This is a genomic window from Legionella qingyii, assembly GCF_003184185.1.
Genome location: NZ_QHJG01000033.1, coordinates 7,407 through 54,324 on the forward strand (window position 1 = coordinate 7,407; position 46,918 = coordinate 54,324).

The following is a 46,918-nucleotide window of genomic DNA, read 5'->3' on the forward strand; positions in this document are numbered from 1 at the left end:
GTAATATTCATTAGTCTTAAATAACACGAAAAATAGTGTAGAGTTCGGTTGCTTTGGTGATCTATTTAGGGAGGTAATTAAGTTGATAAAATCATAATTAAACTTGGTAACTAATTACCTATTTCGGGCATCCGACTCGAAAAGTCGGGCCGGATGCGAACGATTTTAAATATATTCAGGATATCCCTCAAACTTATAGTCTATCTTTTTCTAAGTTTCCTTTTTTCAGTATTTATTTTCGTTTTAATTAGCAAAACTCATTTTCAATTGTATTATCTTGCTTTACGATAGATTTGTGGATATTATTATAATGCTTCAATTATAAATTAACTCCGATATTGTCACATAACCTTTTTACTCTTTTTTACCCTTCTGTAATCTAAACTGTAGATAGGGTTTTACAGAGGGCATCTTCGATTTGCAAACTAAAGAGTTTTAAAACTAGAGTACCTGTGAGTCCTTGCCTCTTCTTATCTATGAGTTCTCCGAGCAAATACCAATGATGCGGACTCAAGCCTTAGCCTAGTCCCCCAAAATCAATAACTTTGGTACGCAACCGTCTCTAGATTTTTCGTCACCCTTTTGCTTTGATAGCGATACGCCGATTGGTTTCTACCGACCGTCGGTATACGTTGAGGGATATTATTTCTACTACATGAAGGTTATTGATTTCTATTAGAATTACGAGTGCAAGGTCTCAATGTTTGTCTCAATTTTTTTGTTATGAATAGGGGTGTTTTATACTAAATAGGTCTTAATGTAAGCCTCAATAATTTATTCCTATTTTATCGGGATGGACTACCGGTAGGAGTGTTTAAATAACTCGGTACAGAACTTTACTTATTTCCATATGATTCTTCCCCAGCTTTGCTGACTTAGAGTCCTTCTATATAGGCAACGTGTCAGACCGAATGTTTTTTAGCACTTTCCTTGCAATCGGAGTCATGCTCGCCTCTGAGGGTAACAATGTGTTCCAGGTTTTGTCCCAGAAGGTCTAAAACCAAAATTTTCAGGTGTTGTCCTAAAATTTCTATCCGAGGTCCGGTAATTTTGGCTGGGATTCCGAGTCCGGTTATCTGGGGTTGAATGATGCCGACTTCTTACATTCTTTAATAAATTGTTACTCATATTTGATTCTTTTCTTTTTCTATCAAAATTTTCAATATCTTTAATATTAGAAGAACTTTTATGTCTAAATTGACTGTAGAATTGCGTACGAGTTCTTTTCGGATTATCTTGAGCTTCATAAACACAAGTCAATCCTACCAATTTTCTTCTACCTTTCAATCTGGTTCTACGTGGCTTAGGGCAATTTCCCCGAAAACTTGTTTACTTAGACTTTCATGTTGGTTTTCGTATTTTCTCTATATCGTTGGTCCGAGAAGTCGGGTATGAGTGAGTATTTTTAATTTACGAAGTAAATCGAATCGGAACTACTTCGTTGCGCGTTAGTACTAGGTTCTTTAGCTTACACATTTTATTTAAGATAATTAAGTATTTTTGATCTTTTATTTAATTACCACGGCGAACTTTTTAAATTACTTTTTATTGATATAGTTAGTTATTCAATACCACCTCCGCCGCCCTTAGCTTGGGCGCAGGCGTTTAGGAGACGGAAGTCGAGATGTACGCATCGGCACAGAAAACTAAATTGACACGTAAGAGGCTGCCCGTCCTATGATGTGTCGCTAAGGGATTTAAAGCGTAGAATTATGCCCTACCTAATTCTGTGATCGAATAGAGAATACTGGCAACTAAGCTATGGCTATTCGCCCGAGCCAGCTTGCCCTATGACCCAAATAACCGGTCATGTGTCACTACCAAATTGATTTCACGAATAATCCGTCGCTATCGAAGAGGTGGTCGTTTCAAAAGTAGCAAACGTAAATATAAATCAACTCAGACTAAATGCTCTCAAGAGTAAGAGCCGTACGTGGAGACCAAAACGTTGGGTGCAGCTTCGGTCCAGCGGGGGAAACATGTGAAATTCATATTGTATTTTACACGTGTCTAATCGTCAAAAGAAAACTTTTAAGCCCTTGATTAAAGGGCCCGATCCCGAAACGGGAGTGGGTCCCAAATGAAATTGGAACTTAGGGTAATACCGCATTATTCCGTAGTTGTCAACGGCCCGCCGGCGCCTTAAGAAATATCCGGAGTCGCCGAAAGAAACTCGACGGACGAAGATTTTACACTACGTCCTTTAGTACAGGACAAACTCCTAAATTTTGCGGAAGAAGAAGTTTTGCTCTTTTTCGCAGCGACCTATTTTGGAGACGGGTTGACATTGACATCATGGGACGTCGTATAGGTGGTCGTTTATATACTGATTTTGAGACACCTTTTGCTAACATGCCCTGGTGTCCTTGTTGTGAACAAAATCTTGCATGCAGTCGGTCCTATAAGAGTTGGTTTCGCAGGACAAAGCCGCATATGAGAACTACTTATGCTTTTAGCTTATAACTTTTAAGGTAAACGGCATTGTAGCGGTAACGACTAACCTTTAAGAAACGCCGCTAGTTCGCAAGTTTTTCACTGAGACCTTAGCCAAGCGGCGACAGGTGTACGCGCCAGTTTTGTAGGTTTGGTGAAAAGAGGGTTGTGGTTAAAAGTTTTTTAACTGACCCATTGAGGTGTCGTAGGGTGAGATGCGGCAATTACGGACTACGGGGGTCTATTAGCTGGACTCAATTTTACACTACGTCCGTTACTGGTTTAAGTACCTTATTTCAGTGATGAAGGAGTACGCTATTGTAGCGTCCAAATAACCGCCTACGAAACCGTTTTAATGTTCAGTTCCAACGTTATCCGTTGACGTGGGATGGTAGAAGGTTAGAAGACGCCGAAACGTTACTTAGGTAGGTGCGGGGTGACACAAACAAACCAGAACGTTTATTCAGTCACATGTGTATTGGTGCTTGGCACAACACAAGCAGCTGGTGTGTTATTGTAACCTGTAGGAATACGGTTTATAGTTGCGGGAAATGAAGAAGTTACCTGTAAGGTATTTCAAAAAATTGATTTAGCTTATTTGGGACGTAGTGGAACCCAACACCCTTTATTCCCGCCTCTAGAAGAACACTGTTTCACTTATCTCGAACAGCAGCGAAAAGTCTGTTTATGGGCTGTAGGGTACCAAACTGCCCTAATTAAAATTTAACAAGGCGTCGTTTAACGAGGTCAACGAATTTGAGGCAACAACGAACCCACACCTACGCTAATTGGTTCAGTAAGTATTTTAGAGATTGGACCAATCACCTAAGACGGTAAAACCAGCGCTAGCTGTTAAGACGTATCAACAATTTTGGATTTTCGAGCCGAAAAAGTACCGCATTGCGATTTTAAAGGAAGTAATTTCCGCATAACAGCATCCAAGGACGTAAACCCGGAACTAGACTCCGAGCCCATTATATCCGAACTATGTAAAGAAGCGCATTGCGTGCTAGAAGTCGTATCCAGTAATGGCGAACTATTGTTCCCATAAGTTCCCATTCGTGTACAGGCAGTTCGGGGAAAAGCCGACGCTGAAGAAAGCGCCATGAATTTCGTACACGCCCATTTGGACGGTTCGCGCAACTTAGAAATTACACGTTTCATTTACGAACCCATCGCAGGTCTTACAATACAAGTTTAACTAACCAATTGAGTAGGTCCGCGCAGACTTAACAAAGTTTAGCAAAAAATGCAAGAAACAGGTCCCGTTGAGGACTATTAAGTTTTAGTGCGTTTGACAGCCGCTAGTTGAAAACGACATAGCATAAGTTGCTTACAAATAGTTAACTAAACTACCGGAGTATGTCGAGTACTAATACCGGGTAACGTCTAAGTATACGACTTTCTTCGCCGTTCGTGCGTAGTATCGTAAACGCATTGAGTCCTCTTAGGTAATGTGGTACGTTTACTCTGTAACCGCTGGTTTTTGCGAGGTTGAGTAGACGGTATAGGAGATTCCCTATGTAATTTAATAGGGTCCATATTACTCCCAAAAGAAACTCGTTTGCAAGCTGAAGTAGGTTTACGAAAAAATTATACCGTAGTTCTACCCAAACTTTTACTAATTGTAGTTATGCTGATTTAACCCCATTGGGATGATTACGACTGTACGAAATGGAAACTTTTATCTATGTTCTGTATTTCGTATTGTAAGTTAATTATTTCGGAGATATGAAGTTACTTTAGTAAGTATATCGGACTCACTCCATATCACTTTTGACCCCGAAACGAGGCTACAAGGCCCAATGCCGAATGCGGAAGTGGTCCGAAACAAATCTGTGTTGTGTCACCTAATAGTTTACGGTTCAGCAGGAGAAGTAGTACGAGATTTAGGTTTAGTTGGTCACGACCAAGAAAAAACGATTTTTTAGGGTTAAAAAGGTTCCGCCGACCTGCGAGCTAACATAGCAATCCAGCTGCGTTCAATTCGACAAGACGATTTCGTTTTAATTGGTTTGTTTAGCATTGGTTTGTGTAACGCCGTTAGTTGCCTTATTAACCTAAGCGACGTTTGTACCCTTCTCGTCTTGTGTAACGGTTTTTTTATTCGCAGCATCACCAATGTACCCTCGGTTCGGCTTTAGCGAGTTTTCGTTAAACCAATAGTTACCGAAATTATACGAGAAAATAAAGGGAAACGAGAAAGTGTAATGCACACAATGACTCGTAACGCCATATCACGCAAGCGTTAAGTAAATTTGCTGAGTTAAGCTATATTCGGGATCAGCAGCGGTACTACTGTAGTTTACGCTTTTGACGTTCGCTATGTATTTAACGGTTACCTCGGTCACGTGGTCAATTCTTTTTTGTTAATTGCTGGGGACAAGGTTGGGTCCGTTACAGTAATGGATTAAGTTTGGTTGCGGCGAAATAAACCCGTGATTCTGCGTGTCTGGTGGGATTTCTCATAAGAAGTAGAAAGTAGGTGGTGGGTCCGTTGCATACGAAATAATTGTGCTTTTCTAAGTGATCGTTTGCCCCATTGGTTTTTTTGGTACGATGTACACAGTTTTATCCTAGGTATTCAAACAGGTAATAAGACTGTTTTACAGCTATACTAAGGCTCGACCATAATTCCTCTCGGTTGTCTAGGTCACGAGCAAACCTCGCTCAATTATTGTTTGCTATATTTAAATAGAGCTCGCAGCATAATGCATAAACAACTCATTTGCTTCCTGTCAGAAGCTGAAAAAAGACGGCGACACTTCCACGAGGATAATTAAAATTGTTAAGTGCTATATTTAAAACAACGACTGCATTTGCGCAGTGAAGAGAACCTTACTAGTTCATCACGAGTATATAGAGAAGGTTGTCGAGTCGGTAATAGTTACGTCGCTTTTCGACGAGAACCTCACGAAGTGCTAGCTAAAGGACGGACCTGTCCTTAAATCGAGATTCAACAACGGGATTTTCTGACATAAGTTCTAAGTAGTGGTTTACTTCTCCCTAATAGAAGGCTATTTTTAGTCCTGGATCGAAGAATTATCTAAGAAACTTACAGGTCAGGTTTCCTTAAACGGGCCGGACTCCCTATCTATTAAGTCCCTTCCAAAGAACATTTACAGCTTAATTACCCCAGTACTACAGGATTTTACTTAAACCTTAAAGCCCTATAGTTTATTTGTTAAGATATAACTAGTAAACAAATAACAGATATTTATTGAAACCTTCATTTTTTTATCCAGACTAATATATATTTTTAATGTGCTTTTCTTTTAAATACTTGATAAAATTGATAAATAACAATGATACGTACGTATAAATAGTTATTTTTATATGTACGAGAAAGTAGCGGTTACTTCAGGAAATAAATCTGATTAAGCTAGATATGATATCTATCCTATTAAGCAGCGTAGTCGAACGAGTGTTTTGTTCAATTATCCTGTTTTAATCCAGAAAAACGTTTTTTTACTAGTTTTTACGTGAATAAAAGAACGACTAAGTACAGAAGACTCGCTGTTATAGTGTGGATCAATTCTCATGTTCTCTTGGGTACTTAGAAAGGTTTCTTAATCGATTACGGTAAGCGTAAAATTCACATCTGCGTCATCTTGATCGGTTTAGTCCTGTAGGTCCTTACGGAAACCCATACCGTCTATAACGGTGACACAATACCTTGTTTAAAAATTTTGTGTTAGGTGTTTTAGGAGTAACCAAATTAGCGCTAGCCAAACATAATAGATTACCTGTACCAAGGTACAACTAAATAAGTAATGATGTAGACCGACCTATATTGGAGAGGCATCTGCTAAACTTTGTAAAAGCGGTTAATTTAAGGTTTTGTGGGCCTGTGGGTCTCGAACCAGTATGGGGACCTCATCTCTGGTGATGTCCAGGAAATCCCGTTCCAAACCGTTTACGTCACCCATACCGAAATCGACTCGCGCAAGACCGTTGCGTGAAGTTGGCACTACCAAAATTAGAACATCTAGTGATATGTATATGGAAATGACCACTACCTACAGAGTACCTTCCGTAAAGCGTACTTCGGACAAGTGAGCGACCATGAAATCCAGATCCTTTTGACTAACAAAAGATACTACTGTTACCCTAAAGATAACTACCATTCCAACTCAGAACCAAATCACTACTATGGCGTGTTGCAAAATCTCGTATGGCAACCGTTCAGTAGCTTCGGCATCTACCGGTACTATACCTACGCCAACTCGTTCGGTAAGAATTTCGTGTTCGGTTATGGTGGGTTGGGTGTGACTAATAGACGTTTTGTTATTATCCTGAACCGAGAAGGCATCGTCCATCACTTTTTCGGGTACCGAGACGGAATCCGCGTTTTCTGCAACGGTTACACGCGCTTAAAAAGTTGACCTTTGTACTCGGAAAACAATAGGGACTATGTTAAATATTCGTTACCTCAGTATTTCTTGTTCCCCTTTTTCTTCTTGTCGTTACCGATTGAGAGAATTTAGTTATGGTTGTTGTTATAGGAGTTCTTGTAATACTTAAAAATGCGGCGTAATTACCGCTAGAGGGACTATTAACCGTTCTAGTTACGTTACGCAAAAAACTCGTTACAGAATCGTTACTGTTTCGTTAACGCTGAGCATTTAGCAGTGTTGTTACATAACTTGTAAAACGGGCATAGGAAGGCCTTTACGAACCACCCAGTCGGCTAAATTGACCGAGGTTATTATGGCTAACCAGTCCGTCGTTTCGGTAGTGGCCGCTCCTGATAAGCCCATTAATAGACATGATACCCCACGCCCTTAAACCATACCGGCGTTAGTACTTACCGCACCGTCAGGTACCTCCTAAATAAGGAATGCCACCGTGGAAGGACCAAAAACGTCTAATACGTGCGTTACGTTATGCAAATTCACGCAATTACTTTGTTGCGCAGTAAATACAGAAATGGGTACTAAGCTAACCAAATCCACTTCTGCCAGGTTGTGTAGTCGGTCATCTTGTACGTAGGTACAACGCATACTGGGGACCCTACTCACACACCGCAGGACGTCTAAATTACCTTTGTCGGCAACGTACCTTCGAGCGAAACCTCGTAGTATTACCCGGTTGTAGGAATGACGAAAGTTCTGTTTTAAATGGACGTAACGGGGTATCGCGTTCGCGCCGTCTCAACTAATTTTTTCCTCCAATATAGTAACACCTAACACTACCGTGCGGACTACGATAGAACTAACGTTGTCCGAGCCTTCACGTCAACCGTTAGCGCCGTCGTCTCGTTCACTTTAGTGTTCCTGAATTCCACTCTCACCAAAGGTACGGAACACGTCTAGCTAAGGACCTCGTTCTGGTTTTGATATTTTTAGTCCATAACGGGGTTTTGTAGTTGTTAGCATATCGTTAACTTCGTCGATCAAGGCGAATAACCATAGTTAAGCAACCGAATGTTCCACGGCATTAACCGGATCTATCAAAACCACATAGCCGAGGTCGTCTAGTCCGTATGGTTATGAAACTATAATGACATCTCGCTTATTAATTTTGCAACCTATGCAATCATTTGTTTATTATTTACATCGCACCTACTTCATTTTGAGGTGACGGTAATTCTTTTTGGACAGCAAGGGCGCTTCAGCCCTTGGTTAAAGATCGCTCCGTGTTACGGAAAAATTCTTAACGAAGGGTCGAAGCGCCCTTACTGTTTTTAGGAATTGAATTACCGACACTTCGATGCTAATCTGCGAATTGAACTCTATTCTTTGAGTAATGATTTTAACCTCTTCATATTATACTGTTATGCACAGCGATAATTACCGATACCGGCGTAACCGGCAACATAGAATTCCCGTTAAAAACTTAGGTTTTTCGTTTTACTTGAACTTTAGCAACGTTAGTTACTAAATAGACGTTAACTTTGATGTCGGGTAGACTGGGCAATACTGTGTTGTGTACCGGCAAAACGTAGGCTACACTCGCAACTTCCGCTGTACAATCATTAACTACCGGTACGTTAGTTTTAGTAGCGACTCGCATTAGGGGATTTGGACGGTACCTTTCTTAATTTGTAACTAAACCAAAATCTTACATGGCCGAAGAAATGACTTGCTCTTTTTCGTTACGTCGTATAATGACGACCACGTTTTTTTCATAACTAAAGGCGAGGTCCTTTTTTACACCTACGTTGGTAGCAAATACCTCACTTGGTGGTGTGCGACTTTCGAAGGCTAGAATAGCAAAGGTTACGAAGAACGTGGTGGTTAACGGACCGTGGGCAACACTTTGGAAATTTACTACGAAATCCATAACTTGTGCCAAATAACTTATGTCACGTACGGATATGATTACTGGTTTACGAAAATCTACCTTCAGTACTTCTAAATGCGGCGCGAGCACGTCGTCGAGTGAGGTAATAAGGTTGTTTTTGTCCGCGACGTCGTCGACATCCTAATCATAATGGACTCAATCGTCCTTTTGAGCTACCGAAACGCTACGCTCAAGGTCAAGAATTGCAAAGTCACTAACTAAACTGGAAATGGCGTTTCGCACTTTGATGCCATTTTCTTCAGTTACTGTAGCATGCGGTCCGATTTTCAGCGTAGAACGTTTAGTTACTACTAGGCAATCATAGTACACTAAAGTTGGTATTAGGACGTAGCAGGTAAAAACTATGATGAGTTTGGTTCCATAAACCGTTAGATCACTTTTAGCAGCGGACCATACTATTGCTCACCCCGAAAAGATTAGCATACGAACTATGTCGTGTTGTTTACTACTCAACGATTTTGGGGACGTACCTCTATAACTACTCAGACTATGTTTACTCGCTATATCTGGACAGACCCTTTGCCCATGATTAAGCACTTCTAGACTTACAAGGTTAGTTTCTTCCTTAATAATGGTCACTAGTTGCGAACGTTCGTCGTAATGGGTGAAATTTTCGACGGAACCTACGACCACGCCGCCACTACCAAAATAGAGTAAATCCGGCAGGACTTCTTCCTTTCAAACTCGCTGCGAAAAGATACCTTGGGTAACGTCTTATGAACGTTTTGTTAGACCTGATAGGACATGTAAAGCATTCGCTAATGGAGTTACCACACCTACAATTCGGTCCTCTCGATCAGCAAACACTTTTGCATGCGAAATTACAACCGCTTTTCTTATTACTTCTTGTTGACCGGTTTTTTGAACGGTCGGAAACACTACAGAAACACTACCTACGAAAACCATGTCGCGTAGCTCGGGTCCGAAGATGTATGCCACAACGAGTTAAACGTGGCTAACGGCAACGTCCAGGCAATAATCAAGCGCTCGAATTACGAAATCTTTTCCGGGAGCGGCGTGGTCTCTTTGGCTAACAGCGATAACAACCACCGCGGTTTCAAAGTTGATTCGAGTCAAACGATGCGGTCAATCAGTGGGAACAGCTAATAAATTAGGGACCGCCGCCATAACGTTTATGTAAGGAGTTTCGGGTCCCTAAACTTTAACCGCAAAGAGAAATACTTCTCCTAAACGACCTACTTCGTGCTCTTTAAGAATTTTATCGTCTTCTTTTTCCAACGGCGTAAGGTAACGGTTGACTACAACATCATCCATTTAGCAAATCGCTTGTGACAGGACGGATATTATTCAGTAATGTTTTACAACGGTGACTACTGTACTAGGAACTATAACCGGGGTATTGCCAATCACTCATACATCTATAATAATTACTCCGATTTTGGTAGTAAACCTTACCGGGCCAACCACAAAAGCTTAAACGTGTTAAACGGATACCTTGTGCCCGCAATCGCTAACGATAACGACTTTCGCTACGGAAAAGTTAACGCCCACCACCACTATGGGAACGGCGCTAACTAGAGATACTAGACTTAGTCGTTTAAAGCATACAAAGGTGTCCACCACCCCGTAAAGAACTCACAAATCTTCCTTTTTGGAACGGTCGACAACGGTAAAACGTCCTCGCTCGTTTTCTACAATTCTGTTTGATTTTAGCAACGGTGTAATCCTGGCTGGTCATCATTAGGCCGTTGAGAAGTACGGTACAATTGGCGTCCACAACTGCACCATGCGTAATTAAAAAGAGTACGACTACGTAGGCGTAATGTCGAGTAACGGAACCAAGCTCTTTAACGACTTCTTAATTTAGCAGGTAACCGTCATTACCGACTAAATGTTCCCGGATTTTAAGCATAACCGGCAAAATTTCTATTTAGTTAGTGAAACCAACTTCCGGTTCGGAAGTGAAACCTAACATTACGGAGTCTTTACAATCCGCTATTAGTACTTCAAAGACAGCGTATGGGGTTAGAAAGGGCACTTGACCGAGGTCTTCTAGTAAACGACGAATTACTACCCAACCAACTTAACCTCCAATGCTCATAAAGACCAAGGTTTTAAGTGACATGGCACTAACTTCCGCCACAGAACTCACTAGAATTTCCTAATTTGTCTTTTCCTCCGCCCAATCGGCGGTCTTGGTACTGCCTATTTCTGTTCGCACTAAATGCGTGTCGCTAACTTCGACTTCATCTAATGTAGTCGAACAGAAAGCATTTTCTACGTCTACTATAAGCAGTACGGGCACTCGAGTACTGACTTAAACCATTTTTTTATGGACATTAACGGTTTTAACTTGCTTGTCTTCGTAACGTGATAAATTGTCTTTAATAAGTTCTTCGACTACGTTAATACCAACGGGCTCCGCTAAATCCACAACTTTATCCGCGCCGCCTTCATGGACGTTAGGTTTTTGTGTAGTAACCGCTTCGGGCAGCTAATCTGTTTCACCACTAATGGCGTTGCGTTTACTACCTTAGCTACTAATTGTTAGGAGTTGGATGGGCGCGTCTTCAGAGACTACAACGGTTACGCTATAATCTACCCTGTCTACGCCACTACAACAGACGTCTTTGTCGGTCACCGGTTAAAGGTCATTTTCACAATTGGTACCAGTTGTTCTAGACGAATTCGTGGCTTTTTGTACGGTCAAAAATAATAGTATCATTACGACTTTGGACGGTAATAGTTGCGCGCCTAGTCCGCTAGCGGTACCGTTGTTACGTACGTCGGTTGGTAAAGGGGTAGGTTCGTTAATAGTGGAACTGGCTTAGTCCCCTATGGCGTAATACCTATAGGTCCGTTGTTTCATGTCAGGGATAATAGCGACATAGACGATTATTCGCTTGGTATCCAGCGAACACGGAACGGGTTTTACAAAAAGGTCACAAGTACTTAATAGTAGTTAAACGGCGACTTTGGAACTTAGTTGTTCATGAACTTCTCAATCATTTTAGCCCGGTAGAACTTGGGGTTTTGAAACAGAATAATTGTGCACCAGCGTACTATCCATGTCGTCCACCATGTTTGTCATACCTCTAATAAGCCCAGATTTACGGCGAACATCCTATATGATAGACCATTTTCGTTTTCATCTTATGAGGAAGGAAAACGCCCACATCAAGTTACCATCTTGGAGTCGAAGGGTTCGACTACCGCACCCAAGCTAAGGGTAGTGGGCGAGTTAACACTTTCCAGTCCTTCATCCGTTTTTATATTCTAAAAATGGAACTTTTTATCCTTCAATTCTCGACTTAAGCTCGGAGTTTAATGTCAATGGGCGTAGTTACGGAGTAAAGTGTAAAAGTATGAACCCCTTCTTCCTATTAGAAATAAGTCTAAAAGAAGAAAACACCGGTCGACAACAAGGAATGTGACGTTCGTAAAAGGTGTTGTTGTTGCCTAGCAAGCTCTTTGTTGATTTCCACAACGAGGAGGCCGGGGGTATGGATTTGTGCATCAATTCTTGGTTCCGTTGCCTCATTTTGTCCTTTGATTTTACGGTGGCTAATTTGGGTTCCATGTTGTCGTAGGATGATGTCGAAAAAGTAGAACCCACTATGTACTGAAAAATTCACCTTGTAGGGTCCAAACAGAATACGATATAAAAACCCTAAATTATCTCACAAATTCAAGGAGTTAGCGAAAAAGAGGACGTGAGGCGAAAACCGCTTGTTAAAGACGGACGAACTAAGCATCTATTAGAAATTTAACCCATACATAAACACATATCCAAGGAGATATAAGAAATAATGTATAAAATTGCATTTAAACTAAACCTATTACTCTTTGGTCAAGAAACTTGCAACTTAACCAGTATCGATTTACTAAATTGCTGAAGTGCAGTTCTTTTTTGTAGTGGTCCATGCAATGCAGTAATCCTTGAACTCTTTTCGAAGGAAATAAACATCGTTAAAAAACAAGACGAGAAAAACATTTGTGTTGGGGGGGTAGTTTTGCTAATTTTTTTCCTTACAGCGAAAGTCAAGTTAACTATAATAGGTTATTATAAAGTATAAGTTTATCAATAAAGTAATAGAAAGTAAATTAATTAAACTTAGTGTTTATTACTTATAGGGACAGAGGATATATATCCCTACGAATCACAAAATAAGCCCTTTCTCGAATAACTTGAGCGCACATTGCTTCACCTTAAGCTCTTTCCACGGGCCCAAAACGTGCGCCGTGGGTCCGATATAATAAGCTACATTTTTTACTTGATAAGCTGTTAAAGGAAAAAAAGCGAAGCTCTATTAGGGTTAAAGAGAAAGTTTGCTCGGTGTCGTAGGCCTAGTATAACAGAACGGCAAAATAAAAAATGCTGATGTCGACAACAAGATCGACCAACACGACCTCATAAGTTCCACAATATGCAACTTCTTGCATGACCCATCCAACCTTTCACTCAGAGACATCTTCACCTGCTAACAGGGCAATAGACGCTAACTTTTCGACATGAAACAACTCGGCTTCTACAAACCGAATAGCAGAAAAGATGGACTCAAAAAGCTCGTAAAGAATGTGAAAAAAGTTGTGCGAAAGATTAAAACCAACGACGTACGAGGCGAAGAAGAAGTCAGTGGCGCCGCTGAAGTAATGGAACGTTCAGTTGTGCGTAAAGAGCATCGAAGTCCGTCCGGTTTATTAGTTCAGCGGCCCATTTATTTTGGTGACGAAGAGAATTAAATGAAAACCTTTAGGGACGAAGAAGTCGGAATAGACGTACGTCGTTTTACAGTAGGTATTAGGGGTGAAAATTACCTGCCTAAGCATTACTTAATAGTTTACGACGCCCTTTTACACGTCGCTCGGTGTTATTACGCAGACAAGCGCGAAAAAATCTGGATTAAAAAACTCGAAATAATTAATGCCGTCACGCACCCACGTCGAGGACAAAAGAGTAATCACATGGGAACAATCTATAACTTACAGTATAGGCCTTTTACTTTAGTAAGCGGAATTCTTACTCGCGTGTTACATGTTACAAACTACTAACAAACGTTCGTGAGACTTTGTACAAGGTATGTCACATATTTTTATTCTTTAGTTTCATCTTTTTATCCGCTACTATCAGGATATTACTTTTGTCCTTAAAAATATCTAGCATGAGAAATTAAGAAATCATCGCTACGCTATGATAGAAATACAGAGCTAATAATACGGGAAAACTATGTTGACTACCTCGTTGTATACTGGCTAAAGGATTTTTTTAATAAATACAATAAATAACGTAATAAGAAAGGTACCCAGTATAAAGAATACTTACTATTAGGACCTCCACGGAAGCAGCGGAACCGTAATGTTCGGTGGCATTAACCTACCGGTAAACGTTGGCAAACCCGAAACGCTTGTGTTATAGGAGGGTTTTTTCTTTTCGTTTTGACTCTAGTATTCCTCTTGATACAATTGAGCGCAATAACAGTTACCCCGAGTACCATTCTACCCGAGAGAGCGGACACTCTGGGATTTATTGGTGGTGCTTAAACTTAATCAGCGTGTTGAACCATTTCTCCTATTAAACCGCGTTCGGTAATTTCTATGGTTCCGCGTTTAACAACAACTAGAATGAGCGCGTCTAACACAAATAGTTTTAACAGAGTGGTAATATTTAGTACCCCGTGTAGGTCAATAACCTTGGAGGCCTGAAGAGGGGCCGGTTTATTTCCTCAATTGACGAAAAACACTTTCGGCAGAAGACCCACCTTAGTAACATGGATTAAAAAGCTAATCACGCCAAAACTACTACCAGAAACGACGATTTCGCCGACTTATAAAAGGGCTTCATCTTTAATAACTTCGTGTAGTAGTTGTTTTCGACCTACGCGGTAGTCCCTGACGGAATTTTTGACGACTTTACTAACGACGTCGAGCCTTTTTAGGATTTTTGTTTAATTTAGAGTTTCTTAATTAAGGACCGCGAGCACCGCCTCAAGTAACGCTATAATTGTAGGTAAGGAACGCAGAAGGACCGCAATAACGAGCAGTTGTTCAGTAAAAACCGTCATATCCACTTTGTGACTGGTAATGCCTACTGACGTAACTGGCTGCGAGAAAATACGGGCCCTATTAAAACAGCACAGTCTTTCAATGTCCTAATAGATGTAACTAGATACCTGAACTTGTAAATGAGATTGGATTTACGAGTTGGTATTGTAAGTTAGTTCCCTGTTAGTGTGATTCAATTCGAATAAGGGGGACTGGATACAAGGCGCTGGACAAGCTGTTTTGGTACCTTATATCGAAGCATCGCCCTAGGACGCCCTGCATCTGTCTCTCTTTTATATCCTTGTATAGAACTGAATCGGAGCGGGAAGTTCCCTTCGACAAGCCTTTTTTTAATTACCGTTAGAGTGTATTTTTTTCGTAAACCACCCAATGGGGAGTCATTAGCTCGTAAGCTAAATTAGCTAAAACGGAGGTGTGGAAAAAAAAATCGATATTACGTAGATCTACGATCATTATAAATTAAATCTTTAAACGGTTTTCTCTGAGGTGAGAGTTTAATTTATGATTCCACCTTTCCTACGCAGTTGCATTTATAAAACCTTGTCTGCCCTATGCTCCGGCTCAACCCGATAGTTTATAGTTGGGACTCAAACAAAACTTTAATCCGACCCGTCATCCTTCAAACGAATGGGTTTTTCGGTTTTCGTTTCATCAACAACCTTTTCTGTGGGCTTATAGACCGATATACGACCTCAGACGAGACGTTCGTCCTAATAGGCGTAGCCCCCAACTATATCGGAATAATCCAGGCTACGGATGGGGACCTTAACGAATAAAATGGGTCTGAGATTCTCGTCTGTATCCGTAACATTAATCACGAAGGGTATTAGTAAAACTTCTATTACCTTAATTTAAAAAAAGTAGTCTTCCTTCATTCAAAGGACTCTCATACCTCAAACGTTATCTTCGACTTAATCTCTTTTTTAACGTTTGACATGGAAGTCGAGTCAATCCATTTCGCTGAGCCTAAGTACTACGCCGCCCAGCGATGTAGCTTAAAACATTCAGGTGTTAAGGCAAGTCCAGAGCTAATTGGTTAAAGTTTTATCAGCAGCTAACACGGTTACCGCGTTGAATAGTATAACGTGGGTTACATAAAAGACTTAATCCGCGATTTCATTAAAGGTATCCTCATTTTGGACTACCAAAATTATAGTTAGTTTTAACACCGAGGTGTCGTGGACTCAATAATTCTTTATTTCAAGAACTACAACCACGACTACACCCATAACCAGACCTACCACTACCTCTATCCCAATAAAATCATCTGAGCGATCCGTTAGAACAATTACCACTAGTCTAATAAATGTAATAACGACTTCTGTCTATAGTTGCCCCACATGAGTTACCGCCTCACTATCCATGAAACTACTCATTAATATCAGAACTTGTTCGTGAATTTAGTAATCCATAGGGAAAAAATGCGAGAGTTCATCCTCTAGCTATGCAAGTCCTTTACGACTGTTTCTTTTTAACCTGTGAGCCGCCGCTTTGGAGACCAGTATAATAAACAAGGCTATTTCGGTCCTGTCCTCTGCCTTAATATTGGCGTAATGTTCAAGAAAACTAATACCAATACGTCTTATTTAGTGACGTACTCGACTGTGTTTCGGAAGTAAATAATGGCGTTTGAAATTAGTTAAATTTATGGTTATTGCGGTGCAATAACCATAGAGTAGGGCTTCAGTAAGTTCGTCAATTTTTAGACCTTTTCTGAAACTTTTCATTACCGGCTTATCACGAATCTGGAAGTCCGTGTCTTGTTTATAATGCTTAATACCAGCTTCCTTCGTTACTCAGATACTATTTATTAATACGCGTTTATAATACGCTAGATTATAGATTCTATCTATTTTCCCCCGATATCCCCCGTCAGTAGTCTTATGTACGCAGTCATGAGAGTTAGTCAATCACACAAGTCGGATTTATCGGGGGGCGGTTTTCAGCGTTTTTATTTCGGGACAAGTAGTTAATCTTTTAGTAAGTGAGCGACATTTCCATCGAGATCTAAATGACCGAGTTTGACTGATGGAACCCGACGTACTATGTATTTTCCAAGTAGACCTAGTCTGGTCGGTCGTTGTTTTTGTAGAACTAAGAATTAATATTGGAAAGCACGAGGTAGTTTTAAGTTCTGAACAACGGTACAATGAGGAAGCAGTCTTGAACTGGTTTCTGGTAATTAAAAGGTACAAGGACGGCAACGGTACAGTTGATTTATGTCAACGAACCCTAATGAGGTTAGTTGGCGTTTTAGGTCACCCATAAAGGTTATATTTAATGGATTTTGTCCCGGTCCGGGAACATGGAAGCCTCCAGAAGGGTTAACATAGGTTCATAAGCATAAAAATAACTCAAATATTTAAGGCCATATAAAATACTTTCCTAATAGACGTACAACGGTGTTAGCTAATGGACGTACTTAGCGTATTTGTAGTGGACAATGCCCCCTCTAAAATTATGAACCCTTTTAGTTTCTGGGAAAAACAAGACTACTCAGTTGTCTTCAACGATTTCCAAGTTTGGGTAGTAAATCGGAGACGGTTAACGACGGTGTTAGTTTTGACCGTTATTATGGAAATGGGTAACACGGACGTATGTACACCGTTCCACTGAAAAACTTTAGTTAGCGATTACAATTTATCCCTAAAACTATAAGCGATAGTAGTCCACTGTTAACAACGGTTAATTGGGGGCGTAGTAGTCTCTGTTTTTAAGGTGGTCCTCGTAGTAATAATTATAGGGGTATGGTTAGTAAGCCTTTTAGTACGGACCTACTTCGCCGTCGTTTCTCAACTAACCCTAAACGTCCTAATTTACGATATAGTATACATCACAAGTACAGTCCCTATAACGTGTATGCGGTACATTGGGGTACTAGATTTGAATTTTGTGTAGGTTATAGGCGATTAGGACGTTGTTAGTATAACGACAAACTCCCTAAAACAAAATATTTTTTTCGTGAATGTCCCAATTCGCGACAACTTCAGGTTTTTAACGAGAATGAGTGTAATAAGCAACGACCTGAATTAAAACATATACCTTTAAAGGTAACAAGAGGACGTAAGCACCTGTTAAATTTTTTCTTCAAACGTGATGGCCGATATTCTAAACCTAGTAATCCGCGATGGACTTTTAGTAATATAGGCGATAGGGTTTTCGGGTGTATCTCTGGATGGCCTAATCCTAACTAAAACGGGAGTGCTATTCGATAACTTAGCAGACATATCGCGACACAGGTTACTCTCGGTGATAGAAGGCAGTAGGTTTATCGTCGCGGAAGCGGTTATAAACTTAAGGGCCATTTTATTTATTATCTCCTTAATAAACCTGAGTACGCCTGTTTACAAGGTTGTCCAACACAAACGACTCTCTTGTGGAGAAGAAATCGACCAAATTACTTGTAAAAGAAAGAACGTAACAGACAAAAAAGTTGTGGTTGTTCTCAATTTGGAAACGACAGAAATGGGTAGCGGCGACGTCTATTTCTAAGTCTATTTTCCCCCCGATGAACACGACAAACGTCCAATTTAAATTTTTATGGACGTAAACAACGTACCATCTCACACAAGAATAGTTGGTAATTCCTACAATCTGACAGAACTAATCATTTTTCAGCACAGGTCCAAAAGGGTTCTAGCGCTGATTAATTATTTGGTCTGCATCAAGGTTGTGGATGGTAAAAATTCAGTAGTAACCTCTTTTTGGTTATAAATTAGGAACATGAGAGTCGTTCCGTTAAGAGTCCTTTGTACAGGCGTTCACAGAAGTACCTAACGGTACTGAATGGAGACAGATTTGACTAAACACCTAATGTAGGAGGACTACGGGTTATATTAGGTGGACTCAATAGTTTGGGGTATACTGAAACTACTAAGTTTAGTTGTAATTTCCGATAAAAAAAGGCTGATTATCCCCAGGTTCATCACGGATTTAGTTTTCTAAGTATCTGATCGGGGTATAGTGACGGTTATATATGTACCGGACCTCTTTCTCCTAGTTTCGATTAAGGTGGGACACGAGGGGGCGGAGGTTAAGGTTATGGTTAATGTCTACGTATACTAACAACCCAGTCTTACTTACGATTTTATTAAAAATTTTTAAAGTACGAGTAGGAATTCTAACACATTGGCTAACACGTGTCCCGAAGCAATGTACAAAGTAACTATAGTTTAAAGGTATAAATTATATTGACTTAATGCATAAAAAACCGCCTCTATAAGTCGTTTAAATCCTTGTATAGCCAGGTTTGCCGACCAAAGAAATATTTCGAGTAGATACTCAGCACCCATGAACTTTAGTAAGTACTGTGTTGGCTAATTCACTCACGGTTAAAAAAAGTAAAGGAGGTGACAAAGGAGATGGCGAAGAAATCAGCATTGTGGTCTTTCTTGTTATTCCTGACAACGTAATCGACGGAGCGAATTTATAGACCAACTTTAGCATACACCAACTATAAATAATTTCGTCACTGTTAGCTACTACTAATTTAGTTTAACAAGGAAATTAAATAATTTCTTTAGTAAGTTACAAAGAAAAAGTTAGTTCGACTCGAGCTTTCCCGCACCGGGTCCTTCCCCGTAATACATTTTTGGAAGAACCAGTGACATAAACTACAATAGTGTTCGAACGAGGTTTTATGACGGAACCCAACGAAACTTAAGTTCTAAGTTAACGAATGAGTTGCTCCATAACATTAAAGGTTTTAGTGTTATTTCTTGAAATGCTGGTTTCCGACATCGTCGGGCACGATGCCGTGACCGATACCACCATTAAGGAAGTCATTTATTTCCGCTCCATTTCGTTTATCAAAATGAAAGTACTCGGTTTTAAAGTTATATTTCGAATAATTAGCGGAATGACGAAAAACGATTAACGCAGTATTAAAGTCACTCGGATCACTTATCTATTGTTCTCGTTGTAAACGTTGTAAAACGTTCTTAACTCACTTAACAAAAGATATTAGAAGTAGTAACAACCCATGTATTTATTGTAGTGGGAGTGCTTATCGTCCATTGTAGGACTATAGCGGACAAAAACTTTTAAAATTATTTAGTTTCTGTGAGCGGAAGCGAAGGTCAGGTCATGGGTATAACTGTTAATTTTAAAAGCTTTGGTTGCGGCTTAACCAACCCGGTGGGCGTCGACGTTCATTTAGGTCTTAGCAGTCTAGTGATCATTTTGCTATTGCTGGTCCTAAAAATTGAAGAGGATTTTGAAATTGGTGTACGAACCATAATTAAAGTTGTCGTAGCAATGAAAACCCCCCTTCTATTTAGCGTAGGGGTCCATTGTGAAACCCATAATTAAGGCTTAGCGGACAAACTTTCATATTGCGTTCTAAGTGTACATGGTGAACGCCCATTTATGGGACGGATAGTTAATGTACATGTAGCGCATTTAGGCGAAAACCGCACCCTGGTAGGCGACGACTATTTTATAGTTCTTTTAAGTCGACTAATGATTTAAACATTGCGGGGCCAAAAGGTTGAAGTGGTTTTTATATTTATGATAAGAAAAATAGTTAGACCCAGGTGTAGCGAAATAATAGTTATCCACTAACTCCTTCGAGCCCTTGAACATACCATATCGGACGGAATTAATGACCGTGTCTTCTATTGAGTGGCGGAAAAAGTCTTTTGAATGCGTTTAGTTTTGCAAAACATTAGTTGGCAGGGAAGAATAGTACGAGTAACGATTATTATGCCTACAACCGTTACAGACGTACCAGACAGCCGGGGGGTCGCACCCGATTTTCTAGCTAATTTGAGTAAAGTAGTCTGGTAAGTTTAGCAGGCCCAACAAAGTGGCGCGGGTAGTGGAAATGTCGAGCAGGTCCCCGATCTGAATTGGTGGGAGCGAGAAGAAGACGTGAAAAGACTCCTTGTATTTAGTGTAGTGGTCGAAGATATAATCCATTACAAAAAAATCCTTCAGGAAGATGTATTCGAACGTATAGTTTTTGTTGTTAGGGTGGTAAAAAAGAATACTATGCTTAAAATCTTCCTAGACGCATAACTAGACCCGGAGGACGTAACCGATTACGTAGGTCTTTACATCTGAAAAATGGGTCAAGTATCCGGGGTCCAAAAACTTGAACGGGGTATTGTATCTGGTGGCCGACAGGGCTGAAATGGACGAGTCATTGGTGCCCTTGTTTTTATCACCGCGGTTATGATTATCCTCCGTATAAAAAACTAAAAGGCGATAGGTACATGAGAAAATTTAATTTTCAGTGACTTCGGAACAGTAGTTATTAAAATTAAACTAGTCCGCGTCGTATCACTCAACCAGGAGGTCGGTTTTCGTCTATTAGATGACCACTTATAAACCCTAATATACGTATACGTGGCCCGAACTTATGAAGAGGTTTTTAAAATTATCGAAAAAAGTACAGGTTTCCCTATCATAGGTAAAGACCGTGTTTTTGCCATATTGGTGGAAATTCAAGACCATTAGGGAGTCGAGGGTGGGGAAATCGTTCCCGAAAGAAATCTAATTTCTGATTACCGCCAAAACATAACAGTAACGGATATTAAAATTGTAACCGGCATAGGCGTAAAACTCAACCGGGGGGTTGTAATCGGTAATTTAGATTTTATCTGTAAAGTAGCCGGGTGAGCATAGAGGGTCCGGCGAGCTGACGTGGGTATTGAAATTAGCGTGCAAATCCTCGTTATACTTCGGTACTAAAAAGTAAGTTTAGACAAAACTCACCTTTTATTTATTGTAGGGGACGAACTTCATAACCTTCGAAACGCCTCGAGTTAGGTAGCCATTTACGGACGTACAGTTTTTTCGATTGGCACGGTAATCATACTTATTACGCCTAAAATGCACAAAGGCGTATTAATAGGCCGGGGGGGCGTAATCGCTATCGTAGGTATTTGCAACTACTGAATTCCTCAAGTATACGTGGACCAAAAACATGAACAGGGTAGTGTATTTGGCAAACTCGTGGACGAACGTAAACCGAACATCGGTGTCCTTGTTTTTATCATCGGGGAAATAACTAATATCCTTATACCGAACTAAATCGTCAGAGATCTATTAGGAAATTTAACTTGTGTTGTCTTCAAAGTACTAGTTCTTGGAACTGGACAAGTCCTCGTCGTATTACCCATTAAGGGGGTCGATTTTCGTTTATCAGCTGATGTAATATAAAGCCTAATATCCATATTCGGGGGCCAAACTTATGGAGAGGATTATAGAATTGCCTGACTAAATACAAATTTCCACATGACCGTTCAAGGCCATGATGTTGACACAGTGGCCGGAATTCAAACCCATTAGGAAAACGTGGTTACGGGCATCGTTAGTAGACGAAATTCAATTTAAGTTGACCCCGTTGTAATGACAGTAATGAGTGCTATGCCTATACGCGACATAGTCGTAGAAACCAACCCGGCGGTTGTAATCTTTAATTTAGGTATTAGCTGTAAAGTAGTCGGGTCAGTATAGCAGGCCCAAAGACTTGGCGTGGTTATTAAAATTAACGTGCTAACCCCCGGCATAATTCGGTACTAAAGAGTAAGTCTAGGCGAAAATACCCTTTTATTTAGTGTAGGGGGTTTACGTTTTGTCCATCAAAACGACGACACTCGGGGAGCCATTTCCGGACTTCCAGCTTTAGAAGTCAGCAAGGTAGTAATACTTACTATGCTTAAAATGCACAAAGACGTATAACTAGGCCGGGGGGACGTAACCGGTGCCGTAGGTACTTGCATCGTAAGAACGGTTCAAGTATTCAGGGACCAAAAACGTGAACAGGGTAATGTATTTAACACCAACTCGGCCCGAAACGTCAAAGTGAACAAACACCTTATTTTTAACATCGCGGTGGCGATTCTCGTCCTTACTCAAAAAATAACGGACACAAATTTATAAGTGAGTACAATTTTTGCCTACGTCAACGTAACAATTACTAAAATTAAACACAACATAGGCGATTTATCCAACATGGGGGTCGGAACTCTTCTATTAGTTCATGACTTTTAACTCTTAATATACGTATGTGTGGGCCGAATCAATGACGGGGTTTTTAAAACTACCTCAGAAAGTCCCATCGTTGTAGTTATAGAACAAACCCATGATTTATTGCTAATAGATGGAAGTGTAATGAGTGCTCAACACTCGAGCCGTGTTTTTAGAGTAGTGAGCGAGATTCGCTCGCGTCTTATCTCAATAAGGGTCTCAGTTCTATAAAAAATATTAGTTATTGTCACTGAAAAGGTAATGCTGCCTCGACTTAAACTAAGTAAACACGGGGTAGTTCGTTCAGGGGACGAAAAGCATAACGTTAAACTTATAACCGTAAACGGCCGTGTTCTATAACGGGTCCTAAAACTTGGTATGGTTCCTGGACTTGTATTTAGAGCAGTGAGAAAGACCTTTACGAATTCAGTAATCGTAAAAATATTTAGCACGCATTGAATAAGTGATGATTGTTAGCGTTTGACCTATCTCAAACAGGAACCGTTAACTTAACGGGTTGTAGCCCATTAACCTATACCGGAACACCTAGTTATGCTTGAAGAAAACTTTCGCAACGTAAAGGTATTTCACTTTTTGGTTCTTCTAATGGACCCATGTCAACAAGTAGACGAAGTCGACGTTTTTGTCATCACTACGAGTTTGTCTTTTCGTTATTTATAGCTTAGTTTGCAAACCAGTAACTTAGGAGCGGAAGTTATAAACGGTTATAACTAGCAAAAATTCGAATCCCGTGGGAAATTGAAGGACCTCACCGGTTTCTTAAGAATATAATAAAAGATCATTTAAGTATAGTGCAGCTCGCCTATGGTTGTTTGGGCGCTGTTAAAGAACCCGCTAAACGACACGGTTCTCCAAGTAAAGTTGGTACGCACGACCTATTGTTGCGGTTTGAAATGAGACCTTATTAACTAATTCAACGCGTGCATTTCCTGGTATAAAGACCTATAGACCGGCTATGCTATTTACGCCTAAAACTTTTCCTATTACATAATTCATTATCACACGGCGTATAGGAGGTCATCTTCCACCGCCTATACTTCACGTTGGATCTTCTGTATGGTATTTCTTTTCGTCCGGGTCTAATTTTATGGTAAATTAACCTATAGCCATTCAGTAACAGAAACGCAGGAATTGGTAATGAGTATAAAGGACGAGTTTTAAAGATCTCTCAGACATAGGACGCCATAATGTTTACCGAAATTTTTAGGTAGCTCTTGCAAGGGATAGTTTGATGCTCTGTAGTGGTTATTTTTATTACTATAAATTTCCTATATTATGCAAAAGATCCCTGAAAAAGGTTTATTTTAGTACTACTAGCAAAACGAATTATATATGTATAGACAAAATTTGGTATAGGTCCCGAATCAGTTTATTCAACGTATTCGTACTAGCTTACGGTGAAAAGAAAAATGCAGGAGTTAACAAGATAGTATTACTGTTGACTGAACACGTTCTGGTCAATTGGGACCCGCGTGGGGTTTATCAGCGAGAACTATTTTTCCCTATAAAAATTGCTATATTCCTTTATCGCTTCCAGCAAGACCCGCTCCTGGTTAGTTACTGTATAGAGGAAATTCTTATAATTATTGAACACCCTCGAGTAGTTCTACTCAAAATGCGTATTTTATCGGTTTTGCTTTATGAGAACCTAGTAAAAACGAACAGGTTGCTGCTACAGATTTTGCTCATAATTACAAGTAACAAGATTTGAACATGTTTATTTTGTAGAAACAAACAAAAAGTAATGATTCGGGTTGTGCGTTAACAAATATTTTTTATCCCGGTCCCCTTTTTTGAAATTATTAATAGCGTTGGTTACCCGGTTATGTTTCGTCATCGTTGTTAGGACAGTTGCGTTTTTGAAATAGGCATTTGGTAAAGGGATACATTTGTTATCCTACCTACATCATCACGGAATGACGAAATAACCTAGCAAAGGTTGCGGGGCAGGATAATTCGAATTTTTTTATTTTGGTCGGATTTTCGTAACGGTTTACAGGTATTTATTTTATTGACCATTAGAGGCACTAGAACCAAAACATCTCTTACAATCTGTTTGTTGACTTTATTTTTTCTTAGACCGGATAATTTTTTTAATTTTTATACTTACTTAGTACTCGATTTATATGTAACGACTACTTATCCTTATAATTGTTGGTTCCGTATTTATAAGCCTCATGAAATGTTGATTTCTTGTAGGTCCGTTGGGTTGGAACCGACCCACTATTTTCGGATTTTTCGTTCTTTTGAACAACTTATAAGGGTCGTCGGTCCGCTTAGGCGGCAACTTTTTATTAAAGGTAACAACTTTAAAGTAAAAGATGTCTGCGTGTCCTTCCTAGTATTTGGGGGGTTATGGAGAAAGACTCGTATTTTGAGAAGGTGCGGACTAAATAGGAAGCCTACGAGAACCATTGTTTTAAAAAATAGCAATGAAATTACTTAAATAAAAATATAGAGACAAATGAGAAAAACAATTATCTGTTTCTGTAGAATGGCTCTAGAAATCCTCATATCCAAACACGTTATTGAACGTCCCCTTAATGTTTTAGAAGTAATTAACATAATCCTCCTTAAAAAAAGGTTTCATTAAACGCTTCTCGTATAGGTCAAGGTACTATCGGTTAGCCACACGGGTTGAAGCTAAGAAATCGGAAATTTAGTAAAACTATAACGGTTATTATAAAAAGAGGAAGGTGAAGAAAAAAAGCATCGAATATTGAGCACGTTATCTGCGGATGAACTCCTAATAATTTTATTCGTAATCGAAAGAAATCATGTAATGCTCTATCTCAACGACTTTGTAGTCTTTTTTTCTATTATTTTAGTAGTAGTTAAAATCCTTATTAAACCAATTTGGTTCGTTGAAAAGGGACTAACCAACCACTACTTTTTTAAAAATAAAAATTAACCCCTATAAAAAAATATCGGCGAACCCGGACTAAACGACAAAATAGCTGTGACGGTAGTAGTTCGTTGGTTTGAAGTATCACTAGCCGTCCTATCCTATAAAAACGGTTTAAGCGATAAAAAAATCGTTATATAAAACGAAGTAACATGTATCCTTATTATTTTTATTTAACCACGTCGCCGTCCAAAAAAGGACATACTTAAACGAAAGCACAAAAACGTTATTTCCACTCATTATTGCCCATCGGTTACACTACTATCTTCTCTTCCTTTTCTGTATATCGCTTGCAAAATTGTGGGTATAAAAAGAGAGTTTTCAATAAGAAAATTACGCCCATTTTATAAGATAAAAACGTGTTAGACAGAAATACTTATAGAACCAATTTAAAGAACTTAATCTGTTTTAATGTGATTTAATGTTAATTCATATTAAATTATTTAAATTTTCACAGCTACAAAAAAAGATCTTAACTGTGAAAGAAGTTTTCGTATAAGAAGAGTAATTAAATAAGATATTAGTCTTAATCCCAGGCGTAAATAATGTGCTACATTTGTAGTACTCATAAAGTCAATTTATAAAACTATTGTTGTAGAATTAATTCTAAAGCCCACGAAAATTATGTCGCTGCTCGCACGTACGTGTTGGGTAAAAATTACTTAATTAGCTCGTATAACTATCTTTATAGTAGCAACTAAATTCGTTTCGGTGTTCTTAACTGTGTAGCCCTTAACCGCGAGAACATAAAAATAAGTTTGCTGACGCGTACCGACCAATACGTGATCTTAATTAGCCAAACGTACCCGTTGGTACCGCTTTCGATTTTAGTAACCCCGAATTAGTCTGCTACGATTAAGTGGGCTAGCATACTAAACGACTTATTAATAGTATTGCCTTGTAACTAACCCACACTGTTGTTGCGAGGTTATAGGCGTCTGTCATTACTCAATCAAATATAGCTACAACTCCTAGTTAATATAAATGTCTATCGACGACATCATTCTACTAGTAGAGTAGTTTTCTAAAATTAGAACTCTTGTGATACTTACGCTTATTTTGTGAATATCAGAAGCGTCTTCTGACCCCTGCTAAGGGTTCGTCGTGAGTCTCAGATTATTCACGGAACAATTTTGTTCTAACCGTGCAATGGACCTAATTAAGATAACCGAACGCATTTGGGTCAAACTCATAGAGAATGAAGTTTTCTTAAAATCTTTTTAATCGAGTTATGCAGGACCCTTTTTTTAGGTTCATAGCAAATAGAGAAGGACTTGTAGAATGACATTAAGTGGGAAACTAATAGGGGAAGTAACCGTTAAGTTATTAACTGTGTAATTTAACAAAGTAAGATTTTTTTGTTGAATTCGGACGGGATTTTTTTTACTTTGTTGGGTAATAAACCCATTGGAATGGGTCACGGATAGGTAAATATTTTTAAAAATTATTAACAGGTGAGCAAATAATAACAACACTACTAATAAGACGAAATCGTTTCGTAGGAGAAAGATTCGAACTAAAGAAACTCTTTGTTAATTAGCTCTTTCGTCGAGATTATAATCATTGTTCACGTCAAAATCGATTTTTTTACGGATTCTTGTTTTGTGTAATAGAGCTAGTACGGTAACTATAGCTCGAAAAATGATTTGGGATACGTGCTGGATTACTAAATGGTTGACCTTTCGGTTAACGTCCGAAGATACCTTCGGACACGTCAACCCAACTATAGTTAGATTAAATAGTCACGCGTTAAGCGAATTTTTTGACCTTAAAACAAAAGTAACCTGGATTTTTATAACTAAATTTTTTTAATCTTTGTAATTCATTAAAAAAAATAAATCCTGGATTCCGAATACGACTATAAGGACGGATAAGAGTTGTAACCCTACACCCTAACTAAGGTAAATAAATGTTAGTTGTTTAACGTCGTACGTTAGGTAATTGTAAATTTCTTATAGAAAGTCGTCCGTTCGGACAACAATGCTGCTTATAAGGACGAAACGTATAAATATTTTTTGTGTATATATAACGGTTTCTGTGGCTACTAAAGTAGTTACCTTATCATAGAAGGAATGTACTATTGTTTCTTCTTTAATCTTTTTTAGACCAGTTTCTAGTTTCAACCCTATTGTCTCGTAATCGAGATCTTCTTGTCAACGAACTAAACACGAGTAAGGTAACTTTTCCTCTAGCATAACTTTACCTTTAAGAGACATAGTACTCTCGGTGGAACTGCAACAGTTTTATGACCCTTTTAGTATTCTCGAAATCCGTACTTCTAATCTGATAATCAACTGAGCTTTGTATAACCACCATAACTTTATGTACAGTACTTAGAGACACTTCTTAATTGTTTCTCTTTTGTACTAACGTCGTAATAGAAACAAACACTAATAGGGTTATTACAAAATATATGAGAAACACTCTTTTTTTTGTAAGCGATAGTACCAACGTTTAGTATGTCTCGCGAGAAGGTAGATAATGAGTTTCTCGTTGGGCTACATTAAGTACGCGTACCGATATTTCGCTTGTATAATCGGGCGGATAAGCCTTATAAGTTATTTCGTAGATAACACTGTTGCAAAGTACGCCCACTTTTTGGCTATCCTTCCGAATAAAATATGTTAAAAGAGCTAGCAACCTCATCAAAAGAAAGTTTTTTGTAAACATAATTACGTCTCTAACGGTTTGCAGAAGGTTCATTTCGATTTTATTAAGGGTTAAAGCAACTGCAAGGTCTTGTGGGATTGGGTAATTCTTGCTGCTTTGGTAAAGTTTAAATAAAATAACCTTCTCATTCAGGACTTTTTCCAGGGTATGCGAAAACAGTCGACCGTCTTGTGTGTAGTAGACTAAAACTCACCGTATACCATCCGTGACCAGGGAATAACCTAGTCACAGCTTTATTCATAGTTTGTTTTCAAGTTAAAGTACCGTTACATCAACTATACCTCTCCTAGACCGGATTTCAACTGAATAACACATAGTGAAGCTCGATACTTCCTGATGGTAAGCAAAATGAACTTCGTTACAGCGCCCCGTATGGTCATCATAGTAAATTACACCCCCGACAATTTTTCCATAATAGTTTGTGGCCTAAATAATAACTTACGAAATTAGATTTCGTTTACGTTTTTGCGTAGTGAAGAATAAAAAATTTTTGTTAGCTTCTTGCAGTTTAGTAGCGTTGTTTTCTTTCTTCATCTTAGTATTTTTTAAAAAGGCGTAGTTAACAACATAGATTTTAACTTCGCAAAATGTTTCTTGTTTAGTCACGGTTAAACCTCATCGTTGTCCAAAATACAATATAAAAAACAGACTGCTAATTATGGTTTCAGTAAACTAACTGTTTCTATTTATAAAAAGTGAAGTTTATAGCGCGGGTTCCTCATCTCGTATTAATACTTTTTCCTTGATACCGAACAACAGAATAAACCGGATTCACGGACGTGTTTAAGTTTCTATTCAAGGCTGTCCCAAAAGAGATTACGGGTTCAAGAAATAGTTTTTTTTCTTGTTTCAAGAGTACTGTTTGTTCGCCGGAATGTTTACGGTTCAATAAAGTAACTTGAACTTATGCTTGTTCCTGTTTGTTTAGATTCAGGACGTGTTCATTTTTTTCATCTGCGCTACAACTTTTTCTAACAAATAGGACTACTTATATTTTATATGCGATCGAAACCGAGTTCACCACTTTTTTTAGTCCAGCAATTGGATCGCGGGCAAAAATTTGCACGTCTTCTATATTTTTCGTCTATATCATTTGCTCATTTTCTTTAATTCCAACGAATAAATTTTTTAGTTTTTGGACTAACACAAATATAGTCTGAAAATCGTATCCAGAGTGCCTTCTATTACTTTTTTACCTTCGTTATTGACTGTTGATAATACGCGAAATGTAGATAGAACTGCGGAAAACCGCCGCATCTATAAACTAACACTGCACATAAGAATAATGGGGTAAGGAACGAGAAAATTCGCGGTGTGAGAACGGGTTCTGAATATTTCGGTCATAAAGATAACGATAATTATTTTAACTTTGTGGCAGTGACTTTCTACATTCATCGTGGTAACTATAGTGAGTTGTTAAGCGCCCCCATTTTCGAATAGAATCGAGTGGCTCACAAAATCTTTTTTAACAACAACTTTGGTTAGAGCATGGACGTCTAAGGTCACTCTTTTGACAGGTTGTTCGTCGTCTACTCAATTTCTTTTTTGAGTTCTATTGAGATCAACCTCTTCTACACCATGTTTATCTAAACAGAGTTTTATGAGGATTAATAGACAGGTAATAAGATTTATGAAATCCATTATTTAATTAACTTGCGAATTTACGAGTCTTAAATTCGCAATGATTAAGTAGGAATTAGCAAAATCTTTTACTTGATTTTTTAGTTCTTCTTTGGTGATTATTTAGTTAACTACGTGATTTAGTAATATAGCTACGAGTACGCCTAGATTGGGGGCGGATAGCACTATATATAAAACGTGCAAATGCACTCTAATGTAGTCTTGATCCTCTCTTATTTTAGGTCATGTTATGGTGCGAGTGGCTCGTTTTTCTCGACATACCATACTAGCAATTTGACTTAGGAGTTTAACCCGTTTAACTTTTACGATAAGAACTTTTACTGTTATTTGATAAGCATTACGCTGAATGAATATGTCTGTTAAAAGGACCACAGTTTCGTGAGTAAGTTGAACCTCTTAGTGACTCTCGACTCGCGCTGTTCAACATATTTGTTATAGTTTTATATCTGCTGTTGTGGTAGGTCCGTAATACCTTATACCGATAACAGGGCGGATTATTATTTTTACCTGTCGGGTTGGGTTGAAATTGGAGTGTTAATCTTTTTAATGCGTTATACGTTGAATTTTGATTTCCCGACAGAGTTGTTTAATTACTAAATTGGTTAGTCGTTTTTCTGTATTTATTTTTTAATTCTGAGTATCTATGATGGTCGTTTTGATATTGTTTTGATTTAGTTTGTCATTTTTTATTAGTTTTGCGGATATTGCTAGAAAATTGGGCAATATTAGACAATTTTTACTGTGAGTTAAATTTATTTTGATTACCCAGATCTTCGCGAGTTTAACAGCGAATAGGTGTTTTTGGGTATTTTAGTGAACGTTCTGGTGGAAATAAAAAGAAACACTAACCATAAAAGAGACCTTAAAAAGAACCTAAACCGGAACGTTATTATAAACTCAAATACCTATTGTGCCATGCAGCATCTGCGCTATAGCTTCGTTATCCGCTACATTTTCAATAGACAGCACACCTTTGCAATCGTACTCGCTACCAGAGCATTCGAAGCTCGCGAAATCTTGTACGAGAGTAAATATCTCCCTTATGTACTTTTAGGAAGTATATTAGGTCTCTGAATTTATACCACCGAATCTCGTAGAGCAAAAAAGTTACAATACGGTACTACAATTTTTACATATGTAAGATCGCGAGCTTCTAGGTAGGCTTCTCAGTAAAGCGGTTACCGGTTTTAATTTTCTTATGGTTTTGTTAAATAAGAAACGCCTATTTTGTTTCCCCAAATCGAATTTTTGGCACTTAAAATAATTTCTGTAGACAGCGTGAAATTCGTAAAGTCACTAAGTGTGTGTAGTAGAACCAGGTAATTAGATACCAACAAATCGTTGGAGAGTCGCACGTAGCTATTTCGTATAGGTATGTCTTGTGCTATATACCGTAAATGTTGTGATGTTTCTAACCAATTAAGTTATAAAAAATAAATTGACCTTTTTTGTTTAAGTAAATCAGCGACAAAGTTTTCTATATATATGTGTTAATTTTTCAATAAAAGGATTTTACCTATATTCGTGATAAGGATTACGGCATCTATGCGCAAAAAAATATGGTCCTTTAGTTTGTTTACGAGCGTTTATGAAGTTCAACGGACTCTCGAGTTGTTAGTAACCATCACGCCCTGCGGAACTTTGTCAGTTTCCTGTATAGATAAATTAGCTTCGGTATGCAGAATACGGTAATTTAATAAAGAACCATTAACGTCCATAACCGTCAAATATAGTCTGAGAAAATTGAGTGTAAGTCTGTGAGCTGAATAGTCTATCTTATACAGATAACCCATACCAACTCGGATACTTAAATAAAATAGTCCGAACACTATAAAAAACAGAGGGAAGTGACTTGCTTCCCTACGGTGAAAGAAACAATCTTCGGGTTCGGACATCACAAGGCCAGCATACGTCATTACAACCTCCGACACGACTCCTTCAACTAGGCCTTAGCCCAAATAACTATGGAAGAGTTTTGGGATTTCGTTAGCGGCTCCGGACGTACTTTTAGTTGGTTTTTTGACTTTTCGGAGCGCTCATATAAGAATTTTTAAAGTCAAAACTATGAGATTATTTGGTAATAATAGTTGAGATACATTTTCAAATCTACATAGGAAAAACCTCATCTCGATTTTCTCAATTTAAATATTACTTATTTGTTAGACTTTTATATTTTTATTCATCGTAGCGTTTAAATAATAAAGAAAAAGAAAACCGTTATTAAAAGATAGATTGAATGTTTATATACCAAGGGCGCCTTCTACGTTAGTATAATATGCTAATGCGTTTTTTGGAAAGGTACTCTCCCTAGTAATGAATATCGTTAAGCAGGATGGGTTAACTTCCTCGATGTCTAAAAGAAACCTACCACTAAGATCGACAAAACTTTTTTCATGTATATCTACTTAAACTTAGTCGTAATTAAGACTTGATAAACCCCCATACAGATTAAAAAATAACATACTTTTTCGCGCTAAAGGGAGAATAAGATTATTAATACCCTTATAATCCATGCGGAATGAATATAAGACGAAATTATCCAAAATCATGTGAAAAAATAAGTCGATATATACAAACGCGTAATATAAAACAAAATGATTCTTTCAGACTTACAATAAAAAAATAAAAATAAGAAACAAATTAAGCAGGACTACCCCAATAAACCCCTTAACCTGAGTATAAAGAAGTATATATGAACCGTCTTTCATTGAAATTCGATTTCCTACTAAATAAATTTAAAAATTAAATAAACTAATAGGGTCCGAATAAGATAAAACCTACCGCTCAAACCATAAAACGTCTTACCGAAGGGAACGGAAAAGAACATTTTTCGAGTTCAGTTTCTCTAATACCCTAGAAAAAAAATCTGAGAAATTTTTACTATGTTATAGGAAACTAAGGCTACAATTAATGTCATAAAAAAAACTTTTCATTTTTAGTTATATAATTTTCTTATAAAAATAATAAAAAATAAGGTTATTATAAAAAATCAACATACGTAGATCTTGTTTTATTACCATTAGCAAAAAATCGGGGTTACAAAAAACCAAGTAATTACGAGTAACGTCTTTTTTTTCTTCGTTACCGTTCAACCCGTAAGTAACATTGAAGCGAAAATATACCATAATTTAATTGAAAAACCTGAAAAAACTCAAAATAACTACATTTACTAATATTACTTTTGTAGTAATTAAACAGATTTTCGAACAGTTTTAAGGTACCATCCTACGAATGATGTCTTCGACCTGCTAATTCAATAATAAGATTAACCCTATGACTCCTATCAACCCCAGATTTATGTGGATCTATACGTGTATCCGAATATTTATGTAACCTAGAAATGTTGCCCGTAATATTAAATTAACAGCGAGTAACAGGGTATAGTTACGATCTATCACCGTATTATTTTTGAATAAAATAACTTCTTTCCCGTACCCTTTTAGTTACAGCACATAATTGAAGTATATAAGAAAGACTTTCTATACTATAGATAAATCAAGGTAAATATGTACCTGTTAATGAATCGTTAGTCGAAGAGGTTAATGATTTAAATTTAGTAGTGTTTCTTTTTACGGCTGCAATACTATATATGCGATAACGTTTTCTGAAGTTCATATTACGCCTACATTTCTTTTATTATTATTTAAAACTCCCGTAAGGGATATCGAGTTTATCTTCATCGCTAGAAACGTTAAAAATCGGGATAACAAGCTAATTTAAGGGGAAAAGAACGTATACTTTTTGGTTTACTTTTTCTACTGAACTGTCGTTAGCTACAATTATTTTTTAAAAAACTAATAGATACATACGCGAGAGATCGTTCCACAGGCTGTTTAGTCCCGTCCTAGTCGGAAGCACACCACTGAACTAATTCACAGTAACTTTTGTTCAATCTTTAAACTTAAGAATCGCTCGAATTGAAAAATTCTCATGTCGGTTTCCTCCTTATTTAAAATTTATTATACGATATCGTTAATCTTTCTTGGTGTTAGGGGGGGGTGTTTATTATATACGCCACCGCGAGGGGTATTTGGTTTATGAACTAACCGTTTATCGTATTTGTTGCTATTTTTCCGAATTAGAATTTATAGCTATTCCATTTATATTAAGAAAAACCGACTTTATTTTTTTATATTCGGTAGAATTTTTCTCGTGACTTGTGTTTTACATTTCGCGGGGGGTTTGTACGGTATTGCCCTACTTTTTTATTTTAGGCTAGTGGCAATTATGTCGTTAGTATAATAATTAGTTGTATTAAAAAAAACAAAAAAGATTTTTATTAGGGTGCGAGTAATATAGAGGTCGTTAAAAGTTACCTTTTTGTTTTCGCGTGTCTCCATTTATGTTTTATCGTAGGACCATTAAAAATCTTTACTTATTTACTTATTTATTTGAAGGTGGATTTCACTGTCTTTTCCGTGTATAGTAAGGGTTTTAGTGCGGTTCGAGACAACAAAAACGTGTTATTAGTGCTGCTAATTACATAAATTTCGCAAAACCTATGGTGGTGTAGCACTTACCAACATACTCTTTTTAGCAATGGTAACGTTTGAAATATCGGTTTCGTTTAAACCGGTAAAGTCGGCGAGGATATCGTATTGGTTCGGTGGTCTATAGGTTACTGTACTAATGTTTTAGTGGATTAGGACGTTTTTAATTTCCTTGAGGCATTTTTTTATTTGCGAAAACTTATAATTCTAGCTGAACACTATTGGGAAAATTAACTCAACCTTCTTTTATATTTTTTAAATTACATAATCTTTGATGCCTTTGTTTGTATTACGGACAGTGAGGTATTGGTCGTATATTGTGATAGTCTTGCTCAGGTCGAACTTATTTACAAGATTAATTTAACTAGGTTTGTTTTCGGTTACGTAAAAGAACCTCGGATTCGGTTAGTTCAACCTAGCGATTTTATAACGAACCCTAGTACTCATTTCGATTTATTTACTAAACGGTTATTAAGCATAATGGTCCTTCGTATCTCGAATAAACTGAACGTTTATTTTAGTAACCTTACGTATTCTTCTTTGACGAACTCTTTTGGTCTTTAGGTCGTAAATTCGTTTATGACAGGTATCGAACAAAACAACTGCGATGTGGAGGTTTTGCTTTCTAACGTAGTGGGACAGGTTCTGTTTTTTACCACTCGTTTTATAATTATTTGCAAACATTTTAAAGGTTCCAAGGTATAAGTCGTCCTGAATTATAAGAACAGTATTAACCGTCGTATTTATAACGTTGTTCGAAGCGTTATTGTTCTGGATAAGGTATTATCTTCTAGACGAAGTAGATCGGAAAGGATGTCATAGTGGCTAGCAACATAACTACGAAACACGGTTACGTTATCAGTCTCGTTTTTTTTACATTTTTCCGGTTCATTTGGGAACCCAATCTTTTCATGAACTTTATGTTTTTGGTTATTCAGGCCTTATGTTAGGAGCACGGTTTTAACCTATTTATCAAAAAACGAGTTTAACGCTGTCTACGAAAAGACATTATATATGTTATAAAAATACGCGTCAAAAATAACGTCTTTACTACGTCGTTTATATATTTTAATTTGGATATTTTGGTCTAAGACGTTCGTGGGGCTTGGTTGATGATACGTGCCGCACAACAACCAACAGGGTATGTTCTCGTATTAATATTATTAACAGATCTTTGGGTAACTATGGTTGTGGTTTTTGTCCTACTACATAACGGTATAATTGCCGTCAAAGGGTCCGTATTTAAGCGGGGTACCGGCTAAGTAGTTCACAGGGACCGAGCTATGGAGGTTGTGCCTGTTTATTTGATGACTATTTGTTTATCTTATCTTCGTAGTATTTTTATCAATTTTTTTAATGATTACTAAACCCGAAATAAACTACACATCGTTTTATTGATTGCTATTGTTAATTACGGTAATTAGGCGGTGCTGAAACTCAAAGTTTTTATCGAGGTTATTGTTACTAACGGGGTTTTTTTGGTTACTTAGAATAATCTTTCCTTGATCTACTCGACTGCTGGTATGATGTTGTTTTTGATTTTCCTTTATTATCACAATTTCGATTTAGTAAACCCAGACGTTAACGTCTCATTGGGGGTTCTCAACGAGAATGATGAAGGTGTTCTACAAACGGGAGTCGTTTTATTATTACACAGTTGTTTCTCTCTCTTTATGGTGAATTATGTTAATTTTTGTGTTAATTGAATATACGAAAAAGCGAACAGTGGCAGGTACAATAGTATTTTTTTTGTTACTTTTAAAATTACATACATAGGAAGGTCATCGGTTTACTTCAAACCTCCGATATTCGGTTATGGTATGAGCACGATTGGGTATGTTTCTTCTCGTATTTTATCCAGTAAAGAGATGCGGTTATTTAAAAATGAGCGGGATTAACTCGTAACTATGAATTCGATTCATACGGATTTTAACGTTTTTAATTACCGTCTACTTCACTTATTTCAGGACCCTATTAGAGTACTTTCGCTTTATTTGTATTATATTTTTTGTCATACGGTTTGTTCATTCCTATACGCTTTCTTTTTTGGTTGTAGTACTATGGCTTACCCCGATTTTATTTCGGTATACATCATAAGTTTCTCTCCTATTTATAATTTGACCGATGCGGTTATCGCTGATTACTAACAGGATTGGCAAGTAAACAGGTAGCTAATTAGTACAAATTTAAAGTGTGATTTTATGAAGATTGCATCTCATGAGGAGACTGATCTTTTTAAGAGAATACAATATCTTCAGCACATTCAACCTTTATTTTAAGAATAAAAGTACTATCGTGTTCTATCTAGGTTATGTAGTTAAATTGCCTAACTAAAAAGAGCGATAACAAACCGTACGTTGTTTCTGACGACGATAGAATCATTATATTACTGTCCATTTATGAATTCCCTGATATATACTTTGAAAATCACTGTCCTCGTTGACCGATATATCCGTCAGTAAAAACGCATAGTCGAGAAGTTTTAGTGATACTAAATCATTACCAACTACTAAACAGTTTATCGAGGTATTTTTGTGATTTGCGCTAGCTTTGCAACTGGGTTTCTTTTACATTAAAACATGTTGAGCTAAATACACTACTTCTTAGCCACCTAGCTAAATAATCATTTTTGGTTCTGTAACTACAACAGCAAGTAGAACGTCGATTTTTTTTACATATACTAAGTTATGTATTGGGCGACTTAATAATGTCTCTATTACAGTATCGCTCAAAAAAGAATAACTTCCGTAATGTTTTTTTATTATAGTTATTTAAAGATAAAAGAAGATGTCGACGACAAATATATCTACGCCCACTATTTGACATATTTCTCTGTAAGGGGCATACATTAGGTAGGAGAGGAATATCAGTAAGTTTCAAGTACAAACTTTGCTACGATTTACTGATAACGGCACGACTTTTTTTTAAAAGTCGTTATAGCAATGCGATAAAATTGCACCGACCTCGTGTAGGGAGACGTAACGAACCGCTTAGTAATAATTTGTCAAGCCCATATAAAGGGCTCGACGAATTTCATCGTTGATTTGCTTTTTTTATAAATCTATAGATACCATTACTGATGGGGTGGGGACTACCATGTCGTTAATCTCTAATATAAGTACAATACCTAGACTAAGTCCCTGTAGACCTACGAAATTTGATAAACCTGTTAGTAAGTCCCAAACTACATAAATTAGATCCTGCACCGCTCCCGACAAGGCAAAACTTAAACCAGTTGTGAGACCTTTTACTTGAAGTACGATTCTAGGGTATAGTAAAATTTGGTGCGGCAGCTCCTCTAAACACGAGACAATAACGGCTAGGTTGGTTTCGGTTGGCTAATAATCCAACCGTACGGTTTATATGATATTTTCTATAATAAGTACTACGAACCGTTATAAGTTCGTGTGGAGTAAAAATTTACGAAGTGGATAAAACGTATAAAGGATCTTTTTTGATTTGAGTTACATATTTCGCCGTATTTTATACCCAATGTAAGTAATCTACCTCATAGTTTTTAACTTTTTCCTCAAACAGTATGAAATACTTCGTACCTTGTTTAGTACTATCTTTAGTAAGTACTAAATTTACTTAATTTTAGAAACCGGAGTTCGACCTTACTTAATCGGTTTGCTAAGTTTAGAGGGAATAATGAATTAGTCACCAAGTGACGTACACGTCGCTGAATAGTTGGACTTGTCGACGTTAAATAACAGTCATTTAGTTTATTACTTTAGCTACGTTAACGTGACGAACAAAATCACTTTTCAGTACCGTATGTTACTTTGGATACGTTTTATAAGAGGTCCTCATGAAGAACCTATACTTCGCTATGCAATAAGCAAACGTGTTCCAGACCTTCGGGAACTCAAAGAACCGGTTCTACTTGGTACCTTTTGGATAACCTGATTACTGTTAGTAGTCATAGATTGCTAATCTTAAATAGGTAAATGTAACTACCTCGTCTACTCAAATCCGTATCTGCGCGAGAAAAAAATTAATTATTTAATAAGGTCGCTCGTTTTTTTATTTCGCTAAATAAAAAGATAAATGGCGCCTCTTTTATTTCGTACTTACCAGCGTATCTTAATTGACAACCTCTGGTTCGGTTCGTCGACAACTTACTATATTTTAAATATTTTTTTACCAGTTAAAATATACTAAGGACAAACATACCGTGACATATAGTTAGAGGACTAAAGCAGACGAGAACCATACTTCATATAATAAGACTTACCGTTGGTCACGACCAATGAAACACCTTGTTTCTGTTACTGGAGTGACGAAATACCTGAGAACGAAAAAGGAATTTTTGGTTGTGGGAACGAGTACGGCCTTGTTAAGTTCGTCTTATGGTACGAACCAATCGACATGGGCTTCATAGACTAACCAAATAATTTTGCCGTACCAAAGTTAACTTTTTAGTAAAATCTAAAAGTTATGATTCTAAATGGATAGAAGGCGGTAGAGAAGAAGGATAAGAAGTCAGGTAGGGGCTCTACTGCATGTTAGAATAACACGCCTTTTTTTTATCCGGAAATTAGGTTAATTTACGGGTACTCAACGTTTTCAGAAAATACTTTTTCTTTTTATTTTCGTTTGAATTAGTAGAGTTTTTTAATCCCCTTAATTTTAAAAATTCTTAATGACTTAACCAACTCAATCTCGCTCAGGAGGGACTTAATTATTTAATAATACTAAAAGCAGTTCCGCGCGAAGTAGTTCAATGAGGGAAAGCTCTACTACTGTTTTTTGCGAGAAAGAATCATGTTAATAAACATAGACGAGGACTATTCTAAACGTAATGTCATTGAATAGAATTGTTATGAGGATAACGACGGTACTATCCTTACTAATCGTTGTTCTACTATGTGAACCTAAACAATGGGTCGAGGGGTAAAAATCGTCTTACAAGTGGACCTTTTAACGTAGATTACGATAATCCGCTCATGGAATAATCAGTCCCGATATTTGTCAAACTAGATTGGGGACCACTACTACGGACCTTTCTCGCAAAACGGTTACGCGTACTACTTCAAAGACTTCAATAGGAAATATTTAAGTCGATAAATGCAAAAGAACATTTCGAAAAACTACCAAACTTTTTTGAGAATTTTGGAATATTTTTGAGAAATTTATTCCAATCTAGGAAGTAAGTATTTCCTAGGTTAGTTACGTAACGTTTTAATTAAATATCTTATTTTTTAACCTAATTTCTTCTATTGCTTTACACATAGATGAAAAAACTCGCCAGAAGACGTGTCTTAAAATTCAGACTACTTGCTCAGTTTACGTTAAGTTAGAGACTAAATGAGGTAACACTCGGTACCGTGTTAGTTATACTAAAAAATAGTTGGCGTAATTTTGCTAAGTTGCGTTTCCTTATATAGATATGATACTGATAACTATTAATGGAACGCTAAATATAAACCTACTGCTTCTTGGCGTCAAAAAAAAGATAAAAGGTTATAAGTCAATTATAAGGACTTTTCTCGTAGAATAAAATACTGAGTAGCTATGTAGGTTTTAAATCTTCTTTTCCAGAAATATTTTATTACGAACGGGTATACTATGTACTTCGTAAATGAAAGTGCCTGTAATTTAGATAAATACAAAAACAAAATCGCTCATTAAATGGAAAGGCGGTACGATATCTTGTTCGCCCCAAAGTTATAGCTTCAAGTTAAAAATACGTCTCTTCTAAGCCAAAACATTTTTTTACCTACTTATTTGGTGATATTTTGAATTAACTCTATCTATTCCTAATTTGTCAAATGTTCTTGGCCAACAAAATTAAACGACATATATAAATTTTAGAACAGACCCCTCAACTTAGTTACTCGTTGGAGTAATTTCCCCTCTTAATATTCAACTTATTAGGACGAAAATAAAATCCAAACAAACTAGGACCTGAACGACACCATGTAGAAGAACGCCTACGGTTTCAATTACAATAGCCAAAAAGTTGAAAAAGACGTCCACTTTAGCCTCATATGTGTGCTTTTACGTTCCAGGTAGTCTAGGGAATAGGGTATCCTGCACTCCTACGTGATAATCTGAAAGAAGAATTTAAATATGTCCTATTATTAACCTGGTCGGAAATAGCGGGCCACAATAAAGGATGTTGTCTAGATAAACAAATAACCTATCGTCTTTTACTTCTATATGATTTTTTCATAAAAAATAAACTCGTTGGGAGATTTCTTTATTGGGAAGAAAAGTTTTTATTTTTACATGTCTCGGTCAATCGCGAATTACGTCCAAATTTGTATGGAACCTGTTATCTTTAGTTTGTAGAATTACTAGAAGGAGTGAATCTTTTCGAATCAAAGGGAAATAATCATTTTCCCCGGCTGAGTTGATGAACCTTTTTTTTATAAGTGCTTTTTCCCTATCTTTAAAGGTCCTTCCGTCTAGAACTTGGCAATCAAACACTCGAAAACTTTTGCGTTGTTTCACAATAAGAGGTTCTTTAGTAAGGTCCTGGTCTCAGATTAAATTATCTCCAAAGATACTATCGGTGAGTTTTTTCACTGTATCATTCGAGATAATGGCAAGCTTTTTAAGTAGTCAAAGGCGCCTTTATACCATGTCCAACAAACCAACTTCTTTCAGTAAAGGGGCTCTATCTTTTCGATCGGTATTTTAAACAAGTTTTCTTATTCAATTCACCATAAAATTTATACCTTAAATTTAATTTACTTTTTTTACCTAATCGAATAATATAACTTTGGTTAGAATCTTCGACCCTAGTTTAACCCTATTGAGCTACATAACCACCATTGAAGGGTATAGAGGACAAAGTTGAAGATTGGCTATGTTTTGAAGGTAAAAGGATATTCTTAACAAGGTTTATAAGAGGGTAATGAACCTAACTAGGCCACTCACTTCGTTGGAATTATAGAGTTCTTGGTTTGTTTAACTTACGTAAAAAATGTAAAAATGTTGCTACCTCTTTTTCATGACATTAATTGTCAACCATGACCTTACTAGGACAAGGAAAGTATTTTTTTACCTCAAATAGGGTGTTTTAAGTAAGAAACTAAGTCAAATAAACCTTTTTATCAAAGCGATTTGAGGTATTTAGAATTACAATAACCAACTTAGTTTGCAGTGTTTATAAAAAAATTTAGGTATCAAAAAAATTAAAAGATTTTCTTTTATATCCGAACCTTATTTGTAGTTAATTGTGCCGTAAACGCGGTTTAAAACTTTACCACACGTAAGGAACAAAAGGACCGCCGCCAACTTAAAGCGTTGTTTTGAGAAGAACTTTGCTACACCCCGATTCTCAAAACTAAGCTAATTGGTATTACCTAAAGGGTATAGATGGTCGCGTCAAAACACTTCCAGCTATTTAATATAGCAAATATTATTTGCCGCAAGGACGACCAGCTGAACTAGATTATAGTGTAAAATGACCTAATTCACGTACAACAACGGTACGTGGACAATCACAAAATCTCATGGTTTACTTTTCTACTCTCAATAGAGGTTAAAGAAATACCCATGTTTTATTGGTGGTTATTAGGAATGATACGTACTAACAATATAGTTGACGCCCCTTTAGTACATAGTTTTGTCGAAAAACTATGGTAAAAGGTCACCCACAAGCGAAGGTCTCACTATGAACCAAGCTACGCCTTCTAAGGCCTTACGTTATTTCGCGGGGTAAAAGTGTCTATTCTATTCCTATTCTATTTACAGGACCTCAAAGGTTCTATAATAGAAGAGGAACTTTAAGGGAAGGTAATAGGGTAAAATTTATCCTCTAAAAAGGAAGAAGAACATAAACTAGTTTAAAAAGTTTATTATAATAAGGACGGGGGAGAAGTATTCCTATATGAGGTTTTCCTAGACGGTATTTTATAAAAAAATCCAGTCTTAAGTGTATAAAATAATTTAAAAGTAGATAACTACAACAAACTTGTTTTCTAAGTTACCAAAAAAGTTGTTGTGGTTAAGCGGTTGAGTAGTAACATTAAAATCCTACACAATGGTTGGTCCTTATTTATGCCGACGAATGTACTTTTTTTATAAAATTGTACAGCTGTAATGACCCAAAGAAAAAATATCGATGAAAAAAAAGAACTCGACCTATTAGCGCTTGTTATAGAAATAATCTTACTTAATTAAGAACCGTTTGAGCAAAACCCTTTATACATCATGAATTCTCATAACATAGGTCCAATCAAGACATTCAGGGAAATGTTGATTTTACTGATGTTTTATTAAGAGGAGATACGTCCTACATCGGAGATAGGACCACAAGTCAGTTTGCAACATTACATTGTCATTACGTTAGAAAGAATAGTTTGCAAAGGGTTTTACGGCCTCCATTCAGAGGTACTATAAGTCCTAGAGGTATTACTTTAGCGGTTTGGGGCTTAAAACGCCGTAAGTTTTTTAGTGGAAAATTTTACGACAGAAGTTTTACATTATATTTCAGATTGAGAGACTAGAATTCTAGAAAATTTAGAAGTAGTAGTGTTATTTATCATAGACGGGATGCTAATTATGACACTTTAGATTAAAAAAAATAAAGTCATAAAACGTTACATGATGAGTATAGACATGCTTGGTATCGAAAATTAAATCCATTCTGATCTATGAATATCTTGTTGTAGGTCTTATTTTTAGCTCTTAAAAAATTTTCTATTGCGGTGAATGATTCGGAGAAAAAAAATATAACGCCTTGCTACTATTCACGTTCAAGTCGTATGACTCTTAGTTCGTCGACTCAATTTGTTAAGCGAACGGTGTAACCTTTTTAACAACCCGAACATGATTAATGACGTTTAAATTTTGTTGGTATAAGAAACCCATAGTAATTAAATAAAAGTCTTTAATCATTAAATATTCTATATTATCAGATCTTTTTTGTCCTAGTGGTGTCTGTTTTTATGGGTTCCGTCGTTATCGTTTCCTTAACTACTGAAAATGACATTATAATCATGATGTCAAATTACCTGATGGAAATATGGTTGCTATACGTTATCAACGAAATAACATGGAAAGCTCACGGAGTTTGGAAGTATTCCTCGACTAAGCGAGTGGCGTTTAAAGGAGGCAACGAACCGGGACTTAGCGGATAGTAGCGATTTTTTGGTCAGGTAGCGATTAGGCTGTAGGGCCGTACAGGCGCCCCATTGTATACACTAGTTCGCTGTCACGAACGGTGCCTCTTTAAGTGAATTAATACCTCTGTACAAAGTGGTTCTACTCTGAGAAACCTAAATCATTTGTTCAAGCTGGTAAGGAGATGGCAGAAAAGTTGGTAAAGGCATTTTAGTCATAGTAGTACGCCAAACTTTTTTAGCGCACGTGCAGGTATTTGCCTTAACCAACGGAGTCGTGCCGAAAGTAGACTAAGTCCGGACAGATTATATTAAACCTTATAGAAAAGTTTGGCGAGTTATAATAGAAAAGGTCTACATCCCGAATCGTAATTCAGCTTTTAAACAAAATAAGGTAGTCCTTACCAATGGCCGAGTCTTTTTATAAAATAACCATGACAGAGTCTTTTCTTAAAATGTCTGGTTGCGGGCAAATTAAGAGGATGACCCTGACCCCATTTATCTGAAAAAAGTAACTAATTATCTACATTGCTCAGCATTTCAGCTAATGTTAAACAAAATGGATTAACCGCTCGTTGGTTTGCTGTCTCGTTACATAAAAACCCCTCATGTATAAGAAAATGGAAAAATCTCGGCGGTTATTTTTATAAAAAATGAAGCAATAGGCAACGTTGGGCTAGTAGCAGAAATTCACGAGCGAGCAATAGGTTGGCAAAAAATTAAAGACATCGTTATAGGAGCCCATTCATGGTCAGACCCCAGAACTACGGAAGTCTTGGACCGCGTAAGACAGGACGTACAAGTACTACTACTGCTGAGTATATGTCTAGTCGATGATTCCTCTGTTTTGCTTACGCTAAGAAAAATAGTATCTCGAGTAGTTTATGTCCGGTTGTAGGTATCTCAAGAAATATTTCTTAGTAGCGTAGTCATACTTATTCGAGATACCGAAAAGATAGGAACGGTGATTGCGTGCTAGGTATTCTTACGGGAGGTTACGAGTTTTATTAATTGACGAGGTCTCTCGAGTTTTTATTAAGGGACGGACGTATTAGTTTTTATCAACGCCAGGGACATCGACTGAGATTCTGTGAAAATATAAGGAGGTTTTCTCAGAAATCCGGACCTCAGCTTCTTTGTATAAAGAGGCGATGTCGGTTATTTAAGTTTGACAGAAATAGTAAACTGACGCATATTATCTCAGCAAAACGATTTAATATCCCTACTAATAAGACCTCTTAGCAAACACAGCGACGCGCAGCAAGATGGCGACGGGCGCGATTAAATATGTCGAGATTTAGACCTCCATTACACCCGTTTATCAGCCATTAGGTTCAGCCGTGTATTAGCCGACGTACTTAACCTGATTAGTCGCAAACATTATAACGTTCAACTAGGCCAACACGTAAAAGGTAGTGAAATCGGTCTAAGCTTAGCTATACCGCAACAACGTGGCGAGGTCCGGTACAATTAGGTAGAGCTCAACGTTGCACTGACCTCGCTATAGCGAAGAAACTGTCAAGTGCTTTAAAAGGTAGAACTGAGTGACGATTATTTGATACTTGTCGTATTAAACGTCCGTCTCCGTCGCAAGCTACTGCTGACCTATTTATTCATTGACGTAGAAGCTGAGCAAACGTAGGAAAGTCGTGTACAAGGTCCTTTTTGACAACTACGAGCCTGTTATGGGTTATGGTAACACCTTATGAACTTTACGGAGGGTGGCATCTCCTCGTAAGGAAGAATTTTGAAAGACTCTTTTAATCGAAGAATTTGAACGAATTCAACATAAGGTTCAAGCTACCCAGATTACGGTTCTGTGCCTAGTAAAGAACGTTTACGCCCGGGTTGAGTAATTTGGTCCGTCCTTCACCATTGCTCAAGCATCGTTAAACAAAATCTAGTTGTAATTTTAATTAACGAGAAAAAAAATAATTACGGGTAAGCTAATTTTTTGATAATTTCAGGACTTGCTGAAGTTATATCGACGGTTAACTAGCTAAGTCTAATGTTTTTATCCGAACGACTATGAGAAGTTCAAATGTTTGGGTCCTACCTCAAAACCCTATAAACGAGCGGAATTAAACAAAATTAAGTAAATATTTAACAAGTATCATTCCTCCTTCGCTAAGCAGCTAGACCTCTTACATTAGCAGTAGTAAGTTGAAGTACCCGCAATTACAACGGTCTAGCATCGCTGGAACTGCGTAATTAAGTATAACAAGACGAAGTAAGTTATTGAGTTAACGAAGAAATTACCTTCATGGGGTGGGGTTTCGTTAGTTAAGTTAATTAAAGCGTCACATAAAAAGATTAAGGAATACGTTAAGTAGGTAACTCGGAAAACGTACGTTTCGTAGAAGAAGCGTAAGCAAGTGTATGAGAAGATTCCACGAAAACTCGTTTTTTGCCGAAACGCCGCGATTACCTATTCGTAGTTCTTCTTTCCTCTTGCGGAATACCTCTGATAATTGGGCTGCATGCTTTGACGCCACTAATAGTCCGAAGAACACCATTCAAAGATCTTATATCGGTCCTTTCGCTTAACGATTCCGAAGCTCATTAAGTCGACTATTAAGCCATGGTACGCCATGTGCATTTTATTAAGGAAAAGGGTAGCTAATTAAAGGAATTGCTGAATGGAGCCAAATTTTTTGAGGGAATCCTAATAAGTTTTTCTCCAATATAATCAGGATTAGAGAAGCAATAATAACATATTTATTAAGGTACTTTGTTAATGTTATTAGTGAATTAAACTATTTTTATTATTTTTCCTCAAACAATTACTCGATGTAACATGTTGTAATATAACCACCTGTTAATTAGTTACTTTGCTTATGCTGATGGGTAGGATAAATATTAGGTCGTAATCCCCTTCATTAGCCGGTTCAAGTAAAACGTAGGTTTAGTGACACGCTATTTTGCTAGCGATGACGGTTTCTTCGACCTCGTCTTACCCGTGTTTGAGGACGTTATTTTTCTCGTGCTTAAGAAAAATTTAAGGCGCTAAATAATCTTTTTTTAGTTAACCTAGACCGTGCCTAGCAGTGAGCACTTGTACCGTTCTGAAACCTACTACGTTTTCCAAGACATCGTGCACGATATCTTCATCAACTTAATGTAACGCCGGATCAGTTAGTTGAGTTTCCTCTAAAGAGTCGTCTACATTGGTTACCGTAACTAACGGTATGTAATGCGGTTGGTTATCCACAAACACGACCACAGAGAGGAAAATTAAAGGGACAATACCAAGGCCAAACCTACTACTAAGGCCGTTAACGTACACCGTTGTGGAAGTAGAACTTCGGAAGGCTTGTCCTGGGAAGGCGAGGTCAAGCAGAGGAACTTAATAATTCACTACGTCCTAACGGACGATT

Annotated in this window: 1 protein-coding gene; it reads left to right on the plus strand. The window is 37.5% G+C overall.

Annotated features, from left to right (window positions below; genetic code table 11):
- The first annotated feature begins 13,290 nt into the window (after window positions 1-13,290).
- Complete coding sequence (locus DGG96_RS20935) at window positions 13,291-13,443, plus strand: hypothetical protein (protein ID WP_165831637.1); 153 nt, start codon at window positions 13,291-13,293, stop codon at window positions 13,441-13,443.
- Window positions 13,444-46,918: the final 33,475 nt, after the last annotated feature.